Genomic DNA, 57,671 nt, shown 5'->3' on the forward strand with positions numbered 1-57,671 from the left:
GGCCCGGCCATGACAGCACCTCGAACAGTCCGTCCAGCAAAGGGACGGTAGCGAGCGCCAATGCCTGGTTGGCGATCAACAACGGAAGCGGCTCGCCATGAGAACGAAGGAAATGCTCCTCGGCGTAAAAGGACAGCTTGACGACAGGCGTTTGAAAATAGCCTCGCCAGCCCGGAACCTCGGTCACCGAAAAGGCGGGGCCTAGGAATACGATGCCTTGTATCCGGGATCGTAAATCGTCCTCCGGCGCTTGTTCGAGCAGATAGGACGCGGAGATCAATGAACCCAGGCTGTGGGAAAGGATAAAAATCGGAAGACCCGGTTTGCCGCGCTGATCGCAGACCTCGATCAGGCGCCGCAGCACTTGATCCAAGTCTCGCCGCATCGGCTCCAGATTGCGCAAGCTCGCCTGCGCCAAATAGGCATCGCTGACGTCGAACTCGGAAGCCCCGCCAGTAATGGCCCGGTCGGCGGCCAACAGGCTCGGATTGGACAAGCCGTGAGCGTAAAGATCGAAACCCGCCACGATGAAACGCCTCGCAAAATAGGCGGCGATCTCGTCGTAGCGGCCGATGTATTCGTTCATGCCGTGGACGATCAGGATACAGGCCGGAGCGACCGCGGGTCGTGGCGGCATTTGGACGCGCATCGGCAACGGGCTGTCGCGGTCATTTCTGGACAGCCATACCTCCTGCCCCCATCGGGGATAGGGTTGGGTGACGAACTGCCGGTGAGCGCAACCGCACGACATGGACAAAACCAGGATGAGAATCAACTTCACAATGGTATATCCGAAGGGTAGCCAAGGGTATGTTTGCGCGCATTGCAGTCGTGGCAGTGATGCCTGAGCGACGAGAGTACCTGCTTGGACCGTGACAATCGCTTTTTCCGAGCGTAGCCTGATCACGGCGCGATTCGCTTTTCTGCTCAGGAGATCGATTCATGATCGAAAACGTCCGCCTCTGTCGTCCGGCGATCATCGCCTTTTTCCTGATCGCTTGGGCAGTCCTCTTCTGTTCGGTGTCTTTGGCCGAATCCGCCAAAACGCTGATTCGAAATGCCTCCCTCATCTTGACCATGGATTCCTCGGTTGGCGCGGGCGATTTGGGGATCGTGGAGAACGCCGATATTCTGATCGAAAAAGACAAGATCGCGGCGGTCGGCAAGCATCTGCGAAGTACCGGGGCGCGTGTCGTGGACGCCACCGGGATGATCGTCATGCCGGGCTTTGTCGATGTGCACAATCATCTGTGGCAGTCGCTCATTCGGGGCTGCGGCACAGACCAGGACCTCATGGGTTGGCTGGATGCCTGTGTGCTTCCCTTGTTCGACCCGCAAATTACCGTATCGCGCTCGGAGGCCTATGCCGGCGTACGGCTGAGTACGCTGGACCTGATCGACACCGGAGTCACCACCACCGTCGAATGGTCCCACGCCTTTACGCCGGAATTCGTTCGGGGAGAACTCCAGGCGCTGACCGAATCAGGGCTGCGTTTCGTGTTTGCGTATTTCGGACGCGACGACCCTGGCGTTATCGCCCATATGAAGCTGGTCAAGCAGACCCTGATCGATCCCAATCCCAAGGCGAGTTTTCAGGTTGCATCCCACCCGGCTGAGGCATCACGTGACGACGTTAAAGCGATGGCGAAGCTGGCCAAGGAATTGGGCGTAAAACACCATGTTCACCTGTTGGAAAATATCGAGAACCGCGACGAAAACATGTTCGACGTACTCGCGGAGTCGGGCGCCCTCGGCCCGGATCTCCTGGGTGCACACGCAATCCACCTCACCGACGAGGAAATCGGGATACTCGCAGCCCAGGACGTGCGCGTTCTCCACAACCCGATCAGTAATATGCGCTTGGCATCGGGTGTGATTCGCCTTCCGGAGCTAAAGCAAGCCGGCGTTCAGGTAGGTCTCGGCCTGGACGGGGGAACGAACGACACCAGTGACATGTTCAATAACATGCGGGCGGCGGTAGGACTGCAGCGCGCCAGGACGCTTCGACCCGACGTGTATCCAACGGTCTCGGACGCATTGCGCATGGCCACCGTGGACGGGGCGAAGCTGCTCGATATGTCCGACCGTGTGGGCTCGTTGACGCCTGGCAAACAGGCCGACTTGATCATCCTAGATCCGGAGAAATTCAATTTTGCCCCACGTGGGGATTGGGTTAGCCAAATCGTGTTCAACGGCCAACCTCGAAATGTGGAATGGGTCTTCGTGGGAGGGCAAGTGCTGAAGAATAACGGGAAAATACTCGGCGTAAACCCGGCGAAGGTTATAGAAGCCGCGCAGAATGCGGCTAACCGAATTCAAGATGCTCTCGAGCCGTAACTCAACTATCGTCCATGCGGAATGCGCGCGTACGGGTGACTTAGAGCCGTAGGTCGGCAATCCTTTGCCGACCAAGCCATTTATCGACCCGCTATGTCGGGAAAGGATTCCCGACCTACTACAGCCAGGAGGCTGCTAACCCAAACTGTAAAATGCTGTAGAGCCATCGAACCAGAGTTAGCCGACGGATCGGTCAGCCGTTTGATTTCAGCATTAACCCGTCGGATGGCACGTCGGTTGTGCTGGTCGTATCGGTTGCTCCAGAGCTCCCGAATCGAAAACAGAAGCCGGAAATATTCCGTTTAGACCTCTATCTGAGGACGATCGGGCGTCGGCCAGTCGAGATGAAAGAACTTGCCTCGTGGCTGATCGGTCCGCTCGTAAGTATGAGCGCCAAAATAATCGCGCTGCGCCTGCAACAAATTGGCGGGGAGCCGGGCGCTCCGGTAGCCGTCGAAATAAGCCAGTGCGGAACTGAACGCCGGGACGGGCATGCCGTTCTGTATGGCGATGGTTACGGTCTGCCGCCAGCGGCTTTGCCCTTCATGCAGTACGTCCTTGAAATAGGGGTCTAGCATCAGGTTCTTCAGGCCCGGATTGCGGGTGTAGGCGTCGGTGATCTTTTGCAGGAAGCGCGCGCGGATGATGCAGCCGCCCCGCCAAAGCTGCGCGATGGTTCCGAAATCGAGCGTCCACTCGTAGGCTTTTTGTGCTTCCGACAGCAACTGAAAGCCCTGAGCATAGGCGCAAATCTTGGAGCAATACAGCGCGCGCCGGACCGCATCGATGATCTCTGCCGAATTGGACGCCGGCTGAAGATCCGGGCCTTTCAGCAATCGACTGGCTTCGACCCGCTCCTCCTTCAGGGCCGACAACGCACGGGCGAATACGGCTTCGGCGATCGAATTTGCCGGTGCGCCCAGTTCCAATGCGCTGGCGGCCGTCCACATGCCGGTGCCTTTCTGGCCGGCTGCATCCAGCACCTGGTCGACCAGGAAACCGGGGCCCGCCGGATCCTTCTGTCCCAAGATGTCCCCGGTAATTTCGATGAGATAGCTGGACAGTTCGCCGCCATTCCACTCGCGGAAGATCTCCCCGATCGCGCCGGCATCCAGCCCAAGCAGATGTTTCATCAGCCAATAAGCTTCGCAGATCAACTGCATATCGATGTACTCGATGCCGTTGTGCACCATTTTGACGTAGTGCCCGGCTCCGTTCGGTCCGATATACGCAGTGCACGGTACGCCGCCCTCCACCGGTTTTCCGGGCGCGGCGCCTTCCAAAGGTACGCCACTTTGCGGATCGACCTTAGCGGCGATGGCGCGCCAGATCGGCTCGAGCTCGGCCCAGGCGCTCGGGCTGCCGCCCGGCATTAGAGAAGGTCCGAACCGCGCGCCGGTTTCGCCACCCGAGACGCCGGAACCGATAAACCGAAATCCCTTTGCGGTCAATTCCTTGTCTCTGCGTATGGTGTCCAGCCAATGCGCATTGCCGCCGTCGACGATGATGTCGCCTGGATCGAGGTGAGGCAGCAGGCTTTCGATGGTGCGATCGGTCGGTGCGCCTGCCTTGACCAGTAGAATGATCTTGCGGGGACGCCGAATGGCTTGGGTGAACTCCTTCAGATCGGTAAAGCCCAGGACGCGCTCGCCGGATGGCTCTTTCTGCCGACAACGCGTCATGAACTCCGCTGTTTTCTCGGAGCTGCGGTTGTAGACTGCGATGGAATAGCCGTGATCGGCGATGTTCAGCGCCAAGTTTTGGCCCATGACCGCTAATCCTATTAGCCCGATGTCCGCACTGTCACTGTTCATAATGGCACCTCTTGTTGCTGGATAATGAGCGGAATTTCCAAATGGCATTTAATCACGCCGGTCGTTGCTTGAACCAAGCAAGTGATTACCGTGCGTAAAGAAAGTAAAGCCCTATTCGAATCGCTCTCACCCCCCTCTTCCAGAGGGAGAGGGGGCACTTGTGGCTTTACTTTCTTAACTATTAGTAATTCGTACCGCCGTTCGGCTGGATCTCGGGACGTCTTCCATACCCTGCGTAAGAGAGGTCATTTCGCAAGCAGAATCAGTTCATTCTCTGCTTCGTCCAAAGTCACGCGGAAACGGCTCAAAAAGCTCATTCCCAAAAGCTTCGCACCGCGGAGACGGTCGTCCGGAAAAAAAGCGACCGGCACGGCTGCAGCCGAAACGGGTCCCACCCGAACCGATTCTAGGATACCGGCTTTAATCGGCACAATATCGTTCGCGGTATGACTGACTCCCGGCTGAAGGGCTTCGGGAACGAAACCCAGTTCGCTTGCCATCGATTCCGGCAAAGCAAGCGTCGAGGCTCCGGTGTCGACGATCAAAGTAACCGGAAAAGCCACGCCGTTTGGTCCTACCAACACCGTTTCGACCTGATGATGGGGGCCGAGCCGCGTCGTTTTGATGGTGGCGTTAAAGGCGCGCGTTTGCGCCGGCATTTTCGCGCTGGTGATCAACAGCCGGTCAACCGCTCCGGGCCGATCACTCATGAGGACGTAGTTGTAATCTTCGAGAAGCATCCTGAGCCGGGTCGGCAGGTCGCCCGCCGCATTTCGCGCAGATTCGGGTCCTAGGCGATCGAGCCCTTGCACGACAAATCCGTGTTCGGCCGCTAACGTTTCCAGCTGGGTGCGCAGAGTTTCCGCTTCGGCCCATGTCGGTGATATGCCGATCAGAAGCATTCCTAAGAAAAACCGGCGTAGACGTCTTACCATGAATTTCCTCATGCAATCATGCTCTCACTGAAACCGTCTTCGACCACGATCCAGGTCCGTTGATCCGGAAAGCCGTACGCCGAACTCGTCGTCCGCCGTTTGGAGCCGCCTTCTTGTGGTAGGCAGGGGTTTTTTGTCCGTCATTGGAACGACCTTACGGAAATTCCCGGAATGCGTTGCGGCGGCAAGTCGATCGATTTTAGCCGCTAAGGTCTGCGTAACATAAATGGTAATATATTCCGTTAATTGACCATGGTCTTATGGCTCGGCCTTTACCACTGTCGGCAGCTTAAACCTAAAATATCGCTGGCACCTAAAAATAATCAGGAAACCTACGGATGAAAGAGTCGGATTACAGCAATTACGTCAAAGCATTCACACGCCTGTTCGAAGCCTACGACGCCGCCGCGCCATATTTAGGAGTCACCGACGATTTCAAATATTATGTCAACCGCAAGCGCACTTGGTTGGAACGGCTCAAATCGCCGGAATTTCCGGTGGCGTTTCTGGGTGCATTCTCGGCCGGCAAGAGCACCATCATCAACGCCGTGCTGGGCGACGATATCTTGCCCCAGGCAACCAAGTCTTTCACCGCCATTCCCACGCTGATCCGTAAAGGGCGCGCTAATCGGGCCGTTATCCATTACCTCAACGAAAGCGCCCGAGACGAGCTGAAAAACCTGTATCTCGAAGAGTTGTCCAAGGAGTTGCGCAAGAGCAGCGATACTTACCGAAAGCTGAGCAAAGGCGAATTGCTGGGCACATTGGCAAAGGATATCGAACAGTACAAAAACCAATTCGGCTCGTTCAACAAGCAAAAATTCTTCGATGAGTTGAAAACCTTGATCGAAGGCTGGAATAAACTCAACGGATCGGTCAAAGAAATCGCTCTGGCGGAGTTGCCGAGCTATGTCACCGAAGATTACGAGGACGTGCTGTTCGTAGATCAGGCAGAAGTCTTCCTCACCGATGTCAGCATCCCCGAAAACGTCGTTCTCGTCGACTTGCCCGGATTAGGCGTGGTCAATCCTCGCCACCGCAAGGTGACCAAATCGTACGTCGAAAACGACGCCAAGGCGTTCGTCATCGCCATGAAGGTGTTTCACCTGCTGGAAGGCGAAGAGATCGAGCTGTTGGCCGAAATCCACAGCCAACGCAAGCGCGTGCTGCAGCGCGCCTTTTGGGCGATCAATCAGTGGGACGTGCTGAGCAGTCAGCAGAAAAAGGAAGAGTTGGCGAACTTCGCGCAAAAAATCGATCATTACGGGTTTCATATCGCCAAGGACCGTGTGTTTCGGGTATCGGCGCTTAATTACCTGCTGCTGAAACTGATTCAGGAAGGCCGGCTGGAAAAGAGCGGCAGTATCCGCGAACATGTAGATGCTCTTCAGAAAGCCATCGGCAAAATACCTGAACGAAACGAGGCTGAAGGTTTTATCAAGTCGCTGGACGAAGCCAAGAATTTCGCCGCATTCCGCAGCAGTCTGTTCGAGTATTTAGCTCACACCGCCAAAGCCGAATTCCTGGACGAAGCGCGCAGCGAATATGTCGATTTGGCCAAGCGACTGCGGGAACGCTTGGAACCGCTGTATCAAAACTACAAAAACAAAAGCGATGACAGTATGAAAAGCACCTTTATCGCCGGCGAATTATCGCGCCGCCAGGACGAAGTCCTGCGGCACCTTCGTACCACCGTAGAAGAACACATCAAGGTACTGCGTACCGAGGTACTGCCGGAATTTGTATTCTGGCGTGATGAAGACCGAGAGCAGCTGGGCGAGCAAATCGTCAACGCCATCGACACCTTGGATCGCAAAGCGCTGAAGAACGAACTGCTCAAAGGCCTGGATCTGCATAGCGTCGTCAGCCGACTGCCGCATAAAATCGAGGAAAACCTTCACATTCAGCATACATTCCGCAGTCAGTTGCAACACCTCTTGGAGGAGCAGATCGTACGCCGTTATCTCTTGCGCCTGCTAGACGGGATTTCTTCCAACGAGGCGCTGCCGGATGAGGTGCTTACGGTTCTAAGTGACCGTTTGAGCGGCCGCGATATGGTTAACCGGCTGAAGGGTATGTGTGACGTGTTCCTGTTCGAGTACGGCGGTGTCATCGACGAACTCGGACGTACCATTATGGCTAAGGAGGCCGACGAGTCCGTCCAGAACAAAGAAGACATCGTGGAATTAGTTCAGAAGAATGCCGACCGCGCCCTGGAAATCGCAAAGAGCGCGCGCCTGCTCGGACCTGACGCGGGTGTCAAGCAAATGCTGGCTTTAGGGGTGGACAAACTGACGAGCATTTACCGAGCCCTTACGGAAACCCAGCCGATATCGCCCGTGACTGCAGGTCAATCCGACGAAATCGATCGTGCCCTCGAGTGCTATAAGATCGGCTTGCTCGATTACACACGCAAGCAACAACGTCAAATCAACAAATTCGCGCGCCGCGGCATAAAAAACTATTTCGAGGAATTGGAAGAGGATTTGCTGACCTATTTCGAATCTGTCAAGGACGAGATAGCCAAAACGATCATGAAACAGCTCAATACCGATATCGACGCCGAATTGAATTCCGAACTGCAAAAGCAGAAAGTGATCAAGGATGCTTATCAGGTCGTGACGACTGCCGTCAGCCAAGGTCGAAGAAGCGCCGACAGTTGAACCGAGACCGCGGACTATCAGTCTTCCGTCGGCTTGCTTTATTTTCCTATTGAGTTGTTTTTCATCGCAGCTGCGGCGTGACGCACGCCAAACATGTAGACCGGAGAAAGCCGCCGTAGGTCGGTAACCCCTTACCGACAAGTAGACCTATTCATGGAAACCTTAACGTGTAGCGTCCGCCATACCAATGCTACATAAATCCAGAAAGATTCCAGCAGCCTTTACGCTTTTTTACGCTCGTCCATCAGACGCTCCATGATCGGCCGGAATATGATTTCCATCGCCAGGCCCATTTTCCCCCCGGGAATAACGATAGAATTGTGTCGGGACATGAAGGACTTATGAATCATCTGCAGCAGATACTCGAAATCGATGTCGAACTTCGTTGGATCTCTGAAGCGGATGATCACAACGCTTTCATCCGGCGTCGGAATATCGCGCGCGATGAAGGGATTTGAAGTATCCACCAAGGGAACTCGCTGAAAATTGATATCGGTACGAGAAAACTGCGGCGTAATCACCTTCACGTAATCCTCCATCCGCCTGAGGATGGTATCGGTGATGTCTTCCGGATTGTAGCCAAACAGAGAGTTATCCCGATGGATTTTCTGAATCCATTCCAAATTGACGATGGGAACGACGCCGACGAGCAGATCGGTATATTTCGCGACATCGATGGTCTCGGTCTTGACCGCGCCGTGCAACCCCTCGTAGAACATCAGGTCGCTCCCACGAGGTGCTTTCTCCCATGGTGTGAAAGTCCCAACTTGGTAGCCGCCGTGCTTTTTCCCCTCTTCCTCGCTGCCAATATAGTACCGACGCTTAGCGGAGCCGGTTTCCCCATATATCTTGAAGGTCCTTTCCAGCTCGTCCAGGATATTGGCCTCAATCGAGAAATGACTGAAGTATTTTCCTTCTTGCTGCGCCTGGGTAATTCGTTCATGCATTTCGAGGAGGGTGTATCGATAAAAGCTATCACCCTCAATCATGAGAGGCTTTAATCCCAGCCGAAAAAAAATGTGCTCAAAAGACTTCTTTACAGTTGTCGTACCCGCACCGGACGAGCCGGTGATGGCAATGACAGGGTGCTTTTTCGACATGGAGGACTCCTCAAGGAACCGCGAGTTTATTGTTGCTTTATTGTTTTTCGCGAGTCCAGCGTTCAAATAATCGCCTGAGAACGTCAATATCGACCAGACTGAACACTTCCGAAGGAGCTTCGCTCAGGCACGTCAAAGGCTGTTCCGGCTCTCCGAGGTGATCTATTACCAGTACTGCCCCGGTAAAATCCTGACCGGAGGTGTAGTCGTTGACGGTAATCAGAGTCGGAATGCCAGCTCCGAGCGACGCTCGCAAGCCGTTTTCCGAATCCTCAAATGCAAGGCAATCCTCAGCCTTCAAGCCTAATTTCGTCAGCACGTACTCATAGATATCGGATGCCGGTTTCTTGTTCGAAACGATATCGCCTGCAGCGATCACTTCGAACCAATCCGGTGCGTCGGTATCGAGAGACGCCGCCAGCAAGGCTTCGACGTTTTCCGCAGACGCGGTCGTCGCGATAGCCAGCCGTAATCCTGCGGCCCTGGCTTCCTTGATCAAGCGAATGATACCCGGCCTAGCCGGAATTCCTTCCCTGTTCAGCAGGTCGATATAATGGCGCGTCTTCGCGGCGTGCAGGTTCTCGATGAATTGGCTTAGTTCGCCCTCGCCGCAGGGGATCTCAGGGTGATAACTGGCTATGAAATGGCGGATGCGCTCCTTGCCGCCAGCAACAGTCAATAACTCGCCATACAGGGCTTCGTCCCAAACCCAATTCAAACGAGCTTCGGCGAAAGCTCGATTGAATGCGACGCGGTGACCTTGGCGTTCCGTATCCACCAGTGTGCCATCCACGTCGAAAATAAGGGCTTTGAACACGGTCTAAGTGACGACCGGATCCAATTCTCCCTTGCTGTACCGCTTGTTCATCTCTTCCAAACTGATGACTTTGATCTTCGAAGCCTGGCCAGCAGCACCGAATGCTTCGTAACGGGCTGCACAAATGCTGGTCATAGCTTTTTGCGCTTCCTTGTAGACTTTGCGCGGATCGAAGTTCTTTTTGTCCTCGACCATGTACTTGCGCATAGCGCCGTACGACGCGATACGAAGATCGGTATCGATATTCACCTTGCGTACGCCATGACGAATACCTTCTACGATTTCCTCGACCGGCACACCATAGGTCTGGCCGATATCGCCGCCGTAGTTATTGATCATCGCCGCCCAGTCTTCCGGTACCGAGGAGGAGCCGTGCATGACCAAGTGGACGTTTGGAATCCTGGCGTGGATTTCTTTGACGCGGTCGATGCGTAGCACTTTGCCGGTCGGCTTCTGAGTAAATTTGTAAGCGCCGTGGCTCGTACCAATGGCAATGGCCAAGGCGTCGACCTTGGTTTTCTTGACGAAATCGGCAGCTTCGTCGGGGTCCGTCAGCAGCTGAGAATGATCCAACTCGCCTACTGCACCGTGGCCATCTTCCTCGCCCGCTTTTCCCGTTTCCAACGAGCCTAGGCAGCCCAATTCACCCTCGACGGAAACGCCGCACGCATGCGCCATATCGGCGACCTTGCGGGTGGTTTCGACGTTGTATTCATAGCTGGAAGGCGTTTTCATGTCTTCCAGCAAGGAACCATCCATCATCACCGAACTGAACCCGGACTGAATGGCACGAATGCACACGGCTGGCGAAGCACCGTGATCCTGGTGCATGCAGATCGGAATATGCGGGTACATTTCCGCCGCGGCGAGAACGAGATGGCGCAGAAACGGCTCGCCCGCATAGCTACGCGCGCCGGCGGATCCTTGCAGAATCACCGGAGCGTCGACTGCGGAAGCGGCTTCCATGATGGCCTTGACCTGCTCCATGTTATTGACATTGAACGCCGGCAGACCGTAGTTGTGCTCGGCGGCGTGATCCAACAATTGTCTTAAGGAAATGATAGCCATCGATCGACTCCTCTCGCCTCCTGATCGCCAACTTAGCGACGAAATTCAGCCAACCGACGATTTCGTCCAAGCGACTTGCTTGAACCGAGCACTGCCGGATGGCGTATGCTCCCTTTCGGCAACCGTCCGCCCGAAGGGGAGCATCCGTTGAAAATCGTCGCCAGTTAGGCCCTTTCTCAAATCTCTAGAAAATCAATCCTAGAGAATCGACTCCACCTGTTTGACAACATTTTCGACGGTAAAGCCGAACTCCTTGAATAGTAGGCCGGCCGGTGCGGATTCGCCGAAGCGGTCCAAGCCCACGATTTTGCCATTGAGTCCTACGTACTTGAACCAGCCATCACTAACACCCGCCTCGACGACGACGCGCTTGGTAACGGCAGACGGTAATACCGACTCGCGGTATGCGGCATCTTGACCGTCGAACACATTGGTCGAAACCATGGAAACCACGCGAATTTTCTTACCCTTGCCTGAAAGCTCCTCCGCCGCCTTCAACGCCAGCTCGACTTCCGAGCCCGTGGCGATGATGATCGCATCCGGCGTCCCATCAGAGTCGCGAACGACGTAACCGCCGCGCCGGATGGCGTCGATCTGCGCCGGAGTGCGAGACACGTGAGGCAGGTTCTGCCGCGAGAAGATCAGGCATGAAGGACCATCCTTGCGCTCAATTGCGGTTTTCCAAGCCACCGCCGTTTCCACCGAGTCGCACGGACGCCAGACCTGCATGTTTGGAATCATGCGCAGCGTGGCAGTTTGTTCGATCGGTTGATGTGTCGGACCATCTTCGCCCAGACCGATGGAGTCGTGGGTGTAGACATAAATCACCGATGCCTTCATGAGGGCCGACATACGCAGCGCGTTGCGTGCGTATTCGGAAAACATCAGGAAGGTCCCGCCGTAAGGTTTAAAACCGCCGTGTAAGGCGATGCCGTTCATAATCGCCGACATGCCGAACTCACGCACGCCATAGTAGACGTAATTGCCGTCGTAACCTTCTGCATTCACGTTCTTGCAGCCGGACCAGATGGTCAGGTTGGAGCCTGCAAGGTCGGCAGAGCCGCCCATGATTTCGGGCAGCAGCGGTCCGAAACCGTTAAGAGCGTTCTGCGACGCTTTTCGGCTCGCGATGGTTTCGGCTTTCTCATTAACTTTCGCGATGAAGGCTTCCGACTTCTCTGCCCAGTCGCGGGGCAACTCGCCTGCCATGCGGCGCTCGAATTCAGCAGCCAATTCCGGATACTCGCTGCGATAGTTTTCGAAGCGGTCGTTCCAGTCGGACTCGGCCTTCGCGCCGATTTCATTCGCATCCCACGCTTCATAAATTTCGGACGGGATTTCGAACGCCGGATGCGGCCAGCCGATGGTCTCACGGACCAAAGCTACTTCATCGGCACCCAATGCGGCGCCGTGGCATTCTTCCTTGCCCTGCTTATTGGGAGAGCCCCAACCGATGATCGTCTGGCAACAGATCAAAGAGGGCTTGTCGGTAACGGCGCGTGCTTCCTCGATGGCCTTCTTCACAGCCTCTGCGTCATGACCGTCGACTTTCGGGATGACGTGCCAGCCGTAGGCTTCAAAACGCTTCGGGGTATCATCCATGAACCAGCCTGGCGTGTTGCCGTGGCCGCGTACTTCACCATCGATCGAAATATTGTTGTCGTCGTAAAATGCGATCAGCTTGCCGAGCTTCATGGATCCGGCAAGCGAGCAAGCTTCGTGGGAAATGCCTTCCATCAAGCAGCCATCGCCCAAGAATGCATAAGTGTAATGATCGACGATTTTGTGGCCGGGACGGTTGAATTGGCCTGCCAGCGTACGTTCGGCCAACGCCATGCCGACCGCGTTGGTGATGCCCTGCCCCAAAGGACCGGTGGTCGTTTCAACGCCCGGTGCATAACCGTATTCCGGATGGCCCGGTGTTTTGGAGTGGAGCTGACGGAAATTTTTCAGCTCTTCGATCGGGAGGTCGTAACCGGTCAAATGCAGCAACGAGTACAAGAGCATGGAACCGTGACCGTTGGAAAGAACGAAGCGGTCGCGATCCGGCCATTTCGGGTTTGCCGGATTGTGCCGCATATAATCGTTCCACAGCACCTCGGCGATATCTGCCATTCCCATTGGCGCTCCCGGATGCCCGGAATTCGCTTTTTGTACAGCATCCATGCTCAAAGCGCGTATGGCGTTTGCTAATTCTCGACGCGAAGGCATATTTTTCTCCTTGATACTTTTTATGGTTAGCTTACGAAAGTAGGGATGGAATTTTATCAGCCTGATCGGCTTTGTCACCAGATTCGCACGAGCGTGCCGTCGGCTGATGGATTCTTCCCCCTTTGAGGTCAATCATTGACAGCTGTTGGAGCCAAAAACATTGCTCCGAGCATTATCCAAGAATCGTCCTGGACCAAAGAACGTAAATGCGTCAGGGCGCCGCTCAAGACTTGCCAGTGTATCGAAAGTCTTCTCCCAACCGATTTGGCAACGACCTGCACACGTAAGCCTGCCGTTCTTGTTAAGACGGTTTGGTTCCATGTATCCTTAGCCGGTTATTGCTGTAGCAGGCCTTAGAGTATTTCTGATCAAGCAGTTCCGTCAGAAATGCTTGTAGTGCCAAATGCAATAGTAATCGGGAGCCGGGATGTTCCCGTAGCTCTCCAGACACATATTACTTTGAAATGCAGGATTCGATTATGCCAAAGAATTTACTTGACCAACTCCGAGAAATGACGGTGGTTGTGGCCGACACCGGCGACATTCAGGCTATAGAAACCTTTAAGCCCCGAGATGCGACTACCAACCCCTCGCTCATTACCGCCGCCGCCCAAATGCCTCAGTATCAGGGCATCGTCGACGACACACTGAAAGGGGCGAGACAGACTCTGGGCAAGGATGCACAGGCATCGCAGGTAGCTTCCCTCGCTTTCGATCGGTTGGCCGTTTCCTTTGGCCTAAAAATTCTGGAAATCATCGAAGGCCGCGTTTCCACGGAAGTGGACGCAAGACTTTCTTATGATACCGAGAGCACTATAGCCAAGGCTCGCGAGATCATCGCGCAGTACGAAGCTGCGGGCATTTCAAAAGAACGCGTGCTCATCAAAATCGCTGCCACCTGGGAAGGCATACAAGCCGCCGGAGTACTGGAAAAGGAAGGCATTCATTGCAACCTGACGCTATTGTTCGGCTTGCATCAGGCGATTGCCTGCGCCGAGGCGGGCGTCACGTTGATTTCTCCCTTTGTTGGGCGAATTCTGGACTGGTATAAGAAAGATACCGGACGCCACTCTTATCCGCCCGCCGAAGATCCAGGTGTTCTTTCGGTCACCCAAATCTACAACTATTACAAGAAGTTTGGCTACAAGACGGAAGTCATGGGCGCGAGCTTCCGGAATATCGGCGAAATTACCGAGTTGGCCGGCTGTGACCTCCTGACCATTGCGCCCTCTCTGTTGTCCGAGCTACAGTCTACCGAGGACGAGCTGCCGCGGAAGTTGGATCCGCAAAAGGCCGCTAGTGCCTCGATCGACAAAATCGCTATGGACAAAGCGACTTACGACCGGATGCATGCCGAGAATCGCATGGCTTCGGAAAAGCTGTCAGAGGGTATCGACGGTTTCACCAAGGCCTTGGAAACGTTGGAAAAACTCCTTGCGACCCGACTATCCTACCTTGAGGGATAGAGGAGACTCTAACTACGCGGCTGAGAATATTTCCGGATCCGAGATCCGGAGGGCGGCCAACTTCTATGGCGATGTGGAACACGTCGACAATCTGGAAGAAGTAGTCGCTTATTCGATGCCGCGATTTTCGTGTAAGAGTTTGGGTGGAACACCGATTAAAACGTCGGCCAGACATCGTTGATTGCCGACGTTGTCCACCCTAGCAAGAAGCGACCTCGAGGAATGCGATCCTTTCAGCTCAACGGTGCGGACCAATTAATCGCTTTCTTTTCCATTGGTTCCAAACGTCCTTATCGGCGCAATAGTCCTCGACAATAGTTTTTTCAAGGATCGCCAGCCCATAATCATCCGAGCGATCTGCCCTATCTCCGGTCTTCCTGCCTTGTCAGACCAATATGCGCCATCTTGCATTGAGTCAACCAAGAAAGATGCCTAAAACTGGTCGTTTATATATTGACATGGTTCAGCGAGGAAAAATTAATCAATTGGGCGGACGTGTTTTCTATTCGTTAAGTTGGAGAAGCAAAATGCCCCCTTCATTTATCCATGAATCTAAGACCCGTGTGTTACCCCGAAAATTATCGGGCACAATGGGCGTCACTCTAATCATTGCAACGTGCTTATTTTCAGCCAGTGCGTTAGCTCATGTTATTAGTGAAGAGGACCATCACGCCTTTGAGCATAAGTATGCTGATATGTGCGTGAAAAAAGAAAAAGCAAATCCGAATAGAGTCATTACAAGCGATGATTCCCCGATCATAAACCTGTGTGAATGCATAGCACAGGAAGAATCAAAGCGCCTTACGATCGATGAAGTGAAAAAATTCCTTCGCGAAAATAAGTACCCCGTATCCCTTCTCATCAAGGCGGGCCAAGCCGAGAACATATGCTCTCAAAAACTGCGACAAACCAAACAATAAGCGCTTCAGATAAAAGCGCATGCCGGCCTCAAGCATTTGCAATGCTTTGCTCGAGCTAGCTATTCCGGAATCTGTGCCGCAGCTACGCGCGAAGTTGCGCATGCGTCAGAGCCAGGAACTGAAACGGAGCCTTTAAATTGAGACGGACTCGGATGATGAGTCCTTCATCTGTAGTCTACAGACCTGGCGGTCTGGAAAATCGGCAGCGAGGAGTATTTTTTGTGAGGCGCTATCACTACGCCCATCCGATCGGTTTCGCTGGCATCGTGAAAAGCGATATAAGCGTGCATGGTTGACGCACGTGCAGGCGCTGAAAAGCGAACAGTCTCGGCACAAGACCATTGTTCGATACGAGCTTTGCCAGGGTGCAATATCTTAACGAGCTACAAGGCCCGTCAAATACTCGCTCATGGTCTATTGAAGGGCACTACGATAGTACCGCACCCCTCAGGCATCGTGGCCGGACTTTCTTCGTAAGTTAATCCGGCCACAAGACCAAACTCGCTATCTGCGTATCAACTGTTCGGTCGCGAGCAGTTGTGTTAACACACAGCGCGTAACGATTTGATTCCCTGACATTCGACTAGGCCAATACATAATACATACATATTGGCCTTAGCCTTAAGACACTACTCCAGATTAGCGTGTCTTGTCCTCATCTCTTCTTCCGGAATTCCCTTCTCATGAATGATGTGGGCGATCGTAGCTTCCAAGAAGATCAACGTCGATAACTCGAACGTGGTACCCATTGGCATGCCTACAACTTTGCCATACTGCTCCGCAGTGCCAATCTGGCACACGAAATCCGCCATATCGCCAATTGTTGAGCTGTTCTTTGTGGACAGCAAAACGATTTTTGCGCCCTGCTCCTTAGCACGTTTGGTGAATGCAATCATCGTCTCCGTTTCTCCGGAGCCCGAGATCACGATGAATAAATCACCCTTTCGAATGCTCGGGGTAACAATTTCACCAACTACGTATGCATCATAACCGCCGTGCATCAGTCGCATCGCAAAGAATCTTGCGACTAGTCCCGATCGACCGGCACCAGCCACAAACACTCGCGACGCCTCGTCGAGCATGCGAGTCAATTTTTCATCATAGGTGGGATCTGTGGCTCCTAAGACGCCAGAAATCTTTTCTATGATCGTTTTTTGATGCATAAGATGCCCCTTTATGCGGCGCTAGCGAGCTCGCAAATCTCACGTGCGGCATCAGCAGGCGAAGGAGCACCGTAAATTGCAGCGCCAACAACAACAATGTTTGCACCGGCACGCGCAACCTGCTGGACGGTCGACTGCTTGATTCCACCGGCAACAGAGATTCTGACGGGCAGGTTCAGTCTGGCAATGGCTTGCAAGTCGGCAAACGGAGTTTGCCCAGCCGCCTGCGCATCAAGACCCGTGTGAACGCCAATGATATGAGCGCCAAGCCTGGCGGACTCTCTGGCACATGCTACTTTGTCCGGTACATTGATGAGATCGACTTGTACTTCTGCATTGTGCGCGTTGGCGGCCTTGATTACGCCGGCGATGGTGGGAAGACCGGACACACCGAGAACCGTACAGATATCGGCGCCTGCCGCATAGAAAGGCGTCGCCTCGTACTCGCCGGCGTCCATCGTTTTGAGATCGACCAAAATCAGTTTGTTCGGGTATTTCTTCCTCAATTCTCTGACCAGGCTGACTCCATTATGCTTAATGCAGGGCGTTCCGATTTCGAAGATATCCACATAAGGCGCCGCAAGGCCAGCAAGTTTCAAAGTCTGGTTGACGTCCAAAGAATCTAATGCCAATTGTATTAATGGTCTTGCCATGATAGGTACTCCAATTGTTATAGTTGATTAGATACTTATTAACTTAATCTTTATAAATGCATTCTTTAAACGCATTATTTGTTAACTCTAAAGTAGAACCGGGATAGGTGTCAACGATCCTCTGTCGCTCTCTCGTATCTATCATCGCCAGCGCGCGACACCGTGAACACATGTGCAGTTTCACGACTATGCGTCGGGACAATCGGTGGATAGCGGCGATGAATCGAAAAATGCGGGATTATTCGAGCCAGCACATAAGAGATGACTTAACCAGCTTCTGCGTCTAATGCCTGCCAAAGCCAAGTTTTGGAGGAACCTATCACTTTCTGCGATAACAGCCGTTTTATCTTGCGGTCTCTTCGAGATTTTTCAGGTACTTCGCCACCCCCGTTACGGCTGCCGCTGGTTTGGCAGCTGAAGGTAGATTTTTCAGGTATTTAGCCACGCCGGTTTCGCCCGCAGCGGCTTTGGCAGGTTCCGAAAGGGTTTTCATGTACTTTGCCACGCCGGTTTCGCCCGCTGCACCGCTCGAAACTGGCGCAGGTGCATGCTGAACAGGCTGGACATTAGATCCGGATTGTCTGCTGCTCCAGAAGATGAAACCAGCCAAGCCCAGAACGATCAAGCCGATTGGATAATTTTCCGCCAAGGGATTCTCGGCTTTTGCGGCAGCAGCACCAGAGCTGGGTTGATCGGCTGATACCGCCGTCGAGCTGCTCGAATCCTGCTTCGCCTGCATGGTTTGTACGGTTTTTGCTCGTTCCTTTGCAGCCTCAGCGTGCTTGGCGATTAAATCAGCGTCTTGGGTAATGACTACCGGCTCAAAGTCTGCTGCTGGGTATTCTGATTCCGCCATCGCCAACGGGCTGGCTAGCAGCAGCGCCGTAAGTATCGCTTTCGTCAAATTACGTTTTTTCACATCATTCTCCTAAACATCTTAAGAAATGGATGAAGACCCCCGCCAGCATGCGCTGGATGGCCACTCCTGACTTAGTATAAGGGGGCGCATCATCAAATGGAATATATGAGGCTCTTTCAATGACCTGTGAGCACAAAAGATGCGCGTTTTGATGATCAACTGAGCTCAGTAAACCATTCCGGCGAAGCCCTCCGTAGCGCTAGCTGCCCGCCGAAGAGTGAGTATACATGTGCATCACTGACTTGCATCGGGAGAAAATCCTGATCTCAGATGATGGGGCGAGTTCCGGTAAACACAGGCGCCCTCCGAGCAAGCCCGGTGATGCGGCCATGCGAAAGAAAAACACCCCATCGAACTAACGCATGGACAATAGCTGGTCGACCCGCTGTAGGTCATCCTTGGTATCAACCCCTGCTTCAGGCGCTTCCTCGATTACCCTGACCAGAATACGTTCTCCCTGCCACAAAATGCGCAGTTGCTCCAGGGCTTCGACGGCTTCCAACTCGGACGGTGGCCAGCTTACATAGCGCCGCAGAAAACCGGCCGAGTACGCGTAGATACCGATATGCCGGAGATACGGAAAGTTTTCTGGCAAAAGACTGCTGTCGCAGGAAAAACCAGCCCGATGCCAAGGGATGGGAGCCCGACTGAAATAAAGTGCGTAGCCGGTGTTATCGACCACGGCCTTAACGACATTCGGGTCGAAGACTTCTATGTGACTTTTGATGGGTGTGGCGAGCGTAGCGACCTGAGCGATACTCTGGTCGGCCAGAATCATGGCAAGCATCCTCACCAAGTTCGGCCGCATTAAGGGCTCATCGCCCTGAAGATTGACGACGATTTCGTCATCCGACCAACCCAATTGATCGGCCACCTCGGCTATTCGCTCGCTACCGCTAGTATGATCCTTTCGGGTCATCAGCGCACGTATCGGCAGATGGCTTACGGCTTCACGGATTCGTTCGTCGTCGGTGGCAACGATGACATTATCACCCGCTTCTAAGGCGCGTTCACAGACATGGACGATCATCGGACGTCCGGCTAAAGGAAGCAGAGGCTTGCCGGGCAGCCGACTTGACCCGTAGCGTGCCGGAATGACGATATTGAAGGACGGCATGGTGCTGCGGTTACGAAAGAGCGTCGTATTCTTCAAGGCTGATCTTTCGTGCCTCGTTTTCCAGCATCACCGGAATGTCATCGCGTATCGGATAAGCGAGTCTGTCCGCTTTGCAAATCAACTCCTGCTGCTCCTTCCTAAAAAGAAGTTCGCCTTTGCAAACAGGGCAGACCAGGATCTCAAGCAGTTTTCTGTCCATTGCATTTAGCCTTCAATATGGTTAACAAATTTACTCCGAACTCGGTCGGTAGCGTCGCTTCGACAGGCACATACCATAAATTCGAAGCGCCGAAAGTTCGGCATTTGATAGCGTCTTTTTCGGTCATCACGATTGGGAGGCCTTCGGCAAAACCTAAGTCTTCGACCCGATACTGATGATGATCGGGAAACTCGCGGCTGTCGAACTTCAACCCGAAGCTCCGGAGATGGCTGAAAAACCGCTGCGGATTGCCAATTCCGGCAATTGCGTAAAAAGCGCGCCCACCGAAGGATCTTAGGGGCTCTTTTACTTGTTCCTCTTGCAGATTAACGGCCACTCCGCCGTCCAGAGACATGAAATATTCACCGGGCGGAGCCTCTGCCGAATAAATCCTCAAGTCTACCGAACTCAATCGCTCGACTGGCTCCCGCAGAGGCCCTGCGGGTAGGCAGTGACCATTGCCGAATTGCCTCGCACCGTCCACTACAGCGATTTCTACGTCGCGATACAGGGCATAATGCTGTAACCCATCGTCCGACAGAATAATGTCACAGTCGGTTCTTTCTAACAGCGCTTTTGCGGCCTCGGTGCGTTTCGGGAAAACGAACACCGGGCAACCGGTTCGCCGGGCAATGAGCAGAGGCTCGTCACCTACAGCATGCACATCGGAATCTTCAGCGACTCGAACCGGCCGACGTCCGTGGGATGCTCCATAGCCGCGGCTGATGACGCCAGGTCTAAATCCATTCTCCTTAAGAAACCGAGCTAGCCAAATGACCAAAGGCGTTTTGCCGGTGCCGCCGACCGTCAAATTGCCGACCACAATTATCGGAACCGGCAAGCGGCTTATGCGTTTAAGTCCGTTTCGATATGACCAGCGGCGAAACGTAACGACCTGTCGAAATAAGGCTTCGAGCGGAATTAAGAAAGGATTTGGACGCGGCTTTTCATACCATTCCCGCTGAAACCAGCCAGCCAATTGCTTTTTCACGCGACTCGAACGACTAGGGATTTTCGATCGCCTCGCTCTTCGCGGCGAAAGTCACATGAGTGAAACCGAGCTGGCTGGCCGCGTCTAAAACGGTAATTACGGCTTGATGGGTGGTTTTTTGATCGGCATTGATGACCAGCAACGGATTCTTATTGTCGCCCGCGGCTTCGACAATCGCCTTTTTCAAGGTTTCGATTTGCGTGTTTACCACCTGATGCTCATTGACGAAATAACGCCCTTCGGTATCGATGACGACATCTACGCCCTTTTCTTCACCTGTTGATTGACCCGTAGCTTCGGGCAGGCGGATTTGCAGTTCTGCTTCGCGGCTGAATGTCGTGGTCAGTACCAGGAAGATCAGCAGCACGATGAGCACGTCGATCATCGGGATCAGGTTGAGCTCGGGGTAGTCCCGACGCCGCGGGCGGAAATTCATTGCCGTTTATTCCTCTTCTTGACTGCTGTAAAGAGTCTCGATCAATCGCACGGCCTCCTCCTCCATGCGCACGGCGAAGTCGATCACTCGCCCCTGAAAATATCGATAGAAAATAAGGCTCGGAATGGCAACCGCCAGGCCGGCAGCCGTGGCAATGAGGATTTCCGATATGCCGCCGGCGAGTTTGGTGGGATTCCCGATACCGCTCGCCATGGAAAACGTGGAAAAGACCTTGATCATACCCAGGACGCTGCCCAATAACCCCAGGTAAGGCGACACGGATGCGATAGTGCCCAAGGTGTTCAAGTATCGTTCGAGATCGTGGATCACCTGGCGTCCTGCCTGCTCGATACTTTCCCTCACCACCTCGCGCCCTTGCGAATAGTTCACGAGCCCTGCGGCAAGGACCGCGCCGAGCGGGGAGTTCGCCTTCAATCTGCGAATGTAGGCGGTATCCAGCCGATTTTTCCGATATTGATTCCATACTTCCGGAACGAGCTGCGGCGGGATAATACGGGTTGCACGCAAGGTCCAGAAGCGCTCCAGTATGATGGCTAAAGCCAAAATCGAACAGGCAATGATGGGCACCATGACCCATCCGCCCGCCTTAATTATTTCGAACATCGTCGATTATCCCCAACATTAGTCAGCCAACCATTTTAGTCGATCGGCTTGAAACCGGCAGTCCGTTAACATCACGGACAAGGTAAGCAGGACGCCGAATCGGGCACCTTCTGAGTCTTCGAGTCATCCGACGTTCACCCGCCAACACCTAAAAAACTCAGGTATAAAAGCATTACAAGGTTTCTATATCGATGTTCGGAAGTTCGACGCGAAAATTTCCGCGTTGCCAAATAACTTTTCCGACATCGCGCCATGGCTGAGCGATATTCTTGTGGCGCAGATCATCTTCCCAGTCCATGGGAACGCGCACTTCCTTTAATTTGACGAGAAATTCGGCGTTCGACAAATCCAATCCCAGCTCAGTACCCCAAAATGCCGTAACCTTTTTCAGGAACTTGCTCAATCGCTCCTGGTGCATGTGAGAAGTCACTGCGACGTTCGCCCACATCGACTGCACTCGGCCCCAATTTGGCGCAACCAACCGCCCCTCCTCGTTCACGAAAGGCAACCATTGCTCCCGGCCGCTTTGGTCCTTGTAAGTCAGGGCCAGGATGTGATTGTAGCCGGCGAAATGATCGTGCATGTAAAGAGCATGGGGCGTTATTCCCAAAAAAGCATGGGAAAAATTGATGACCGAATTGCTGAGGTGATCCAGCAATCGGCCGGCAGTGCCGATATCGCAAGCCTCTCCGCAGCGGTACAAGATGCCGTAATGAATCGTGCTGTTCAGTTGCAGCATCAGGACCACAATCAGGAATTTCGCGATGCGTTGCGTTTGTTGTCCAGTCGTCGCCGCATAACGTTGATACCATTGCGCGAAAGGATGCTCCTCAATTGGTGGTGGCAGCGATTGAACCGCACACGCCTCATCGCACACGATGCGTTCTCGTCGGTCCGCTATTCGGCGATAACACCGGTTTCCCAAATGGTAAATGCCCGGCAATCTCATCAGCCAACCGACTGGGGCGGTATATCCCATGCCGACCAATATGCGGATATAAGTATCCAATCCCGAATACAAGCGCCGCTCACCGTCCAAAGCGTAAAGATCTTGTAATAGCTTATTTTCAGGAATCGAATCTAGTTCCCGATATTCCTTCGCATTAGTCTGCAAGCCCTTGAAGTCAACCGCCTTGAGAATATCGAAGTGCTGAATGACGATTACGGTGCGGTTGCACAACGGGCATTGTTGATCATAGAAAACGGTCAGCCCCGGTTGCTCGAATTGGAACGCCTTCTTCAGATTGCGCCACCACCTAAACGGGACCAGTAAAAAATAATGGACCAGCATCGCAAAACCGAAGGGGTAAATATTGAGCGAGAGCACAATTCCCGTGTGAAACAACGTCCCGGTGAGCAACAGAGGAACCCGAAAGAGGCGGAACCAAAACAGGAACAAGAAGGCGAATTGGAAGACGATTATCGTGTAACCGATAAACATTTCCAGAGACTTTATGTTCAACAACGGCGTCATATCGATTGCCGACATGTAATAAGGCATGGTCGGCGGCAGCCAAGGTCCCATCCCGTTACGCCAGAAATCCGCTGAAAGTTTATGGATACCCGAATCCAGATAGAGTAATCCTAAGGAAATGGCAAGTGGAATATAGTAGGCAAGAACCGTTACTTTGTCTTGCGGCTCATACCGGTTATTCAATGTCGAGTGTCTTAATTTACGACGCAGATTATCCAGGGATAATGCTCGTTCGGTAGGCAGGAACATCAGAAGAAAGCTGGAGCCCGTCATCAACTGATCGAATCCGCCGTCGAAGTCCTGCCACATGGGGGTGAAAACGACGAATGTCACCCAGAATACATAATTAGCTACTGCGGCCCTTCGAGTGTGATACCCCACGACAAGACATGCCGCGACGCAAATCCACGCAAGGAGAAAAAAATGCAGTATGGGAGATGCTCTATCAAAAAATGGTACCGGATCAAAAATTAAATGCCGGAAATAAAATAGGAAAACAATTTCCTGGAGTATTACCAATGAAAAGCCAATTCGGAAAGCACCAAGGCCGGTGGCAGGAACTTGCTTGGCAAGCCCCTGCTCGACCAATGATTTCAGTTTTCGGTACATTGCTTGAATAATTAGGCGTGAGGGGAGCGCTATGAGCGGAATTCGAAATGAAAAACGATTCGGCGTCGCGTTACTTGCGTGTGGCACGATGACGCGAATTGTAACTCTTTGCTGACGGAATGAGCGAAGTTTTAATGCTCGGAAAGCCAAAGCCACGCGTGCCTCAGGTCTCTGGGGGAACTCGTCCGCAAAGTCAGGAGGAACGTCCAGGCCGCCTTTGGCGTGCTAAAAGTGCCTGCGTACCTCGAATGTAGTGAATTCCTCAACCGGAATTTCTTCGATCACTTCCAGTGAATCGACTTTAGCGCGCGGAGGGCCGCTCGCGCACCAATCCAAGAATTCCGCGATACGTTCCGAGGCGCCCTCCGCCAAGATTTCGACCCGGCCGTCCGGAAGATTTCGTACCCAGCCTCTTAATCCCAAGACCGAGGCGCGCTCACAGGTAGCCGCGCGGAAGAACACCCCCTGAACCACCCCCCCTACAAAAACATGAACCCGCCTCGTCATCGTTACACCTCGAAACACTCAGCGACTGATTATCCAGCAATGATGAATTTTCGGATTGCGCTCGAAATCCTTGGGGATCGTTTTGCGGGTGACGTCCTCTAAGCTGATCCCCGCCAGCGCCTCGGAATCAAGCTTGAATTTTCGACAATTGGTCGAAAAAACCAATGCTCCGCCCGGCGCCAAGAGATTCATGCATTTTTTTACCAGCATCGGGTGATCCCGCTGCACGTCCCAGGTTTGCCGCATTCTTTTCGACGTCGAGAAGGTCGGTGGGTCCAGAAAGATCAAGTCGAAGCGCCGCTTATCCCGCGATGCCTGATCGACCCATTCGAGACAATCCGCGTGAATGAGCTCGTGGCGGCTGCCACCGATCCCGTTAAGCTCAAGATTGCGTGCCGCCCAGTCCAAATAAGTGCGGGACATGTCAACTGTGGTCGTCGATGCCGCTCCGCCTTTTGCCGCGTACACCGAAGCGGCCCCGGTGTAGGCGAACAAATTCAGGAATCGCTTATCCGCCGACCGCTCCTGAATCATCCGGCGCGTAATGCGATGATCCAGAAATAGACCGGTGTCGAGGTAATCCTCGAAATTGACCCAAAATTTCCATCCGCCCTCCTCTACCACGTGAAACCGACCGGCTTCGGCCTGTTTCTCATACTGCGCCAAACCCTTCTGCTTCCGCCGAATCTTGAGAAAAATCTGCTCTGGCGGGATTTCAAGCGCTTTTGGAATTGCGGCCACGGCATGAATCAACCGCGTCTCGGCTTTGGCCGGATCGATGCTTGAGGGGGCCTCGTATTCCTGCATATGAACCCAAGCCTGCTCGCCCTGATACACATCTACGGCAACGGCATACTCCGGCAAGTCGGCATCATACAGCCGATAGCAGTGAATTCCGTTTTGTCGCGCCCAGCGCCCAAGGTTTTTGAGATTCTTTCGCAATCGGTTGGCGAACATTTCCGCTCCGCTGTCCGCTGTCTCCACAGCTTTGGCTTTTCGAAAGATTTCGCGGGTTTTACGCTGCGCCTCGGTTAGCGGCTCGGGTTCGCGCGGGGTGAAGAAGCGCTCTGGTTCGACATCGAGATTGAAAAGTCTGCATTCGAGAGCCCCGTTGTACAGCGTGTAATAGCGTGTCGCCCTTATGCCCAGTTTGAAGGCCAGGTCCGGATTACCGGTCAGTAGAGTCGCCTTCCAGCCGACGAAATGATTTTTCAGCGTCTCTCCCAGTTGGATATACAGAGGGACCAGCGTCTTCTCGTCGCCCAATCGTTCGCCATAAGGAGGATTAACGGCAACCAGACCGAACGCATGGCGGGGGCGAGCGTCGCCCATGGCTTTGCGCTCCACATGGACGTAACCCGTGAGCCCCGCATGTTCGATGTTTGCCAGGGCGATTCGGACGGCTTGCCGGTCGATGTCGTAGCCGACAATCGGTGGAAGTTTTCGCAAACCCGCCTCGCAGCGCCGTTCCGCCTCGATCACCAGGTTCTGCCAGAGCGCGCTGTTATGTTGTTTCCAGCCGAACAGGCCGAAATGAGGCCGCAGCAGCCCCGGCGCAAAATCGCTTGCCATAAGCGCCGCTTCGATCGGCAAGGTGCCCGAGCCGCACATGGGATCGACGAAATGTCCCCCGCTCTCGGCGATCCTAGGCCAGCCGGCGCGCAGCAGAATGGCCGCCGCCAGGTTTTCCTTGAGCGGCGCACGGCCGCCTTCCTGTCGATAGGCGCGCTTGTGGAGACTCTCGCCGGAAAGATCGATGCTAACGGTCGCGATATCGCGATCCAGATAAACGTTCACCCGGAGATCGGGGCGATCGAGACGCACCGACGGGCGAACGCCGTGATGCTCGCGGAAGTAATCGACGATCCCGTCCTTGACCTTTTGAGCGCCGAACAGCGTATGGGTGATCTTCGACCGGCTGGAGGCGAAATCCACGGCGAAGGTCGCCTGCGAGTCCAGATGAGCGCTCCACTCGATTCGCCGGATGCCCTTGTAGAGTGCCTCCGGGCTTGCGGCAGGGAAACGCTCCAGCGGGAGCAAGATCCTGTTGGCCAGCCGGGACCACAAACACGCTTTATACGCCGTTTCGAGGTCACCGCCGAAAGCCACCCCTGCGCGGGTTTCGGCAACCTTCACCGCACCTAATGCTCTTAACTCGTCTGCCAAAAGAAGCTCCATACCGAGAGGAGCGGTCGCAAAGAAACGCTGAAAACAATTCATTGACTGGCTAATAAAAAAATCGATTGCGCGATGATTGGACAAGATAGGGACCGTTCAGCATCGGAAGGCATGGCTTCGCTTCTTGCAGTCTCTCAGTCGCTTGCTAACGACCGTTCAAGAGATGTTTGACAGGTCGATAATTGCCGACGGTAACGCGTCGCAGTCGCCGCGACACGCTGGGCAACTCGCAGCAGCCAGGGTTTGGATAGATACGTCTTACGCCGGAATCCGCCGTGGCCCTCATGATATGCCAAATATTGGTTATAAGCGTCGAACTTCGCGATTCCAAGGCGCGTAAAACTTTGATGCGCATACCAGCCGATAAAATCGACCACGTCCCCGAACTCGTCCCGATCCGCTCCGCCGTTGCCCGTTTTCGTCCGATACCATTCCCAGGTGTCGTCTTTGACCTGGCCGTAGCCGAAAGCTGACGATGACCGCCACAACGGCAGAACACCCAAAAATTGGTAACGGGGCGGACGCGCGTCCTCGACAAAACTCGATTCCTGATTGATGATCGCCATCTGGACCGGTACGGGTATGCCCCACCGCCGCTGCGCATTTCGGGCGTCAACGTACCAATCTTCTTTTTCGAGAAAAATCGAGCACAGATTCGAAGGGTTTTTCGGCGGGGCGGTTGCACAACCGGCCATTACTGCCGCAAGCAGACAGCAAAAGGCCAATTTTACCGGAAACCTTGCGCTTCCGGCATTTCTGCAGCCCATCAGACGGCGGACCGTTCCGTATAGGTTTCTTGCTCGGGTTGAAGTGCTTTCCATGTCCATTCACCATTAGCGGCAAATTCCAAAACCGCATCATAATATTCGAGTCCGTCGTGCAATCCGCCGAGATTGACATAGGCAATGCGGTTAGCATTAAGCATGTCCAGAACCGTGGCAACTTGCTCCGTGCTCAAAGCAGTGTCAATACGGTCCAAGAATGCAAATTTGGGCGCGGCAATCACCAGACGGCTTACGGCTACCAGCTGTTGTTCGGCTAGAGATAGAAGGCTGTCCCAATCGTGTTCCGTATCCAGCCCCCCGGCCCGCGCAAGCATGGGCTCCAGGTCGAGTGCGCTCAGAACGGCCCGGATACGCGCTTCATCGATCACGAATTCCTGGCCGGTCCGGAGCAGCAGTTCACGAAGCGTTCCCGGAGGAAGATAAGGGCGCTCGGGAAGAAACATGATCTGATCGAGTTCCGGACGAATGATCCGCCCCTCGCCTTTTTCCCAAAGACCTGCGGTAGCCTTGAATAGCGCTACTCTCGCGGTGTCGTCTTCTCCATAAACCAGAAGACGTGTTCCGGAAGGAACCGAAACGGACAAGTTCTTGACGATGACGTGACCATCCTCGGGAGCTCGCAGCGTCAAATGCTCGTACGCAAGCAGTCCGTCGTTTTCGCACACTTCGATGGCGGCTGGAGCGACCGGCGTCTTGACGCAGATAGGACACTCGGAGGTGCGACGGTGATGGGCGCAGACTTCGCCCGTTGGAACCGGCGTTGCCTGTGCTTGCTCGATCGCCTCTGCTAGCGATCCCAAGCGAGCGATGACTGCGGCGAACGAAGAAATGGATTGGAAATTGGTTACGATCAGCGAAAATGCCCCCAAGAGATGTGCAAAGGCCATGGCCGCTTGAGTAATCACGCCGAACTCGACTTCGCCGCGAATATAAAGAGGCGCCACGATCAAGGCGGGGATAATCTGGATGAGATAATTGTACCCCGTAGTAAAGAATCCCAAATTTCTTTGTACGTCGATGATTTTTCGGAAATTGGCCGTCAATTCGTCGAGATGGCGCAGGACTCTACCTCTAGCTCGACCTTCGCGGCGCAACAGTGCTATCGATTCGGCGTTTTCCCGGACATGAATGAGGTCCGCGCGGAAGTTAGCCTCTTTGTCGAGCTGGTTATAGTTCAATCCAACGAGTGAATAGCCTAAGCGAATGGTCAAAAAGGATCCGACCAAGGCATAAACGACCGCTACGCCGAAGAGCAACGGACTGATCGACCACATCACCCCCGAGAAAGCGACAACGGTAAAAGCGCCGTTCAGAAACATCAGCGTGAAGGACAGCGTAGTAACCGTGAATGCCCGCACGTCGTCGGCGATCCGCTGGTCCGGATTGGCGATTTCCCCGTTTGCTATCAGACGGTCATTGAGCCGGTAATAGGTGGGATGTTCGAGATAGATATTGACGAAGCGCCGGGTCAACCAATCCCGCCAGAGCAAACCCAGACGCTCTTCGATGAAGCGGTAATAAACCGCGACCAAGGTAGATGCCGCCAAAACGCCGATATAGATGGAAGCCTGCCACAGAAAACCTTCTCGGTTGCGTTCTGCGATAGCCGTCATGAAATCGCGACCTACGTAGCTGTTCAGGACATTTAGACCGTTGATCGCAAACAGAAACATGATCAAGCCGACAAACAACATTACGGCCCTGCGGCCCACTTCGGAAGACACGAAGCTCTTGATGCCGCGAACGAAACGAAGCCACGTCAATCGGTTAATCTGTGAAAATTCTGCACTCATAATTAATCGTCTTTGTATTATTCGCCGCAGCATGTTCCCCCGGCGCGTTGTTCCGATAAACGCGAACACAGTCGCCGGTACCGGAATTCAATTCGGTTCGGGCGCACACTGACCGACTGAATATAGTAACGTCGTTATGCTTTTTTGGTCGCAGTGTGACTCAAGTCCCGTATCACCCGCAAGGTGCCGGACCCCGCGACGGCAAGATACCGATGGCCTTAAGTGTGGTCATCTCCGGCCAAAATTGCCACTATCGAAGCGAGTTCTACAAAAAAGCTCTCCGTAATTTCGCGTATCGGCTAACATTCATAACGAAAGGGTGCGATCGATACGCTTCAGTTGAAAAGTACAGCCGCCTAGTCTGCAATATTGCGTCGGCGGTTCTTGGCACAAATCATGTGTATTTCGAAAGGCCGGTCGAAGCGTTATGCTTGAGAGCAATCCCTTACCACCGACGAATTATAGAAATCAAACTCCTGGGTGAGTGGGTGTGAATTCGGAGGAAGATGTCATGTCGACCACAGTCATCGAGCGCGAATTAAGCGAACAAACATTCTCCGCATTATGGAAATATGTGAAATGCATTCTGCGAATGCACGTGGCGGGGATAGTCGACGAAGCGGAAGCGAGCGGCCGCACGCAGAGTTCCGAAGGTACCGAGCACGCCTCCTGACATCAGGGCTCGAGGCGTAATCGGCCAAGCTTGCACATACCGTGCTGCTAGGCTGAATCCTTCAGCCGGCTCGGAGCAACCGAGCGGGTGGGATAGATTCCACGAATTAAAGGCGGCAGTTTCGTCGCGCGCAAACAATTTGCGCTGATGCTTCCGGAAAGCTACGCCTTCAGCTTTGCCGTCCGCGCCGCCCCATCACCAACGAATTCAAGCTGATCGGCCCGACCACACTATTGGGTGGTTTCATCTGGATCGCTACAACTTTCCGCCCGATTGGCGGCTTGTGCGGATCAAGAACAGTCGAGCCGAATTCGCCTGAGGCTCCTTGGGCAGCGGCACTACCTCGCGCGGAAAAAAACCATTTGTCTTGAGCTAGTCCCGCACCGATCTGAGGATCGGTAAAGAGCTACTACCGAAGCGGCGCACGCGCCGGATAAAATGGCCGGTTGTTCGAAACCGTGACCTCGTCGGAGAAAACTTCCATCTCCGCGGCTATCGTCCGGTACAGATCGGGCGTCCAGGAAGGTAGCCCGTAACCATCGGGATCGAGCGGCAACACGCGCGGATCTCGCGGGGCGATGATTACTTTGACGTTTTCTTCTCCGACCTGTGCCGTGAGCACGAACAGTTCTTCTATCACTTTGTCCCCCATGGCAAGACAACCCGCGGATACGCTGTCACCGTGGATGAAAATGTCCGATCCCGGATCGAAACGGCCTTCGCGCTGAGCATGGAACCAGTCGAACTCGTTCGGATAGTTCAATTTCATCGACAGATGATAATTGCTATTCGGATTTAGTCCGACAATGCGGTATATCCCCTCAGGAACCTGTTTGTCACCCTGTCGCAGCTTGGGGCCGGTCACGCCGCTGGCGGCCTTGATGTCATAGCCGCGGATAAAACGGAACTCTCCCTCGTCTTTGGCCCAAAGTTCTAGCTTCTTTTCCTGTTTCAGTGCAATAAACGTGACTTTCCTAGGCGGATAGGAGACACCGGCCTTGCTGAAATACGGCTTAAGCTCTTGCTCGGCATACGGGCCGAATTGGTAAAGCACATCCTGGATAGTCCGGTGTCTGGGCTCAAGAATATGCGGCGAAAGCATCGGAGATTGGTTAACAGTCGACATGGGCGATTGGCGCGCTACTGACTGATGTTTCTTAACCACTTTGAGGACTTGCTTGCCACTCGTTCGTGTGTGCCTTTTAGTGCTCCCGGTACAGGCAGTCAAAAAGGCAGCCGCCACCATCAGCAACAGGATAGTCTCGAATTTCGATTTCATATGCAGGTCCCTCAAAAAGAGTCGCGCCTCCGTGGCTGCACGGCTGTCAATCGAGCGAACGTCGCTTGCCAGCCCATACTTCTTCGACAACGAAAATTCAATCCAAGTAGCGACTTACACTTTGTACCGAAAACCATATATTTACCGTTCTGTCCAAATTCTTCTTCAAGAGGCTTCTTGATTCCGGTTCGGCCCGAATCGAATTGCCTCGTCGGCATTACGGCACACAGATCCGGTCAATCGGCCGCGTCGGGTTCGAAAAACACCCATTTCACTTGGGGAAAAGCCGTTTTCAGACCAGCCTCGCAGCGATTGATATCGGCGATCATTTCGTTCATTTCGGCCACTCGACGCATCTTCGCCTTCACCGCCACCATTACGTCGCTGCCGAGTTGCAGAGTGATCAGATTGAAAATCTGCGCGACTTCCTCGCACTTGTCCAGATGATTATGTATGGCTTGCTTGATCTCGGGCTCAACGCTTTGGCCGATCAACAACTCGGAGACTTCCGCACCGATGCCCACGGCAACCAATACCAACAACCCACCGATTGCGATACTGCCTGCGGCGTCGTAAACCGGATCGCCGGTCGCCATGGCGAGCCCGACAGCGATCAGAGCGAACACCAATCCCGCCAAGGCCGCTACGTCCTCGCCCAAAACCACGATCAGTTCGCTCTGACGCGTGTCGCGGAACCAGCGCCAAAGTCCTCGGTTACCCCTGGCCTTGTTAACTTCCCGCAGGCATCCGTAAAGCGAGACACTTTCCATGGCAATGCTGAACACCAGAATCCCGACCGCCAGCCACGGCGACTCCAGCCCTTCGTGCGCCTCCAGCTTGTGTATGCCTTCGTAAATCGAAAACAATCCTCCCATACTGAAAAGAATCAGCGCGACGATGAACGACCAGAAATAAATCGCCTTGCCGTATCCCAAAGGAAAATCCGGCGATGGCGGACGCTTCGCCCGCTTGAGGCCAAGGATCAGCAAACCTTGGTTGCCGCAATCGGCGAAGGAATGAATTGCTTCCGCCAGCATCGAATTGGAACCAGTATGCATGGCGGCGAACAGCTTGGCTACGGCAATGGCCGCGTTTGCGCCCAGGGCGAAAAAAATGGATTTCAGCGAATCGGCTTGATGGGACATGACTCCTCGTGGCGTCGTTCTTTTTCGTATCGAAGGAGTGAAAAGAATAGCATTTGCGCAGCACCCCAATCTGGGCCGGAAAGCCCGCGGCAAATCGCCATATTCGCCGACAGCCGCGTGATTCAGGCGGAACACCTGCGGCCGATCGGCGAACAATCTCTTGTCGAATAAAAACTTATTCGCCGGATGTGTCAGTGCGTTTTCAACGAAAACACGCCCACTTCCGATCCGACGGAGCGTGCCGGGGCGCTGGAATTCCCAAGCTTCCCTCCTTGGTTGTTATTCCAAATTTGCGTGCCTGGTCCGCATCTGCTCCTCGGGAATCTTCTTGGCATGTATGATGTGGGATACGGTCGCTTCCAGCAACAGCAGCGTGGACAGTTCGAATGTCGTTCCCATCGGCATGCCGACCACTTTGCGATACTGCTCCGCACTGCCGATCCGGAATACGACGTCCGCTAAATCGCCGATCGACGAACTGTCTTTCGTCGTAATCAAGGCGATGTTGGCTCCCATTTCCTTGGCGCGTTTGGTATACGCCATCATCGTCTCGGTTTCTCCGGAGCCGGAAATGACGATGAACAAATCGCCCTTTCGAATGCTCGGCGTGACGACCTCGCCGACGATGTAAGCGTCATAACCGCCGTGCATCAAGCGCATGCCAAAGAACTTCGCAACCAATCCGGAACGCCCCGCGCCCGCGATAAAAACTCGGGACGCCCTGTCCAGCATCGTAGTCAGTCGTGCTTCGTAGTTGGAATCCGTAGACCCGAGCACGCCCGCAAGCTTCGACATGATGAACTTATGATGCTTGCCTTCGACCAGTTCGCGAATCTCCCGCGCGGCATCGGCGGGCGAGGACGCGCCATAGATCGCGGCGCCGACGACGATGATGTCCGCGCCCGTTTTCGCGACTTGGCGAGCCGTCGATTGGTTTATTCCTCCCGCGACGGATATCCTGACCGGCAAGCCTAATTTGGCGATCGCTTGCAAGTCCGCGAACGGCGTTTGCCCAGCGGCCTGCGCATCGAGACCCGTGTGCACGCCGATGATGTGGGCGCCCAGCTTGGCCGCTTCCCGCGCGCATGCCAGCTTATCCGGCACATTGATGAGATCGACTTGAACTTCTGCATTATGGGCGTTGGCCGCCTTGATCACGCCTGCGATGGTGGGAAGACCGGACACGCCGAGAACCGTGCAGATATCCGCGCCGGCCGTATAGAAAGGCGCAGCCTCATACTCGCCGGCATCCATCGTTTTGAGATCGACGAGAATCAGCTTGTTCGGAAACCGTTTCTTCAGCTCGGTAACCAGACCGATCCCGTTATGTTTGATGCACGGCGTTCCGATTTCGAAGATATCGACATAGGGCGCCGTAAGACTGGCCAGCCTTAGGGTTTGATCGACGTCTAAGGAGTCCAATGCCAATTGTATTAATGGTTTTGCCATGAATATGTGCTCCGACTGCTTATCGTTGGTTATCGTGTATGCCGCACGGGCCAGCGACCGGTAAGGCCAACGGAATCTCGTTCGCCGGCCGATTCCCCCCGTCGTTGGACTGCCTATGCTAGCAGAGTGCGGATCGTCGGCAAGATGTCCGGTACAGGACGACTCCCATGCGCTCGCGATGATCGACCTAGCGGTTACAACTGCATTGCTCCGCGCATATAGCAGCGATCCTCCGGTAAATCGTCATAGTCGCCGCGCAGAAAGGCTTCGCAGTCGGCCAGAGTTCGCTCCAAGGGAACGGAAATCCCCTGAATGCCGGTATGTTCGGCAACCGTGTGGAACGGCTGGCTGAGGTATCTCTGAAGCCTGCGGGCTCGCAGAACCATGAGCCTGTCCTTTTCGGAAAGCTCCTCGATACCCAGCATCGTGATGATGTCCTCCAGCTCCTGATAACGGGCCAGATGCTCTCTCACGGCCTCGGCGACGGCGTAGTGGCGATTCCCCAGAAAATAGCGGTCCATCATCTTGCTGCCGGACAAGAGCGGATCGACCGCCGGATAAATTCCTTTGGCCGCCTGAGCGCGCGACAGGATCACGCGGGTGTCCAGGTGGCCCAGGATGGCATTTACCGCCGGGTCGGTCATATCGTCGGCCGGAACATAAATCGCCTGAACCGATGTAATACCGCCTCTATGGGTCGACACGATTCGGTCCTGAAGTTCCGCAACCTCGCTCGCTAGGGTGGGCTGGTAACCCACCGTGGCCGGCATCCGTCCGAGCAATCCCGAAACCTCGCTTCCTGCCTGCACGAAACGGAAGGCGTTATCCATGAGAAACAAAACTTCTTTACCCAAAGAGTCGCGTAGATATTCCGCATAGGTCAGCGCCGTCAGGCCGACCCGGAACCGTACGCCGGGGGATTCGTCCATTTGTCCGAACACCAGGACCGCGTTACCCATGACACCGGTATTGCGCATTTCATGCCAAAGCTCGTGCCCCTCGCGAATGCGTTCCCCTACCCCGGCAAACACGGAAACCCCCTGATGCAACGCGACGATGGCGTGCATGAATTCCATGATCAATACCGTCTTGCCGACGCCTGCACCGCCGAACAACCCCGTCTTGCCGCCTCGCACGAATGGGCATAAAAGGTCGATCACCTTGATGCCGGTCTCCAGGATACGGCTGGCCGGAACAGCTTCGTGCAGCGCGGCGGGAGGCGCCAAAACCTCTCGAAACTCGGCGTCCGGCAACGGTCCGCCGCCATCCAGCGGAGCGCCGAAGACATTCAGGAGCCGTCCCAGGCATTCCGGCGAGACCGGCACCCGCAAGGCGCCCTCGCTGTCGTAAACCGGCATGCCGCGCTTCAAGCCTGCCGTCCGGTGCAGGGTGATCGCCCTAAGCCGAGTCGGATCGAGATGCTGATGAACCTCGAATATATAACGCTCGTCGTCTATCGCGGCATACAAAGACCGATGCAAAGGCGGCAAGGACCGGCAGGCGATATCGACCACAGGACCATAGACCTCGACGATATGGCCGATGGGTAAAGGGGTAACTTGTGTTTCCTGAGTGCTCATTGCAAGTTCTGCGACCAAGTTCTAGAGGATCGGCCTGTCGGGCCGACCCTTAGAGCATTTTCATACCGACTGTACGGGCACTCGCGAGTAGGTCGGGAATCCTTTCCCGACACCACGTCCCGGCCGAGCGTCTTCGTCGGAAGGGTCGCGACTAAAGCGACCGTTTGCGATTGGGAAAGGATTGCCGACTTACGAATGCTTGAATCCATTCACCCGAGCCGAAGGCGCCAACGACTTCCGCCAAGCCTGTTTTGTCGTACGAGCGAGATGAAAACGCTCTAGCATCAAAATCTAAGAATGCCCGATTCGTTCCCTACCCGTCGAGCGAATATCTGCCCCGAGCCCGCCTATCTTTCCCTCATTCGAGTTACCCCGGCCGAGCGTCCCGGATCGTGCGGCTTGCCGCGATCGCCTACCGCGTCCAAAGTAAGATCCAAAGATTGGAGGAAGCCTCTATCGAAGCTCCTCGTTTTCGGCGTAAAAGCTCGTGCGGCAACGAATTACCGTGGCGCTCAGCTCATCGGGAAATTTGAGGGCAAGTTACCCCGTCCTCAGCCGGTAGACCGTAAAGGCTTTGTTTGAGACTTTCGTGCGGATTTTCGACCGGATGGCCGTGGCATCCTCAAACGCCGTAGTAGATTCTTTCGACCAAGGTCTTGAACCAGCAAGGCCGTATGAGGACGACGTACAAACCGATCGAGCCCGCCACCGGAACCGGAGCGATATCCAGCACCAGCAGGATAAAAAGGCACAGGAAGGATTTGATTCTGGCCTTCCTTGCTTCCGAACCGTGTCCGTGTTGCCCCGGTGCGCAGTCCATCGACCCGCAGGCCGTGCCCCGATAAAGATTTTCGACGACCTGATAAAACCATTCGGGCCTTCTGACAACGATGAACAAGCCGATCAAACACGTCAATGACAACGGCCCAAAACCGATGATCGCAAGCACGGTCAGAAACAGGAAACTTTTTACCTGCGTACTGTTCATCGCGACTCAAGCACATACCGCCGAAACGGGCCTTTCAACTTAAGGATTACGCCCCCATACCGGACCGGAGCTTGCCGAAAACCTCCCTTGAAATACGACCATGTTCCGCGCAGCCCAGTTCGAGCGGAGCGGGCAGTCGCCAGATAACTCTTCGGCTGTCATTTGGATTCGGCGATATCCGACGACGGAACAGTTCCTTTATCCTCGCTCGGAGCCGGATTCGACTTTCACGACCAGCGGATTGAACTCCCCACCTCGACCTCGAACGCTAGGTCGAGAGTCATGACGCCTTCCGCGGTGTGCAGGCTTTTTCGTATAGAGAGTTCCAGTGTCACAGACTTCTCGGGCCGCGTTTGTTGAGAAAAAACACGGCGAGCAGTATGGAGAAGCTCAGGGCGAACAGAACGCATAAAAATTGGCGGCGGCATAGTTGAGCGATTCCACCTCATCGTAAATGGTTATGGAAGCCACTCGGGTTACGCCCGGAATACTTCCGCCCATCATGAGCACTACGCCGAACTCGCCGATGGTATGGGCAAAACTGATGACGACCCCGGTCAGCAAAGCAGGCTTGATGTTGGGCAGCAGAATCCGAAGGAGGGTTGTCCGGCGCGATAGGCCGAGCGTGTAAGCCGCTTCGGTGAGACTGCGCGGCAACTGCTGGAATCCGGATTGAATGGGATGCACCATGAACGGCAGACTGAACAGCACGGATGCCACTACCAGCCCTTCGAAACCGAACACCAGGCGCAGTCCGAAGGTTTCGTCCAGAAAACGGCCGAACGCGTTCCCGGGACTGAAGGCCAGAAGCAAATAGAAGCCCAGCACCGATGGCGGCAATACCAAAGGCATGGCAATCGAGCTTCCGCCGCCGCCTTCAGGCGAAATCGGCCATAGGCCAGCCAGTAGCCCTATGGAATGCCGAGCACGACCAGAATCGTCGTGGTGACTGAGGCGAGCTTCAGGGTCAGGATCGGGGGCTGCCAGTCATACGTCATTGGCGCTTTCCCCCAGCATGACTTCGTTGGCCTTGATCAAGGCCTCGACCCGATCGCCGACGGCCAATTCCAGCCGCTCGGCGGCCCGGCGGGTGACGATGGAAACCAGGCGGTGACCTCCGCAATCCAGCTTGACCTCGGCCAGAAGTTCGCCCTTGAGCATTTCGACCACTTCGGCCTGGAGACGGTTGCGCAGGCTAAGGCGTCCGCTCAGCGCCTTGCCCAGCGAAACTTCCGTTTCCTTGAACAAGACCGACACGGCATTCCCCGCTCGCAGATAGGGCGCGGTTTCCGCCGTTTCCACCAACATTGCGGTCAAAGTATTTTCCTCAACTGCGACATCAACCAGCGAAATATCCCCTTCGCTGGCGACGGCAAGAATGATTCCCGGCAATCGGTTCACGGCCGATCTCCCCCTCCCCCCACGATTCAAAGACTTCGGCTGCGTTCGAAACCGTGGCGCCAAATCTTGACCGCCGACAAAACCAGGACCAGCGCCAGAAGCGGCAGCAATACCGTACTGGGAATCATGCCTAGCAATCGGCCCCCGAGGAACGCTCCTATCACCGAGCCCACCGCCATTATCCCAACGAAACGACGGTTTCGTCCCAGCACTGCGAAGCTCCCGTCCCGGCTATAGCGGCTAAATCCCGCGAGCATGGTGGGCAGACTCACTGCCAGGGAGAGGCTGCCGGCCAGCTTGATATCGGCCCCGAACAGCAGCACCAGTGTGGGTATCAAAAGCTCCCCTCCCGCCACACCCAAGAGCGATGCCGTGACGCCAATGCCGAAACCCGCCGCGACACCCGCGACGGTCAACGCGATGCCCTGGAATGGCACACGGTCCTGGCTGCTCGCAGCATGGCCGAACAGCAAGACCAAGGCGATGACCATCAGCAACACGGCAATGATTCGATAAAGCGTTTCCCCTTTGAGCCGAATCGCCCAGCCCGCTCCTATCCATGCACCAACCAAGCTGCCCGTTAGAAGATTCACGATCGCGGTCCAGTGTGCCGCCACGATAGCGAACGGCACGGTGTCGGTGCGGAACGGCAAGGCCGAGGCCACTACCGTCAAGCTGACAAGCTTGTTGACGATTACCGCCTCCAGAGCTGCGAATTGAAACGTCCCGATCAACAGGGGCAATCGAAATTCCGCGCCGCCCAGCCCGATCAAACCGCCCAGGGTTCCGATCAGCGCTCCGCCGCCGAAGGCGGCTACGCCGTGCCGCGCCGCCACGGGCGCCGCTGGCCCGAATGATACCGGATTAACGTGCCGGCTCATGGCGAGGAGCCCGATGCACCCGGCAGCACAAAACCGTAGCTGCGGAATATCGTTCTGCCGGCTTCGCCGGAGACGAAATCGGCCAAGGCTTTGGCCGATGAATTGTCCTCGGCCCGTCTCAGGATGACGTAACCCTGATCCAGAGGCGAATGCAGATTCTCCGGAATCAAGGAATATCCGCCCTTAGGCTTGAGCATGGGACTCTCGGCCAGGGACAGGGCGATGATGCCGACCTCGGCGGCGCCGGTCTCGGCGAACTGGGCGGTCTGCGCCACATTCTCGCCGAACACGAGTTTCTTTTCGACTTTCGGCCACAGACCGGCCTTTTTCAACGCCTCCTCCGCACGCATGCCATAGGGGGCGTGCTTGGGATTTGCAATGGCGATCTTCGTAATGTCGGGCTTGGCTAGATCGCTCAATTTCATGTCGGCCGCGTTCATCCTGGCGCTCCACAAAACGATGCGTCCCCGAGCGTACAGCCGCACCTCGGAAGCGGTCAGCCTCTGCTCCTTCAATTGCTGTGGGAACTTGACGTCGGCGGAGAAGAACAGATCGAATGGCGCTGCCTGTACGATCTGCTCGTAGAACCTGCCGGAAGATCCGGTCACGAGGTCCAGCGTTGCCTCCGGATGCTCCTTCCTGAAAGCCCTAGCGATCTCCTCCATCGCGAACTTGAGATCGGCCGCCGCCGCGATGGTCAGCCTGGAAGGCTCTGCCGCCCAGGCGGAATACCCGAACATCAGCAGAATGACCGAAAACACCGAAACCAAACGCTTCATCAATTCGTGCTCCGCTTTTTTCATTAAAACGCGTCTAAAACGCATCGGAATCGCATTCGATAGGGAAAAGATTTTGGCGATATGCTCGGAAAAGCATATCGAACTCAATTGTGCAAACCCTGCACCGCTCATGATCCGATCGCCAGGCCAATGTAAATACGGACGCGCATCGATGGGATAGACGGATCATTCGTGGAGCGTTCTGAGTCCGTATGAAAACCGTAGATGATGTGACACAGGCATTGGCGTTCGACCGCGAAACCTATTAATCAGGCCCGTAAATACCCTCCTGGTATTTCGGGTCGCCGCCCAGGCCGGTACACGCTTAGGCCTTAGCTCACTCGCTTGTCGCCGCGCCGGGGCATCCCTGCCCCGGATTAACCCGGCCTATATTTATAGGCCGGGTTAATAAAGCGGATTGGTTCTTGTTACCGGTATGGAACAGTACTTATTACCGAATGCCGCAACTTAGTCTAGAGTTTTGCACCACAAAAAGGGATAGACACTGAATATCCGAGATTGCAGGCTAACCCTTCACCGCCACTGGATCTGGCCGCGGAACGAACCGTTTCCCATGCCTACAGGACTGTAACGAGTTATCACAATGAATGCCCTTAACATCACACCGATTATCCGCCTCGTGCTTATCGACGGCGACCCCGATTGCCGCCAAGTCTGTCGACAGGCGCTCGAGCAGCATTCGATCTATCGATTCGAGGTCATCGAAGCCGGTACCGGCCGTCTGGGGCTGAAATTGATTCGGGCTGAGAGGCCCGACTGCATCGTGGTCGACCGGCGATTGCCGGATTTCGACATAAACGAGCTGCTCGCCGACATGGCCGTGGATATGGGCGAATTATCCACTCCGGTGATCATGATGACTTCCGATGACGGAGCTGCGGCGACAACGGACACGTGCAAGAACGGCGTCTCGGATTATGTTGCGAAAACCGGTGAACTCGAATTCGTACGGCGATTGCCGGACCTGATTGCCCGCAACGTAAACCAGACTCGACTTTTGCGCGAAAAGGAGGAAGCCCTGGAGCAGTTACGGAAAGCCGAAGCCAAATACCGCGCTCTAGTGGAACAAATCCCCGCGATTACCTATATCGCTTCGCTCGAGGCTCCGGGAAAGCTATTGTACGTAAGCCCGCAGACCGAACAGTTCGGATACGCCCCGGAAACCTGGCTGGACGACCCTCTCGGCATCGGGCTGATCAAGTGGGTCCATCCCGACGACCGGGAAATGGTCATCGAGCAGTTTGCAGGAACCTATGAGCATCATGCGCCGCTCCGTTGCGAATACCGGGTGATCACACAAGACGGCAAGGCGCGCTGGGTTTTGGACCAAGCCAGTGTCGTTCACGACGACGCCGGCCGGCCGCTGTTCCTGCAGGGCACGCTCGTCGACATCAGCAAGGACAAGGACGTCGAACAGCAACTGGCGTACTATCGCCAGCGCCTGGGTGAATTGGACGCTCAGCGCTCGGAGCCCTGGAAAAAACAAGCCGACCTGCTCAAGGTTGCCAATGCAAGCGTCGACAAGGCTTTGTACGACCGCATCGAATTCGAGCAGTGCTTGGAAAATCTCTTGGCGGCTCCCTGCGAGAACCGATCCGACTATGTACTTTGCTATATCGATCTCGATCGCTTCAAGATCGTCAATGAGACCTACGGATGCGCTGCTGGAGATCAATTGCTGCAATCAGTCGGGCAGGCTCTGGAAAGACGATTGCGGCAGAGCGATATTCTCGGGAGTCTCGGCGAGGACAAGTTCGGTCTGTTGCTGGAGAACTGTCCGATCGAGCGGGCATGGATCGTGGCGAACAATCTTCGGGACGCCGTCAGGAGCTGCCGATTGTCGTGGGCAGGAAAGGATTTGTGGGTAAGCGTCAGCATCGGGATTACGGCTTTGACGGCCGCAAGCGGCGACGCGTCTTCAGTGCTCCGGAGCGCTGACAACGCGTGCCGCATCGCCAAGCAAAAAGGCCGTGATCGCACCTACATTTTTGACGGCCAGGTTACCGACTATCTGAACGAGCCGCTTACCGCAAAGTATCAGGCGAGAGGCAGGAGAACAAACTGGCCGGCGATCGTCGATTCCAACGCGGTGCCGCTAAGAAAGAAGGCCTGAACGGCACGGCGTAACCGACAAGCGAAGCCGGAGCCATGCGGCTCCGGCTTTTCGTTGGCGAAGCTCTGAATACGGATCTATTCGATGCGAAACAGGCTAGCCCCGTTCTTTCAACGCCACATAATCGCGCGTGACCGGGCCGGTATAAAGCTGTCTCGGACGGCCGATACGCTGTTCGGGGTCGGCCATCATCTCCATCCAGTGGGCCATCCAACCGGCGGTACGCGCTACCGCAAACATTGCGGTAAACATGCTCATAGGAATTTTCAAAGCGCGGTAAATGATGCCGGAATAAAAATCGACGTTGGGATATAGCTTGCGTTCGATGAAATAGTCATCCTTCAACGCGATCTCTTCCAATCGAAGGGCAAGATCGAACAGCGGATCTTTGGTATCGGCCAGCTTTTCCAGTACTTCGTAACAGGTCTCGCGGATAATCGTCGCGCGCGGGTCGAAGTTCTTGTACACGCGGTGACCGAATCCCATGAGGCGGAACGGATCGTTCTTATCCTTGGCGCGGGCAATGTATTGGGGTATGTGCTTCGCATCCCCGATTTCCTGAAGCATCTTGATGACCGCCTCGTTTGCGCCGCCGTGTGCCGGACCCCACAGTGCCGCAATCCCGGCGGCGATACAGGCGAAAGGATTGGCCCCCGAACTCCCGGCCAAGCGCACCGTCGAGGTGCTCGCGTTCTGTTCATGGTCGGCATGCAACACCAGCAGCAAGTCCAAAGCCCGCTCGGCGACCGGATCGACCTCATAGACCTGAGTCGGCATGGCAAACATCATATGCAGAAGATTGCCCGTATAGCTCAGGGAATTATCGGGATAGATTTGCGGCTGTCCCATGGTGTATTTGTATGCCGCCGCGGCTATGGTCGGCATCTTGGCAACCAGGCGGAGCGCCGCCAGTTCCCGCGATCTCGGATCGTGGATATCCAAGTAATCGTGGTAGAACGCCGAAAGCGATCCCACTACCCCCACCAAAACCGCCATCGGATGGGCGTCATGATGAAACCCCTGGTAAAAGAGCCTCAGGGATTCGTTGATCATGGTGTGGTGCACGACCTCATGGGTAAACTGCCTTAATTGGCTTCCATTCGGCAACTCGCCATACCACAACAGATAAGTGACCTCCAGAAAGTTGCTGCGGGCCGCCAACTGTTCGATGGGGTATCCGCGATACAGCAGAATTCCTTGTTCGCCGTCGATAAAGGTTATTCCACTCGCACAGCTCGCCGTCATCGCAAAACCGGGATCTACGGTAAAACAACCGACCTCGGAATAGAGCTTGGAAATATCTAGGACGGACGGCCCCATCGTTCCCCTGATCACCGGCAAAGACGTAAGACGTCTGCCTTCAGGATCGGTCAAATTGATGTATTCGTTGGTCATAGTGGTTTCCGTTTGGATTTGATCTGACTAGAAATAGCGGCTTTCCATAGACCTAGACTCCAGTTTACTCCCGCGCAGCATACGGCCAAAGGAGAGTCTCAACGAACATAATTAGTGTTCGAGTGTCGACCGGCTATTCGATATGCGTTTTTTGACCGCTTATCGGTTCATAAGCCGGCATCAGACGACGAACGACAAAGCCCACGATGCTGGTACAAATTTGTCTTATTTGATTGCGACCATCCCGAGTAAGTTCGCCGGCAACCGACACTCTGGGACGTGCTTCTGCATTCCAGGCTCTCGCCGCGGCGTGGAGTTGGCGGGATGGAAAGTTGTCGGCTTAAAGTGTGCCGAGGGGCGCTGAAAATGTTTGCCGATCGGCATTCATTCCGATTTCGTGAATTTCGGGGCGATTCCGAGCATCAGAAATTGACGCGTATCCCGAATTCTCCGGCGCGGCCAGGCTCCGGTGCGATATTGCGGAGGTAAGACGTGGAGTTGCGAATGGTTTCGTTGAGCAGGTTCTTGCCTCTTATGAATACCATGAGCTCGGCATAGTCGGCGACCGCCAGTCGGTACTCGGCGCCGACATTGAACAACAAATAGCCGTCCGTTTTCGTTTCATTCTCACCCGGATTGTTCTGCGCCTCGGCATTCATCAGCCGGGCGAAGGCGGTGAGTTTTTCGAAGCCGTAATCCAGCTGAAAACCGTATCGGAGCGGCGGCATGCGCGGGACATCGCCGCCATGATCGAAGCGGCCGCGCACGTAGTCTGAAAACAAAGTGAGATCCAGCTTCCCGAACGCTTGGTCGAACACCGGAAACTTCAGGCTCGCCTCGAAACCCTTGAACGTGGCGTCCAACTGCGTACTTTCCAGCACCGGAATACACGCGTCTTCCTCGGAGCACACGGTTTCGAATTCCTCGGTTTCCCGGTTGAAAACCGTGCCGGGGCTACGCTGAAAGATGTAATCGTTGACCCAATTGTGAAACAAATTGACTTCGGCGCTGACCCAACCGGGGTTATAGCGGAAACCGAGGTCGAGATTGTAGGAGGTCTCTTCCGAAAGCGCCGGATTGCCGAGCTCGAAACTCCTGGTCGCGGCGTGGAAACCGTTCGAGAAAAGCTCCTGGACCTGGGGCGCCCGCTGGGAGCGGGTTACCGCGAAGGTCACAGCCGCATCGTCGCGAACGTTCCACACGGCCGAGCCCGAGGCGCTGACCGGCGTGTGCGAAACGCTCTTCAAGCTATCGGGGGTAATAGTCTGATCTTCGACGCGCAACCCCAATTCGAACAGGACGTTGCGCCAATGCATGTCCTCCACGGCGAAAAAACCGTAGGAGGAAATATCCGATTTCGGCACTACCGCCTCTTCGCCAACGGCGGAGAATTCGCTGTCCTGAACCTGCACGCCGACTACTCCGTGCCAGGAACCGACGTTCTTGTGAACCAGCTCTATCCGCCCTTCCACCGCCTCGTTGCTGAACACGGTGCCCGTGGCGCCGTTCTCCCGCTCGACATGGCGGTAATCGGTGTAACCGAGGCGCATTTTGAGCGTCTCGACGAAAGGCGCGGGATCGTAGAGCTCGCTCTTGAAATCGTAGCGGGACTGCTCCATATCGACCCGAATTCTATCCTGCCCCTCCGCTTCTTCGTCACCGTGCTCATGTCCATGGTTATGCGCGCCGGGCGGAATGCCGTAATCGTTTTCCAGTCGGTTGACGGAGAATCCGAAAAAGCCCGGGTCCCCGATGAACGAGAAGCCTACCGTGCCGCCCCGTGCCCTCGCGTCCGTGTTGGCGATATATCCTTTCGTATTGGCGATGGCTTCCTCATGGCCTTCCTCGCCGTGCGAGGCCGCTTCCGCCTGTTCATCGATGGCGAACCCCGGAATCTCGACATTGTTCCGATCGCGATAGAAACCATCCAGGTGCAGGGCGAAGATGCCCTGCCCCGCGTCCAAGCGCAAAACACTCGTAGTTTCGTCGGATACGGTGTTGTAGCGCTGTTCCGCCGCGCCGGTAACGACCTTCTCCGGCAGCCGATCGGGAATTCGGTTGTCGATGACATTGACCAAACCACCGATGGCTCCGCTGCCGTACAAGAGAGTTTGAGGCCCCCGCAGCACCTCGATACGCTCAGCGAGAATCGGCTCGACGGCATTGGCATGATCCGGACTCAGGGTAGACACGTCCTGAATTCCAAGGCTGTCTTGCATGACTCGCACGCGCGGACCGCTTTGCCCGCGGATGACCGGTTGGCCGACGCCGGCGCCGAAAGACGAGCTGGTCACCCCGAGTTCCTGATTCAAGGTTTCGCCGAGGGTATTGCCAACTTTCCGAGACAGCTCATCACCCTTCAAGGCATTGAAGGGACGTGCCATTTCCTCGGCCAGTTTATGCACCGGCGCGGTGATCAATACGGGCTCCAATTCTTTTACGGATTCCTCTTCGGCTGCCACGGACGAAGCAAAAGATGCGGCTGAAGCCATCAGCAGGACGACTCGCTTGTTCATGTTTCTTATAAGGTCCTATCGAGCTAATGTTATAGCGTTACATATACGTTACGAATTCGAGCGAGTCGACAGCTCTCGGCCCGATACGCTTTGGCTCAGGCGTCAGCCGCGTCCTGCGCGCAATGGGCGCACAAGCCGTGAATTTCGATAGCTTTCCGGTGGAGAATAAATCCCGCCTGCTCCACTTCACTCGCGACCGCTGCCATTACCTCGGCTCCCGGTCGCTCCTCGACATTCCCGCAATGTTCGCAAATCAGCAACAGCTGCTCGTGCCTCCGCTCAGAACAGTTGCAACCGATAAACGCATTGAGGCTTTCCACACGGTGGATCAGGCTCTGCTCCATCAGAAACTCCAAGGCCCGGTAAACCGTCGCCGGCTTTGCGGCTTGCTCGAACGGTTTGATTTTGTCGAGCAGGTCGTAAGCCTTGACCGCGCGATGACTTTCCCAGATGAGTTCGAGCACCTTGCGGCGGATCGGCGTCAGCCGAACTTCGCGCTGGGCGCACAGCTGCTCCGCCACGCGGAGCGCTCGGTCGACACAACCGCGGTGATCATGGGTGGGCATCGTGTACACTTTTTGACTAGGCGGAGTCCTGACATTCATTGCTTGGACCTCAAGCGCTGCGTTGTTATGTTACTTTATAACATCTCTACAGTGGCGACAAGCCAAATGTCTTGGAACGAGGTCGATCCTGTATTCGAGCGGAGTGCGTTCTCCGCGAGATAACGATCAAGCCGATCCAGACCATTACTCGAGGGCAGGCACCAAGCGATTCTACCTGCCCGGCAAAGGCGGCAATCTCGGCAGCGGAGGCGCCGGCAAATCAGAAAGGCGAGGCAGCTCCGGTAGCCGTGGCAAGCCCGGTCGCTCTATCGGAACATACCGATGCCTGTCGTCGTAATAGTGGTGGTGATGCTCGTGGACATGAACAGTTTTGTGGTGGCGGTGCTTATGATGTTTATGTTTGTGGGCATGTTTTCCCGAAGCCACGGAAGATCCGCTAAACACGATAAGCAATACGGCCAGGATCGGCTTCAACATCAAAATGCGCATGGATTGGAACTCCCCCCTTGATTGCAAAACGCCGCGTATTTTATGCAAAGGCAAGGCCAGGATTCCCGCCTATCGTGATAGCGGATCCAACTCGCTCAATTCCAATACAGTAGTCATCAATAAATTGGAGCCAAAAGAGCAATCTCGCTCCTGGACGTCGGGATCTGACGACAATTCCTCGCTCCGACATGACACCCGATACGCTGAGCTGCCATCCGAAACCGTTTTATTCGATGCGGGAAAGATCGGGAAGAACCCGGACTTCGGTCGATAGTTGATAAGGGTGGCCGCTCGGAGAGCGCAACTCCACTTCGACCAGATACGCACGATATTTGTCACAGGGCGCACGCACGAGAATGGCGGCGCCATTCCGCTCCGGATTGAGCGCCAGGCTACGACTCGACCAAGCATCGTTACGAAAGTCGCGATCCGAGGACTCGGCGGTCCAAAGACGTATCGCGGTCGGTTTCGCGTTGGTCTTGACCTGTATCATCTCGATATCATCCCCCCGTTGCGTATGCGTCCATGCCAGCCTGGGCAGCGGATGATTGTCGGCGACCATTTCAAAAAAGCTTGCAAGCGTCTGCCTGGCTTCCAGAGTACTACCCGCACCGTGACCCGCATTCGGCGCCTGGAACAGCAGTTTGGGCTCGGGCAGGTCATGCCAGTAATGACGCAGCGAGTCGACTGTCCAATAAGGATCGTTAGTCCCTAGCAACAGCAACTTCGGCATTCTGTAACGTTCGCGATAAGCGTAGGGGTCCACCCACACGCGCAACCGCTGCAGAGGACTGTCGTCCAGGGCCCGATGCAGCCCCAGATCGGTATAATCGTGGATATACTCGCTTTGCCGGCCATAGACTTTCTCGGTCCATTGCAGTTGCGTCTTGATGTTCAACATGTCGAACACCATGGGCGCGATTGCTTTGACCCGCCCATCGACGGCTGCCGTCAACCAGGCCGTCCAACCTCGTTTGGAGGCACCGGCGACCAGAAACTTCTCGATGCCGACACTCAATGTCCGCCCCACAAACTCCTGAACCGCATCCATGCCCCGCACCGCGCTTTTCACCATAGGGAAAAGCAACGGCCAGGTCTTGTCGTTCGTTTCCGCATACCGATCGAACGTATAAGCGACAAGCGCATCTTCGCTACGCCCATACAATGGTTGATTGGGAACGCCGGTAATCGCAGCCGCAATGGCTCCGGCTCGTTCCGCCACCGTCTTCAACAGATCGATGCTGGCGGCACCATCGTGGGTTATCAGAAGAAAGGCAGTCTTGGGATTACGCAGCTCGAGCGGCCGGACGATCACAAGACCGTGGCTCCACGTTTCGCCACGCCACTTCTGGGATATCAACTCCAAACGGATCAGCGTTCCCCACGGTTCTTGGGCTTCCGACTCATACCGCCAATGGTACGCGGTGTCCGGCGCATTAACATAGTCTTCGAGCGCTCCCGCCATTCCTCCTCCACTCCACAAAGGCGCTAGCAACATCAAACCAAGAACGAAACCACCCCGGCCAAAGAAACGGTGACTCGAGATACGAAGGTTCCTCAACCTCATGATCGATCACAATGCGTTTAGGCAATCGACCTATAGACCGACAAGCGAAGTATTTTCCGAGGTCAATCCAACGCAACGTCCTTTAGATCCGAACGAGCCCTTGGCTGCCCCGCCATAGCCAAGACAACTCTTTGTATTATCACATTTTTCTTTAATTCTTGAGGGAACTTTCGCCGCCGGATTTTGTTTAATGTTACATGGAAAACCGGTTATTTATTCACAGCATCTAAAGAGCATAACTTTGCCTAAATCAAGCCGGAATCAAGTCTTAGCCTTCGGTCCTGACCTATTGTCTTGCGCCAGGCTCAACGTCGCTTCCCGCTAAATCTCGGCCGCAAATTGTCACTGTAAGTGTTTTTGGAGCGATTCCCCAGTGCCAATCTTCCACCCCCACCATAGGACAGCGCTGTGATGCGTCGGCAGTAACCTGAGGCGCCTTAAATAACCACTCTTCGATCCGGATATTCCGGCAGCTTTTTTCTACTTCCCAGACGAGCGGTACAACGCCATAGCACCCCGCAAGCAAGCCTTGCCCCAGGGAAATGCATTAAAGGTGATGTGTACGGCAGGAGTAACCAAGTTATGAATCACGTAAAAGAACGCGAAGACACCGTAGACGCCCCAGCGGCTTCGATTCCGTCCACGGCCTATCTCGAACACGAAGAACAGCCCGTGGCGAGCCCCGAAAAGCCGACAGCGCGAAAAGTCGCGAGGAAAACGGCAAAGGCCGAACTACCGAGCGTTTCCCCTCTGGATTTGCCGAATGATGTATTCGAAGCGGGACTGGCGCGGCGCAAGCATAATCGTGCGGCGATACTCAATTGGATAAGGGAAGCCTTGGTGGAAGGCACGGACTACGGCCGCATTCACCTCTTCAATCGGGAAAGATGCGCCTTTGCCAGGCGCGGCGAAGCGGAGTCGTGCCCGATCAACAGCCACTGGAGCAAGCCGAGTCTATTCAAGCCGGGTGCCGAAAAAATTTGCGGGATGCTCGGAGTGACGGTGCATTATCCCAATCTCACCGCCTATGAGCAGGCCGCCCTGTCGGGACAGCGTCTCGGTACGATCATTCTCCGCTGCGAACTGCGAGACAGTCAGGAACGGACGGTCGCGGAAGGCATTGGAGCACGCAGCGTGCAGCAGGACAATGGGGACCTGAATAAAGCCCTCAAGATGGCGGGAAAGTCGGCGCATATCGATGCGACTCTGCGGATGGCGGGCTTAAGCGAAGTGTTTACGCAAGACCTTGAGGACATGCAGCTAGGGCCGGCCTCGAAGCCACAAGCCGCTGTTACTACCGGCAAATTCACCGAGGGCGAAGGCGATGCCAACGATCAGATTCCGGCCGAATCGACACCGTCTTCGGAAGCTGGCGGCCGGGGCTACAGGTTCTGCAGCCTTTCCCTCACACAGATCGAGCAATTGGAGACACGGATCAAGGAACTCGGCTTGGACCGCGAGCGCGTGCTGCGTTGGGTCAAAGCCGCGAGCAAGAACAAGTTGAACGCGTTCGAAGAGTTGACGCCTGAAGTCTACGATAGGCTCGTTCAGAAATTGGAAGACTGGGCTAAACCGGACGCGACTGAGAAGGGGTAAGCGGCGTGGAAACAAAGCTTTATGAGATTGCCGAGCAATACCAGGAAGCCTTGAATAACCTTACGGATCTGGATTTGCCTCCGGATGTGATCAACGACACATTGGAAGCACTTACGGGCGAGATCTCGCTTAAAGCATGGAACATCGCTGCCGCCCTCCTGCACATGGAGGGCGAAGCCGAACTGATTCGTCAGGCCGAAGAGCGGATGAACCGGCGACGCAGAGCCTTGGAAACTCGTGCGGCCGGTTTAAGGCAATATCTCAAGATTCAGATGGAACGTATCAATATACGTGAAATCAGGAGTCCTCAATTCATTATCAAAGTCAAACAAAATCCGCCGAAAGTAATTCTCGATGATGAGTCGGCTATCCCCGAGACATTTAAACGCGAGGAAAGCGTGGTTCATATTGACAAAAACGGAATCAAACAAGTGATCTTGTCCGGACAGGCGGTTAAGGGCGCTCATCTTGAACAAGAAACCCGGCTCGATATTACTTGAGAAGCGGTGTCGATTTACGACAACGAACGATCCGAAAGTATTCGAGAGTCAACCAAATTTATTGCGTTTTCGTTACATTAGCGTTACGGATGTCGCGACACAGATATACCCCGAAGAGTGCGACTGCCGTAATGCTATACGGGAATATAGTTACCTACGGGCGATTACTTATGGAATTAGGTGCGGAAAGATAGTTTATTTATCGTACCAAGGAGCGGAGCTGAAGCCGTTATTGATGGATATATGTTTTGACCTTCGGCGCACATGTTATTTGAGTGGGTATTGAGGAGTTATCTAGTGAACAGGAAATTGTATGTCGGAAATCTGAATTACGGCCTTGGAAACGATGATCTGCACCAGCTTTTTGCGCCACATGGTACGGTATACTCGGCCCATGTGATTATGGATCGGGAAACAGGGCGCTCCAAGGGTTTCGGATTCGTGGAAATGGGCAGCGCTCAGGAAGCTCAGGCCGCGATTGCGGCCTTGAACGGTAAGGAGGTAAGCGGCCGCAGCCTAACGGTAAACGAAGCCCGTCCTCCCCAAGACAGAGGTGAGCGCAACGGCAGCTCCAACCCTTTCGTTACCGCAGCAAGGCGTAACGGGAGTTATAACGACCGCCGTAGCTAATCAGCACAATCGACTTCGAGCGCCGGCCGGTTCAACGGAATCGGTCGGCAGCCTCAGCCAACCGGTCCCGTCTATCCCTCGGGTAATTTCTTCAGCTTACGAACATCGGGCATCGAGTCACCGAGTTCGCAACGCGGCGGCGAGGTCCTGCGCCAAGGCGTCGAGCGCCCGGCTTTGCGCGGTTGCCAACCCTACGTAACTGCTATTCGCGGCAGGGATGGCCACGTTGGTATGTCCGCGGCGGACCGCCGTTTCGTCATTCATTTTGATCGTCCACAGCGCTTCGAAAACGGCTCTATCTTTCGGGCGAAGTTCAAATCGGGAAATATCTATGAGAATCCGCACATTCGGATCAAGAGACGTCGATTGGGCGTAGGCGGTTACCGTCGCATCGCCAACCAGACGGGAAAGGCGAGCGGCCAGTGCGCTCGTGATTTCGTCCTTCAACGGCGCTGCCCAGCGATGCTGCTCCAGAACCTCGACTTCATGTTCGCCCTTGGTAACGACTAGCTGGGGCTGATCCAAAGCGGCGGGAATCGTCACCGGCCCCACCACGATTATTTTCGCGCTATCGCTCAGAGTGCCCCGTGCGGCCACCGGGTCGTTCGCCGGCATCAGCGTATAGAAACGTGCCGGCGCGGAACCGCCACACCCGGCGAAAAGACTAACGAATATCGTCATCCACAGAAAACGGATCATGGCTGTTTCTCTTTACCCATAAGAAGCGATTCCGGATGGCGCTCCAGATAATCCAACATCACGCGTAACGATTGAGCTGCCCGGGAAACCTCGTTCAGCGCGTCGCGCGCATCGTGCTGGAGCGGTCCGTCGGTGGCAAGCGTCTTCTGGGCTTCGGTCAGGGTCCGTCTAGCGTCGATAATCGTGGTCTTCATCTCCGGCATCAGCTCGCGATCCAAATTGGAGGTCAGCCGCTCCACGCTCTTAAGTGTCTGATTCAACGATGCCATGGTTTTCCGCAGGTCCGCGGTGATCTCGTCGAGCGGTAATTTGTCCAGTTTTTTCACGATATGTTCCGCGCTGTCCGAGAGCGATTGCAAAGTGCCCGGCATGGTCGGAAACTCAGGCGGGTCCCGCGTCCAGTCCAAATGTGCCGACGGCGCAGACGGGAAGAAGTCGAGAGCGACATAGAGTTGCCCCGAGATTAGGTTGCCTGTGCGCAATTGCGCACGAAGCCCTTTCTCCACCATTCGGCTCAACTGTCTCTCCACGGCCTCGCGGGTCGTGGTGATAAGTTCGCGTTTTTGATTGCGTATCATCCCACCCCAACTCAGGCCGATATCGACCGCAATACGGAAACGGTGGTTCTGCGTATCCCACTCGCCCCGGATGCCGGTGACCTCTCCGGCAGGCAAGCCTCTAAAATCGAGCGGCGCACCGACCGAAAGCCCTCGTATCGTTTCGTCGAAATACAAAACCATCGCGCGCCGTTCGGTTTTGGGTGGCGCGAAGGCCGCGGACCGATTGGCGTAAAGGGTAAACGCCGTGTTTTCCACCGCAGGCTCGACTTTTCCGTCGCCGGCCGGCATGGCGAAAGCGATTCCGCCGAGCATGATGCTCATCAGCGACTCCGTGTCGATCTTGACGCCATTGGCATCGAGTGTTAAGTCGAGACCGCTGGCGTGCCAAAAACGGGTGTCGGCGGTCACGAACCGGTCATAGGGCGTTTCCACGAAAACTTGTATGGTTACACCGGTCCCCGCAGGATCCATTTCGAAGCCCAGCACCTTGCCAACCGCAATGTGCCGGAAATAGATAGGAGATCCTACATCCAAAGAGCCCAGATCCTCGCCCTTGAGAGCGAAGCGCCGGCCCTGCAGATCCGATGTTAGAATGGGCGGGACGTCCAGACCGCGGAATTTGTATTTCCGCTCCGTCGAACTCCCCACGTCCAAGCCGATATAAGAGCCGGAAAGCAAAGTACTCAAACCCGAAATGTTCCCGGCGACCACGCGCGGACGCACGATCCAGAAACGGGTGTCTTTCACCAGCCAATCCTCGGTTCCGTCACGCATTTGAGCGGTGACGATGACGCTGGTCCGATCTTCGCTCAGGGCGACATCGGCGACTTTGCCCACCTCTACGTCCCGATACTTGATAGGCGTTTTGCCCGGCTCCAAACCCTCGGCACTCATGAAAATAAGGGTGATCACAGGGCCTCGTTCCGAGATCGCTTTCCAGGCCAGCCAGGCACCGATCAGCGCCGCAACCAGCGGTATGACCCAAACGACGGAAAAGGCGAACCGGCTCGGCGGCGCTGCGACCGCCGTCGGCAACGCATCGCCCTTGTCGGTCTTCGAAGCGGAATTTGAATCGTTATCTCGAATGAACATTTTCTTGTACGGAATCCCATATCAGTCGCGGGTCGAAGCTCATGGCGGCAACCATGGTGAGCACCACTACGGCGCCGAAGGCAATGGCTCCGGGCCCGGCTTGGACCGCCGCCAGAGGGCGCACATCCACCAGGGCCACCAGCATGGTAACGACAAAAATATCCACCATCGACCAACGGCCGACCTTTTCGGTCAGCCGATATAGCCGGGTGCGGTCCAGCGGCCGCCAGCGCGATCCGGTCTGAACCGTCACCAAGAGTAGAGTGAGAGCCATCAGTTTCAGCAGCGGCACCATAACGCTGGCAAAGAACACCAGCAGTGCCAAAGGCCACGATCCCGATACCCACAGATAGATCACCCCGCTCATGATGGTGTCGACTTGAGCCCCGACGATCGAAGAGGTGGACATGACCGGCAACACATTGGCCGGAACATATAAAATCATGGCGGCGATCAGGAGAGACCAGCATCGACCGACGCTGTTCGGTTTGCGGACGTGCAGCACGCTACCGCACCGAGGGCAGTGCTGCTCGTGCTTCCCGGCCGGGGCATAGGAAAGCATTCCGCAGGCATGGCACGTCAAATAGCCGGCCCCTGAGTTTTGCTGAGTGGCGACGGGACAGCGCCGCCCCAACCGCGCCCAAATCTCTTCGCTATCCAGCGAGGCAGCGGTCGCCGCCATCACGAAAATAAAACCGCCGAAAAGCCACAGCGACCAGCCCGGCTGAACAGTCGCCATGTGAGCGAGCTTGACCAGGGAAACCAGGATGCCCAGCATCAGGACTTCGATCATGCCCCATGGCCGCAGCACCTGAATCAATCTGAACACGGCGGCCTGACCCGGCGGCTTCTTATTCGGCTTCAGCGGCAGCAGCACATATAACAGTCCCAGAAGCTCCATGGCCGGTACCACAATGGTGGTAAACAGAACCAGGCCGGCCATCATTCCCATGCCCTGCTTCTGCAACTCGAGCACGGCACCGAGAAGCGTCGCCTCCGTGTGCTTGCCCTGGATGCTCAGCCCCAGAATAGGGAACAGATTGGCGACCGAAAACAGAATGAATGCCGCAAGGGAAAAGGCCAATGTCCGGTCCAGGGTGTCTTTCGGCGCATGATAGAGCTGCGCTCCGCAGCGGCAGCAGCGGGCGCTTTGCCCCGGCGCAAGCGGGACCTTGCGTTGCAAAAGATCACATTCGTGGCAAGCGCAGAGGTTTTCTAAATCGCCGAAGGCAGGGACAGCCGGCGCGGCGGGAACAACAGACGAACACACGAGAGAAAAGTCGTGGAATGAATGGCTTTTAAAAATCTGAAATGATGTGTTTACTTACTTAAAAATCCCCCTGATTCCGGAGAGCGGCGCAAAAGGTCCGAACGCACACCGGATAATACCTTAAGCTCCGCCGGAGAGGCGTCGCGTTTCCGGTGCATTCCTTAAATGACGGTCGATCCGTTTATCCGCCGATGAGAACAGTCGGCTGGCCCACGACGATCACACCGCCGTGGGCGGTCATGTCGCCCATGCGCGCCGCCGGCTGACCGCCGATCATCACCGTGGCCGAACCCTGAGCAATGGTATCCGGCGGTCCGACACAGGTTACCACATCGCCGACCCGAGCGGCGGGCAAAGAGCCGATCAGCACCGTGGGCGCGCCGGGAGCCGTGATCGGCCCTCCCACATGGGGTTTGGGGCCGTCGAACATGGGACAGGTATGCATATCGGTGAGGCGGGCCGCGGGTTTGCTCATATTGCCCTCACTGTATCAGTCATTCGATCGCGCCATTACGCATTCGCACCGGCAAGCTTGGAGGCCAACCGGCCGTTGCCGCCGCAGGCAATGTCGATGCCCTGCGCCAAGAAGCGTTGGTACTTTTCCGGCGCTTTTTCCGGCTCGTTCTGAACCGCAGCCAACATGACCGCTCCGGCAACGGCTTTCCCGGTAAGATTGTCCGCGGGTGGAACGGCCGGCGCATCCGGTGGAGCCATGCTGCCCCCGCTCCAGAACGCCGCCACCGCCGCCCAGCTCCCCGCCCCTTGGAACTGATGCGCCTCCGCCGCAGCAAAAGCCGAACGCCGATGTTCCTCGCTGGGTTTGTAAACCCAGCGCTCGGCGAGTTCGAGCGGTTTTATCGCTGGCGAAGCAGGATCATTGGCTAAAGCGCTGCGGGCGCATAGGCAGGCCCACCAGGTCGACTCCCGTTTCGGAAGCGCCCGTGCGAGGAATTTAACGGCCTCGGGATACAAGGCGTTTTCCATAAGGAGGCGTAAAAAGCCAGCCGGGCTCATTTCGGGATTCAGCAATCGGAGTGCGGCTTCGTCGAGGTCGATATCACGGCACACGGCCGCGGCGTTGGGCGCAGAGACCTTGGTGAAAACGGGTTCAGTCATTTTGCTTTTCAGTCTCGGAGATTACAACTCGGTTAATTGATCATGACGATACCGCCCTTGGCGGTCAGCATTCCGTCGCCCTTTACCGTCGTCATGGGCGATTTCAGTTCCGCCATGCTGGTTCCCTCGATATTGACCATCATGCCTTTGATCGTGATGCCGCTTTGATCAATCTTGATACTGTTCTGCCCGACCTTGAGTTCGATCGACTGCATCGCCTCCAGCGTGCTTTTGCCCAGATCGATCTTGGTCTCCTGATTCCCCTGTTTGATCGACAAGGTGTGGTTGCCCATGTCCAGCACCACTTCCCGATTGCCCTGCTTGAGCTGCAGCTTGTCGTTGCCCTGCTCCAGGGTCGTCGTCCGGTGATTGTAGATGTCTATCGTCTGATCGCCGGGGTCCTTCTTGTCGAAACCGACCTTGAGCGTGGCGCTGTTTTCGACAACCACATTCATGTCTTTCTCGGCATGGATATAGATTTCCTCCTTCCCCTTATCGTCCTCCATGCGGATCTCGTTGAAATTGTCCTGTCCCCCGCCCTTGCTGCTGCGCGATTTGATGCCGGTTTGCGTAGCCTTGCCGGGCAAGGCATAGGGCACGGTCTGCTCCGCGTTGTAGACGCGGCCGGTAATGATCGGCTGATCCGGATTGCCTTCGAGAAAATCAACGATCACTTCCTGGCCGATACGGGGTATCGCAATCGCTCCCCATCCTTTTCCCGCCCACGGCTGGGACACCCGCACCCAGCACGAACTGGTCTCGTCCCGATTCTCCGCGCGGTCCCAGTGAAACTTGACCTTCACGCGTCCATATTGGTCGGTCCAGATTTCCTCGCCCGATTTGCCGACCACTATGGCGGTTTGCGGCCCGCGAACCATGGGTCTCGGCGTGCGATGGGCGGCACGAAACTGCTGCGTCTTGGCAATGGCGGAAATGCCGAGCTTCTCCGCGAAATCGCCGGCCGAGTCGCTCGCCGACCTATAGCGGTTGGATTGCAGCCGGAATTCCATTCCGGTAACCACGTATTCCTTGTTCTGATCCTGCCGGGGATGATCGATCAGCTTGAACAAGGCTCCGACTTCCAGGCCCGCGACGTTACCCTCGCCCGAAAACCGCTCGTAATCCGACTGGAGCGCCTCCAACCGCACTTTCGAGTAATGCGACCCGTCGGCATTCGCAACGTATCCTCCCGGATAATCGTATTGTTCGTATTTGCTGTAATCGTCCTCCGTCGGCCGGTTTGTCTTTTCGATCAAGGAGGCTTTGGGCTTTTCAAAGTCGAAATCGTTGACCGTGTAAGTCCCAGGCTGAATAACCCGCTTGAAGGACCAGGCGAAGATGTGATCCCGGAGCCGCCGTTCTTGATTCTCCGGGGGAAAGAAAGGGACTTCCGCATACCCGGAAACCGCCGAGTGGGCATTGGCGGAATCGATGAGATTGAGAATGTGCTTGTCGCTTTCGTGCTTGAAGAAATAATAGATACCTTCTTCTTCCAGGAGCCGATTGACGAAATCGAAGTCGCTTTCGCGATACTGTACGCAGTATTCGCGCTGCCGATAGGTTTCGCTCAGCGATTCCTGAATGTCGCCGCTGAAGCCATGCTCCTCGAAAATGGCCTTGACGATCTCCGGTACGGTTTTGTCCTGAAAAATGCGGCAATTCGTCTTGCGCGTCAGAAACCATAGCCACGGCCGCAAAACCGCCCGGTAATGCGCGAATTCGCCGAGATCGGGTTCCTGGCTGAATTGAACGGCATAGCCGTTGAAATAACGTTTGCCCCCGTTGGAAAGTTCAAGCGCGACGGTCAGTTTCTTTCCCAGAACGTCCTTGGCTGCGATATTCCGATTCTCGCTGAGCAAATCCACTTCAAGCTCGAACGAGCGGCTGAACTCCTCCCGCCCCTGCATCCGGAAGAACAACAAGACGTCTTTGCCCAAAGGACTCGTTACGGAAGCGGAGCGGAAATCCTGGGTGAACGACATAAAACTAACCCATTAGAATGATTGGAGACAATTTGTCGAATACTAACAAACCTGGGATATAGACCGATGATTTCAGGCGATTCCGCCCGAGACACCTTTCCGGTCGCAGCGAGCAACCAACGAATTTAAGACCGCGCGGCAACGATCAGAAACCCTTCCACAGGCACACCGGCCTCGTAGCGCAACATCTGCTGCTCGCCCCTCCGGAGGGAAAGCCCGGCGCTTTCCAGCTCACGTTGCAGGTAATCCTCCGTATGGCTGTAACGCCCGTGGAGATTGATCTTGTACCCTTCGGACGGCCGCTCGTCGTTACGTTCCACCGTGAAAATGAAGTATCCGCCCCGGCGCAGTGCCCGCCCTACCCGCTCGAAAACCGCGCTCAAATCGCCAAAATAAACCAGCGTATCGGCGGAGACGATCAGGTCGAACCGATCCGTGTGCCGTCCGACGTAGGCTGTTAATTCACTCTCGATCAAATCGTCGTATTGCCGTCTGGCATGGGCCTTCTCCAGCATTTTGACGGACAGATCCACGCCGGTCAGCCGACGCGCATAAGGATGCAAGAATTCCCCGCACAGCCCGGTCCCGCAGCCGGCGTCGAGCAC

50 protein-coding genes (2 of these 50 cut by a window edge) are annotated in these 57,671 nt (G+C 55.3%); 9 read left to right on the top strand and 41 right to left on the bottom strand.

Features of this window, described 5'->3' with window-relative positions:
* Nucleotides 1-781 carry the 5' portion of an alpha/beta fold hydrolase gene (locus JOD69_RS12635; RefSeq protein ID WP_240506921.1) on the bottom strand. It extends 434 nt beyond the left edge of the window, so only the first 781 of its 1,215 coding nucleotides appear in the window; its start codon is at nucleotides 779-781; its stop codon lies off the left edge, out of view.
* Between the two features lie 161 nt (nucleotides 782-942).
* Here JOD69_RS12635 and JOD69_RS12640 point away from each other — a divergent pair, with 161 nt between their 5' ends.
* A complete protein-coding gene (locus JOD69_RS12640) occupies nucleotides 943-2,337 on the top strand; it encodes an amidohydrolase family protein (RefSeq protein ID WP_205781028.1) in 1,395 nt (464 codons plus the stop codon).
* A gap of 302 nt (nucleotides 2,338-2,639) precedes the next feature.
* Here the strand turns inward: JOD69_RS12640 and gndA are convergent, their stop codons facing one another.
* Nucleotides 2,640-4,151, bottom strand: coding sequence for an NADP-dependent phosphogluconate dehydrogenase (gene gndA, locus JOD69_RS12645; protein WP_086133947.1), 1,512 nt, complete (start codon nucleotides 4,149-4,151; stop codon nucleotides 2,640-2,642).
* A gap of 245 nt (nucleotides 4,152-4,396) precedes the next feature.
* Entirely contained in the window at nucleotides 4,397-5,086 is a 690-nt protein-coding gene (locus JOD69_RS12650; protein ID WP_077731059.1) for a retropepsin-like aspartic protease, read from the bottom strand.
* A gap of 338 nt (nucleotides 5,087-5,424) precedes the next feature.
* Here JOD69_RS12650 and JOD69_RS12655 point away from each other — a divergent pair, with 338 nt between their 5' ends.
* Complete coding sequence (locus JOD69_RS12655) at nucleotides 5,425-7,749, top strand: dynamin family protein (protein WP_077731058.1); 2,325 nt, start codon at nucleotides 5,425-5,427, stop codon at nucleotides 7,747-7,749.
* Nucleotides 7,750-7,970: 221 nt separating this feature from the next.
* Here JOD69_RS12655 and JOD69_RS12660 read toward each other — a convergent pair whose 3' ends face one another.
* From JOD69_RS12660 to tkt, 4 genes are all read right to left on the bottom strand, one after another.
* Entirely contained in the window at nucleotides 7,971-8,849 is an 879-nt protein-coding gene (locus JOD69_RS12660) for a phosphoribulokinase (protein ID WP_086133945.1), read from the bottom strand.
* 37 nt (nucleotides 8,850-8,886) lie between these two features.
* Nucleotides 8,887-9,666, bottom strand: coding sequence for an HAD-IA family hydrolase (locus tag JOD69_RS12665; protein WP_086133944.1), 780 nt, complete (start codon nucleotides 9,664-9,666; stop codon nucleotides 8,887-8,889).
* A gap of 3 nt (nucleotides 9,667-9,669) precedes the next feature.
* Complete coding sequence (gene fba / locus JOD69_RS12670) at nucleotides 9,670-10,734, bottom strand: class II fructose-bisphosphate aldolase (RefSeq protein ID WP_077731055.1); 1,065 nt, start codon at nucleotides 10,732-10,734, stop codon at nucleotides 9,670-9,672.
* Nucleotides 10,735-10,932: 198 nt separating this feature from the next.
* Entirely contained in the window at nucleotides 10,933-12,960 is a 2,028-nt protein-coding gene (tkt, locus tag JOD69_RS12675; RefSeq protein ID WP_276205402.1) for a transketolase, read from the bottom strand.
* A gap of 464 nt (nucleotides 12,961-13,424) precedes the next feature.
* On the opposite strand from tkt, the gene JOD69_RS12680 reads away from it, so the two are divergent.
* Entirely contained in the window at nucleotides 13,425-14,411 is a 987-nt protein-coding gene (locus tag JOD69_RS12680; RefSeq protein WP_077731067.1) for a transaldolase, read from the top strand.
* A 791-nt stretch (nucleotides 14,412-15,202) separates the two neighbouring features.
* On the opposite strand, the gene JOD69_RS12685 is transcribed toward JOD69_RS12680, so the two are convergent.
* The 14 genes from JOD69_RS12685 to JOD69_RS12750 form a co-directional block, all read right to left on the bottom strand.
* Nucleotides 15,203-15,433, bottom strand: coding sequence for a hypothetical protein (locus JOD69_RS12685; RefSeq protein WP_210023972.1), 231 nt, complete (start codon nucleotides 15,431-15,433; stop codon nucleotides 15,203-15,205).
* Nucleotides 15,434-15,960: 527 nt separating this feature from the next.
* Nucleotides 15,961-16,494 (bottom strand): 6-phospho-3-hexuloisomerase, encoded by a 534-nt coding sequence (hxlB, locus tag JOD69_RS12690; RefSeq protein WP_077731053.1) that lies wholly within the window; start codon nucleotides 16,492-16,494, stop codon nucleotides 15,961-15,963.
* 11 nt (nucleotides 16,495-16,505) lie between these two features.
* Complete coding sequence (gene hxlA, locus JOD69_RS12695) at nucleotides 16,506-17,147, bottom strand: 3-hexulose-6-phosphate synthase (RefSeq protein ID WP_086133943.1); 642 nt, start codon at nucleotides 17,145-17,147, stop codon at nucleotides 16,506-16,508.
* A gap of 343 nt (nucleotides 17,148-17,490) precedes the next feature.
* Nucleotides 17,491-18,066 (bottom strand): hypothetical protein, encoded by a 576-nt coding sequence (locus JOD69_RS12700; RefSeq protein ID WP_077731051.1) that lies wholly within the window; start codon nucleotides 18,064-18,066, stop codon nucleotides 17,491-17,493.
* A gap of 355 nt (nucleotides 18,067-18,421) precedes the next feature.
* Nucleotides 18,422-19,183, bottom strand: a complete 762-nt coding sequence (gene kdsB, locus JOD69_RS12705) for a 3-deoxy-manno-octulosonate cytidylyltransferase (protein WP_077731050.1) — start codon at nucleotides 19,181-19,183, stop codon at nucleotides 18,422-18,424.
* Nucleotides 19,184-19,193: 10 nt separating this feature from the next.
* Nucleotides 19,194-19,382, bottom strand: coding sequence for a Trm112 family protein (locus JOD69_RS12710; protein WP_077731049.1), 189 nt, complete (start codon nucleotides 19,380-19,382; stop codon nucleotides 19,194-19,196).
* Nucleotides 19,363-20,373 carry a tetraacyldisaccharide 4'-kinase gene (gene lpxK, locus JOD69_RS12715; protein ID WP_077731048.1) on the bottom strand — a complete coding sequence of 337 codons (1,011 nt, stop codon included), beginning with the start codon at nucleotides 20,371-20,373 and terminating at the stop codon, nucleotides 19,363-19,365. The genes JOD69_RS12710 and lpxK overlap by 20 nt, the downstream gene beginning before the upstream one ends.
* A 13-nt stretch (nucleotides 20,374-20,386) precedes the next feature.
* Complete coding sequence (locus JOD69_RS12720) at nucleotides 20,387-20,809, bottom strand: biopolymer transporter ExbD (protein ID WP_086133942.1); 423 nt, start codon at nucleotides 20,807-20,809, stop codon at nucleotides 20,387-20,389.
* Nucleotides 20,810-20,815: 6 nt separating this feature from the next.
* Entirely contained in the window at nucleotides 20,816-21,433 is a 618-nt protein-coding gene (locus tag JOD69_RS12725) for a MotA/TolQ/ExbB proton channel family protein (protein WP_077731046.1), read from the bottom strand.
* A 172-nt stretch (nucleotides 21,434-21,605) separates the two neighbouring features.
* The gene (locus tag JOD69_RS12730) at nucleotides 21,606-23,672 is read right to left on the bottom strand and encodes a DCC1-like thiol-disulfide oxidoreductase family protein (protein ID WP_240506919.1); all 2,067 of its coding nucleotides are present in this window, start codon (nucleotides 23,670-23,672) and stop codon (nucleotides 21,606-21,608) included.
* A 69-nt stretch (nucleotides 23,673-23,741) separates the two neighbouring features.
* A complete protein-coding gene (locus JOD69_RS12735; protein WP_086133940.1) occupies nucleotides 23,742-24,023 on the bottom strand; it encodes an acylphosphatase in 282 nt (93 codons plus the stop codon).
* Between the two features lie 18 nt (nucleotides 24,024-24,041).
* Nucleotides 24,042-26,243 (bottom strand): bifunctional 23S rRNA (guanine(2069)-N(7))-methyltransferase RlmK/23S rRNA (guanine(2445)-N(2))-methyltransferase RlmL, encoded by a 2,202-nt coding sequence (gene rlmKL / locus JOD69_RS12740; protein WP_086133939.1) that lies wholly within the window; start codon nucleotides 26,241-26,243, stop codon nucleotides 24,042-24,044.
* Nucleotides 26,244-26,335: 92 nt separating this feature from the next.
* Entirely contained in the window at nucleotides 26,336-26,968 is a 633-nt protein-coding gene (locus JOD69_RS12745) for a hypothetical protein (protein WP_086133938.1), read from the bottom strand.
* Entirely contained in the window at nucleotides 26,968-28,779 is a 1,812-nt protein-coding gene (locus tag JOD69_RS12750; RefSeq protein ID WP_077731041.1) for an SbmA/BacA-like family transporter, read from the bottom strand. Before JOD69_RS12750 ends, JOD69_RS12745 begins: the two co-directional genes overlap by 1 nt.
* A gap of 511 nt (nucleotides 28,780-29,290) precedes the next feature.
* On the opposite strand from JOD69_RS12750, the gene JOD69_RS12755 reads away from it, so the two are divergent.
* Nucleotides 29,291-29,452 carry a hypothetical protein gene (locus JOD69_RS12755; protein ID WP_156880886.1) on the top strand — a complete coding sequence of 54 codons (162 nt, stop codon included), beginning with the start codon at nucleotides 29,291-29,293 and terminating at the stop codon, nucleotides 29,450-29,452.
* Nucleotides 29,453-29,861: 409 nt separating this feature from the next.
* Here JOD69_RS12755 and JOD69_RS12760 read toward each other — a convergent pair whose 3' ends face one another.
* The 9 genes from JOD69_RS12760 to modA form a co-directional block, all read right to left on the bottom strand.
* Nucleotides 29,862-30,698: a L,D-transpeptidase family protein gene (locus JOD69_RS12760; RefSeq protein ID WP_205781032.1), complete on the bottom strand. Its 837-nt coding sequence runs from the start codon at nucleotides 30,696-30,698 to the stop codon at nucleotides 29,862-29,864.
* A gap of 269 nt (nucleotides 30,699-30,967) precedes the next feature.
* The gene (locus tag JOD69_RS12765) at nucleotides 30,968-31,876 is read right to left on the bottom strand and encodes a cation diffusion facilitator family transporter (protein ID WP_086133936.1); all 909 of its coding nucleotides are present in this window, start codon (nucleotides 31,874-31,876) and stop codon (nucleotides 30,968-30,970) included.
* A 279-nt stretch (nucleotides 31,877-32,155) separates the two neighbouring features.
* Nucleotides 32,156-33,325, bottom strand: coding sequence for a bifunctional 3-hexulose-6-phosphate synthase/6-phospho-3-hexuloisomerase (gene hxlAB / locus JOD69_RS12770; RefSeq protein WP_077731039.1), 1,170 nt, complete (start codon nucleotides 33,323-33,325; stop codon nucleotides 32,156-32,158).
* Nucleotides 33,326-33,519: 194 nt separating this feature from the next.
* Nucleotides 33,520-34,905, bottom strand: coding sequence for a F0F1 ATP synthase subunit beta (atpD, locus tag JOD69_RS12775; RefSeq protein WP_077731038.1), 1,386 nt, complete (start codon nucleotides 34,903-34,905; stop codon nucleotides 33,520-33,522).
* A gap of 622 nt (nucleotides 34,906-35,527) precedes the next feature.
* Nucleotides 35,528-35,893: a hypothetical protein gene (locus JOD69_RS12780; RefSeq protein WP_086133935.1), complete on the bottom strand. Its 366-nt coding sequence runs from the start codon at nucleotides 35,891-35,893 to the stop codon at nucleotides 35,528-35,530.
* A 390-nt stretch (nucleotides 35,894-36,283) separates the two neighbouring features.
* The gene (locus JOD69_RS12785) at nucleotides 36,284-36,745 is read right to left on the bottom strand and encodes an ABC transporter permease subunit (RefSeq protein WP_240506917.1); all 462 of its coding nucleotides are present in this window, start codon (nucleotides 36,743-36,745) and stop codon (nucleotides 36,284-36,286) included.
* A 135-nt stretch (nucleotides 36,746-36,880) separates the two neighbouring features.
* Entirely contained in the window at nucleotides 36,881-37,294 is a 414-nt protein-coding gene (locus tag JOD69_RS12790; RefSeq protein WP_077731037.1) for a TOBE domain-containing protein, read from the bottom strand.
* Nucleotides 37,295-37,320: 26 nt separating this feature from the next.
* Complete coding sequence (locus JOD69_RS12795) at nucleotides 37,321-38,175, bottom strand: sulfite exporter TauE/SafE family protein (protein ID WP_086133934.1); 855 nt, start codon at nucleotides 38,173-38,175, stop codon at nucleotides 37,321-37,323.
* Complete coding sequence (gene modA, locus JOD69_RS12800; protein WP_245245584.1) at nucleotides 38,172-38,954, bottom strand: molybdate ABC transporter substrate-binding protein; 783 nt, start codon at nucleotides 38,952-38,954, stop codon at nucleotides 38,172-38,174. The genes JOD69_RS12795 and modA overlap by 4 nt, the downstream gene beginning before the upstream one ends.
* A gap of 604 nt (nucleotides 38,955-39,558) precedes the next feature.
* Between modA and JOD69_RS12805 the strand changes: the two genes are divergently transcribed.
* Nucleotides 39,559-41,088: a diguanylate cyclase gene (locus JOD69_RS12805; protein WP_210023973.1), complete on the top strand. Its 1,530-nt coding sequence runs from the start codon at nucleotides 39,559-39,561 to the stop codon at nucleotides 41,086-41,088.
* Nucleotides 41,089-41,184: 96 nt separating this feature from the next.
* On the opposite strand, the gene JOD69_RS12810 is transcribed toward JOD69_RS12805, so the two are convergent.
* From JOD69_RS12810 to JOD69_RS12820, 3 genes are all read right to left on the bottom strand, one after another.
* A complete protein-coding gene (locus tag JOD69_RS12810; RefSeq protein WP_156880894.1) occupies nucleotides 41,185-42,483 on the bottom strand; it encodes a citrate synthase in 1,299 nt (432 codons plus the stop codon).
* 422 nt (nucleotides 42,484-42,905) lie between these two features.
* Complete coding sequence (locus JOD69_RS12815; protein WP_077731033.1) at nucleotides 42,906-44,999, bottom strand: TonB-dependent receptor; 2,094 nt, start codon at nucleotides 44,997-44,999, stop codon at nucleotides 42,906-42,908.
* A gap of 95 nt (nucleotides 45,000-45,094) precedes the next feature.
* Nucleotides 45,095-45,565, bottom strand: coding sequence for a transcriptional repressor (locus JOD69_RS12820; protein WP_240502563.1), 471 nt, complete (start codon nucleotides 45,563-45,565; stop codon nucleotides 45,095-45,097).
* A 321-nt stretch (nucleotides 45,566-45,886) separates the two neighbouring features.
* Between JOD69_RS12820 and JOD69_RS12825 the strand changes: the two genes are divergently transcribed.
* Nucleotides 45,887-46,075, top strand: a complete 189-nt coding sequence (locus tag JOD69_RS12825) for a hypothetical protein (RefSeq protein ID WP_077731031.1) — start codon at nucleotides 45,887-45,889, stop codon at nucleotides 46,073-46,075.
* A 205-nt stretch (nucleotides 46,076-46,280) separates the two neighbouring features.
* Here the strand turns inward: JOD69_RS12825 and JOD69_RS12830 are convergent, their stop codons facing one another.
* On the bottom strand, nucleotides 46,281-47,519 hold the full coding sequence (locus JOD69_RS12830; protein WP_210023974.1) for a PhoPQ-activated protein PqaA family protein: 1,239 nt from the start codon (nucleotides 47,517-47,519) through the stop codon (nucleotides 46,281-46,283).
* 684 nt (nucleotides 47,520-48,203) lie between these two features.
* Between JOD69_RS12830 and JOD69_RS12835 the strand changes: the two genes are divergently transcribed.
* The 3 genes from JOD69_RS12835 to JOD69_RS12845 all read left to right on the top strand — a co-directional run bounded on the left by JOD69_RS12835 (nucleotide 48,204) and on the right by JOD69_RS12845 (nucleotide 50,347).
* Nucleotides 48,204-49,217 carry a hypothetical protein gene (locus JOD69_RS12835; RefSeq protein ID WP_240506909.1) on the top strand — a complete coding sequence of 338 codons (1,014 nt, stop codon included), beginning with the start codon at nucleotides 48,204-48,206 and terminating at the stop codon, nucleotides 49,215-49,217.
* Between the two features lie 5 nt (nucleotides 49,218-49,222).
* Entirely contained in the window at nucleotides 49,223-49,717 is a 495-nt protein-coding gene (locus tag JOD69_RS12840) for a siphovirus Gp157 family protein (RefSeq protein WP_077731029.1), read from the top strand.
* Between the two features lie 297 nt (nucleotides 49,718-50,014).
* Nucleotides 50,015-50,347: an RNA-binding protein gene (locus JOD69_RS12845; RefSeq protein ID WP_086133961.1), complete on the top strand. Its 333-nt coding sequence runs from the start codon at nucleotides 50,015-50,017 to the stop codon at nucleotides 50,345-50,347.
* A 117-nt stretch (nucleotides 50,348-50,464) separates the two neighbouring features.
* Here the strand turns inward: JOD69_RS12845 and JOD69_RS12850 are convergent, their stop codons facing one another.
* From JOD69_RS12850 to JOD69_RS12880, 7 genes are all read right to left on the bottom strand, one after another.
* On the bottom strand, nucleotides 50,465-51,046 hold the full coding sequence (locus tag JOD69_RS12850) for a PqiC family protein (protein WP_077731027.1): 582 nt from the start codon (nucleotides 51,044-51,046) through the stop codon (nucleotides 50,465-50,467).
* Nucleotides 51,043-52,698: an MlaD family protein gene (locus JOD69_RS12855; protein ID WP_210023975.1), complete on the bottom strand. Its 1,656-nt coding sequence runs from the start codon at nucleotides 52,696-52,698 to the stop codon at nucleotides 51,043-51,045. The genes JOD69_RS12850 and JOD69_RS12855 overlap by 4 nt, the downstream gene beginning before the upstream one ends.
* The gene (locus JOD69_RS12860; protein ID WP_348529958.1) at nucleotides 52,682-53,968 is read right to left on the bottom strand and encodes a paraquat-inducible protein A; all 1,287 of its coding nucleotides are present in this window, start codon (nucleotides 53,966-53,968) and stop codon (nucleotides 52,682-52,684) included. Before JOD69_RS12860 ends, JOD69_RS12855 begins: the two co-directional genes overlap by 17 nt.
* A 181-nt stretch (nucleotides 53,969-54,149) precedes the next feature.
* On the bottom strand, nucleotides 54,150-54,443 hold the full coding sequence (locus JOD69_RS12865) for a PAAR domain-containing protein (protein ID WP_077731024.1): 294 nt from the start codon (nucleotides 54,441-54,443) through the stop codon (nucleotides 54,150-54,152).
* Between the two features lie 35 nt (nucleotides 54,444-54,478).
* Entirely contained in the window at nucleotides 54,479-55,084 is a 606-nt protein-coding gene (locus JOD69_RS12870) for a hypothetical protein (protein ID WP_077731023.1), read from the bottom strand.
* Nucleotides 55,085-55,116: 32 nt separating this feature from the next.
* Entirely contained in the window at nucleotides 55,117-57,066 is a 1,950-nt protein-coding gene (locus JOD69_RS12875) for a type VI secretion system tip protein VgrG (RefSeq protein ID WP_210023977.1), read from the bottom strand.
* Between the two features lie 125 nt (nucleotides 57,067-57,191).
* Nucleotides 57,192-57,671, bottom strand: partial view of a tetratricopeptide repeat protein gene (locus JOD69_RS12880; protein ID WP_210023978.1) — the 3' portion only. The gene runs 855 nt beyond the window's last position; 480 of the gene's 1,335 nt are visible here — the last part of the coding sequence; its start codon lies beyond the right edge, outside the window; it ends in the stop codon at nucleotides 57,192-57,194.

This window comes from Methylocaldum sp. RMAD-M (assembly GCF_017832375.1).
In the GTDB taxonomy this organism is placed as follows: domain Bacteria; phylum Pseudomonadota; class Gammaproteobacteria; order Methylococcales; family Methylococcaceae; genus Methylocaldum.

What these genes read in the sequence shown, in the direction of transcription:
- JOD69_RS12640 (WP_205781028.1), top strand. Translation starts at nt 943, where the DNA reads ATGATCGAAAACGTCCGCCTCTGTCGTCCGGCGATCATCGCCTTTTTC.
- gndA (WP_086133947.1), bottom strand. Translation starts at nt 4,151, where the DNA reads ATGAACAGTGACAGTGCGGACATCGGGCTAATAGGATTAGCGGTCATG.
- JOD69_RS12650 (WP_077731059.1), bottom strand. Translation starts at nt 5,086, where the DNA reads ATGGTAAGACGTCTACGCCGGTTTTTCTTAGGAATGCTTCTGATCGGC.
- JOD69_RS12655 (WP_077731058.1), top strand. Translation starts at nt 5,425, where the DNA reads ATGAAAGAGTCGGATTACAGCAATTACGTCAAAGCATTCACACGCCTG.
- JOD69_RS12660 (WP_086133945.1), bottom strand. Translation starts at nt 8,849, where the DNA reads ATGTCGAAAAAGCACCCTGTCATTGCCATCACCGGCTCGTCCGGTGCG.
- fba (WP_077731055.1), bottom strand. Translation starts at nt 10,734, where the DNA reads ATGGCTATCATTTCCTTAAGACAATTGTTGGATCACGCCGCCGAGCAC.
- JOD69_RS12680 (WP_077731067.1), top strand. Translation starts at nt 13,425, where the DNA reads ATGCCAAAGAATTTACTTGACCAACTCCGAGAAATGACGGTGGTTGTG.
- JOD69_RS12685 (WP_210023972.1), bottom strand. Translation starts at nt 15,433, where the DNA reads ATGCGCAACTTCGCGCGTAGCTGCGGCACAGATTCCGGAATAGCTAGC.
- hxlB (WP_077731053.1), bottom strand. Translation starts at nt 16,494, where the DNA reads ATGCATCAAAAAACGATCATAGAAAAGATTTCTGGCGTCTTAGGAGCC.
- hxlA (WP_086133943.1), bottom strand. Translation starts at nt 17,147, where the DNA reads ATGGCAAGACCATTAATACAATTGGCATTAGATTCTTTGGACGTCAAC.
- kdsB (WP_077731050.1), bottom strand. Translation starts at nt 19,183, where the DNA reads ATGCCGTCCTTCAATATCGTCATTCCGGCACGCTACGGGTCAAGTCGG.
- JOD69_RS12710 (WP_077731049.1), bottom strand. Translation starts at nt 19,382, where the DNA reads ATGGACAGAAAACTGCTTGAGATCCTGGTCTGCCCTGTTTGCAAAGGC.
- JOD69_RS12720 (WP_086133942.1), bottom strand. Translation starts at nt 20,809, where the DNA reads ATGAATTTCCGCCCGCGGCGTCGGGACTACCCCGAGCTCAACCTGATC.
- JOD69_RS12725 (WP_077731046.1), bottom strand. Translation starts at nt 21,433, where the DNA reads ATGTTCGAAATAATTAAGGCGGGCGGATGGGTCATGGTGCCCATCATT.
- JOD69_RS12735 (WP_086133940.1), bottom strand. Translation starts at nt 24,023, where the DNA reads ATGACGAGGCGGGTTCATGTTTTTGTAGGGGGGGTGGTTCAGGGGGTG.
- rlmKL (WP_086133939.1), bottom strand. Translation starts at nt 26,243, where the DNA reads ATGAATTGTTTTCAGCGTTTCTTTGCGACCGCTCCTCTCGGTATGGAG.
- JOD69_RS12745 (WP_086133938.1), bottom strand. Translation starts at nt 26,968, where the DNA reads ATGGGCTGCAGAAATGCCGGAAGCGCAAGGTTTCCGGTAAAATTGGCC.
- JOD69_RS12750 (WP_077731041.1), bottom strand. Translation starts at nt 28,779, where the DNA reads ATGAGTGCAGAATTTTCACAGATTAACCGATTGACGTGGCTTCGTTTC.
- JOD69_RS12755 (WP_156880886.1), top strand. Translation starts at nt 29,291, where the DNA reads ATGTCGACCACAGTCATCGAGCGCGAATTAAGCGAACAAACATTCTCC.
- JOD69_RS12760 (WP_205781032.1), bottom strand. Translation starts at nt 30,698, where the DNA reads ATGGTGGCGGCTGCCTTTTTGACTGCCTGTACCGGGAGCACTAAAAGG.
- JOD69_RS12765 (WP_086133936.1), bottom strand. Translation starts at nt 31,876, where the DNA reads ATGTCCCATCAAGCCGATTCGCTGAAATCCATTTTTTTCGCCCTGGGC.
- hxlAB (WP_077731039.1), bottom strand. Translation starts at nt 33,325, where the DNA reads ATGGCAAAACCATTAATACAATTGGCATTGGACTCCTTAGACGTCGAT.
- atpD (WP_077731038.1), bottom strand. Translation starts at nt 34,905, where the DNA reads ATGAGCACTCAGGAAACACAAGTTACCCCTTTACCCATCGGCCATATC.
- JOD69_RS12780 (WP_086133935.1), bottom strand. Translation starts at nt 35,893, where the DNA reads ATGAACAGTACGCAGGTAAAAAGTTTCCTGTTTCTGACCGTGCTTGCG.
- JOD69_RS12785 (WP_240506917.1), bottom strand. Translation starts at nt 36,745, where the DNA reads ATGCCTTTGGTATTGCCGCCATCGGTGCTGGGCTTCTATTTGCTTCTG.
- JOD69_RS12795 (WP_086133934.1), bottom strand. Translation starts at nt 38,175, where the DNA reads ATGAGCCGGCACGTTAATCCGGTATCATTCGGGCCAGCGGCGCCCGTG.
- modA (WP_245245584.1), bottom strand. Translation starts at nt 38,954, where the DNA reads ATGAAGCGTTTGGTTTCGGTGTTTTCGGTCATTCTGCTGATGTTCGGG.
- JOD69_RS12805 (WP_210023973.1), top strand. Translation starts at nt 39,559, where the DNA reads ATGAATGCCCTTAACATCACACCGATTATCCGCCTCGTGCTTATCGAC.
- JOD69_RS12810 (WP_156880894.1), bottom strand. Translation starts at nt 42,483, where the DNA reads ATGACCAACGAATACATCAATTTGACCGATCCTGAAGGCAGACGTCTT.
- JOD69_RS12815 (WP_077731033.1), bottom strand. Translation starts at nt 44,999, where the DNA reads ATGAACAAGCGAGTCGTCCTGCTGATGGCTTCAGCCGCATCTTTTGCT.
- JOD69_RS12820 (WP_240502563.1), bottom strand. Translation starts at nt 45,565, where the DNA reads ATGCCCACCCATGATCACCGCGGTTGTGTCGACCGAGCGCTCCGCGTG.
- JOD69_RS12825 (WP_077731031.1), top strand. Translation starts at nt 45,887, where the DNA reads ATGCCTGTCGTCGTAATAGTGGTGGTGATGCTCGTGGACATGAACAGT.
- JOD69_RS12830 (WP_210023974.1), bottom strand. Translation starts at nt 47,519, where the DNA reads ATGGCGGGAGCGCTCGAAGACTATGTTAATGCGCCGGACACCGCGTAC.
- JOD69_RS12835 (WP_240506909.1), top strand. Translation starts at nt 48,204, where the DNA reads ATGAATCACGTAAAAGAACGCGAAGACACCGTAGACGCCCCAGCGGCT.
- JOD69_RS12850 (WP_077731027.1), bottom strand. Translation starts at nt 51,046, where the DNA reads ATGATCCGTTTTCTGTGGATGACGATATTCGTTAGTCTTTTCGCCGGG.
- JOD69_RS12855 (WP_210023975.1), bottom strand. Translation starts at nt 52,698, where the DNA reads ATGTTCATTCGAGATAACGATTCAAATTCCGCTTCGAAGACCGACAAG.
- JOD69_RS12865 (WP_077731024.1), bottom strand. Translation starts at nt 54,443, where the DNA reads ATGAGCAAACCCGCGGCCCGCCTCACCGATATGCATACCTGTCCCATG.
- JOD69_RS12870 (WP_077731023.1), bottom strand. Translation starts at nt 55,084, where the DNA reads ATGACTGAACCCGTTTTCACCAAGGTCTCTGCGCCCAACGCCGCGGCC.
- JOD69_RS12875 (WP_210023977.1), bottom strand. Translation starts at nt 57,066, where the DNA reads ATGTCGTTCACCCAGGATTTCCGCTCCGCTTCCGTAACGAGTCCTTTG.